The 57,671-nt window shown below is 37.8% G+C and carries 53 protein-coding genes and 1 pseudogene (1 of these 54 running past the window's edge); 36 read left to right on the top strand and 18 right to left on the bottom strand.

The genetic code is table 11. The features are described from left to right. A protein-coding gene (locus tag FD20_RS12965; protein WP_201782785.1) for a CDP-alcohol phosphatidyltransferase family protein crosses the window boundary here: on the bottom strand, positions 1–334 show its 5' portion. 206 nt of this gene lie to the left of the window's left edge; the window shows 334 of its 540 coding nt (coding positions 1–334); it begins with the start codon at positions 332–334; the stop codon falls past the left edge of the window. Positions 335–634: 300 nt separating this feature from the next. On the opposite strand from FD20_RS12965, the gene gdhA reads away from it, so the two are divergent. The 6 genes from gdhA (at position 635) to FD20_RS12960 (ending at position 6,559) form a co-directional block, all read left to right on the top strand. Continuing rightward, complete coding sequence (gdhA, locus tag FD20_RS06940; protein WP_057737086.1) at positions 635–1,984, top strand: NADP-specific glutamate dehydrogenase; 1,350 nt, start codon at positions 635–637, stop codon at positions 1,982–1,984. Between the two features lie 177 nt (positions 1,985–2,161). Then, complete coding sequence (locus FD20_RS06935; protein WP_057737084.1) at positions 2,162–2,671, top strand: DUF1440 domain-containing protein; 510 nt, start codon at positions 2,162–2,164, stop codon at positions 2,669–2,671. Between the two features lie 13 nt (positions 2,672–2,684). After that, positions 2,685–4,016 (top strand): MFS transporter, encoded by a 1,332-nt coding sequence (locus tag FD20_RS06930; protein WP_057737083.1) that lies wholly within the window; start codon positions 2,685–2,687, stop codon positions 4,014–4,016. 522 nt (positions 4,017–4,538) lie between these two features. After that, positions 4,539–5,210, top strand: coding sequence for an aggregation-promoting factor (gene apf, locus FD20_RS06925; protein ID WP_083489070.1), 672 nt, complete (start codon positions 4,539–4,541; stop codon positions 5,208–5,210). A gap of 179 nt (positions 5,211–5,389) precedes the next feature. Beyond that, complete coding sequence (locus FD20_RS06920) at positions 5,390–6,247, top strand: SDR family oxidoreductase (protein ID WP_057737081.1); 858 nt, start codon at positions 5,390–5,392, stop codon at positions 6,245–6,247. A gap of 102 nt (positions 6,248–6,349) precedes the next feature. After that, positions 6,350–6,559, top strand: coding sequence for an Rrf2 family transcriptional regulator (locus FD20_RS12960; protein WP_235807732.1), 210 nt, complete (start codon positions 6,350–6,352; stop codon positions 6,557–6,559). Between the two features lie 332 nt (positions 6,560–6,891). On the opposite strand, the gene FD20_RS06915 is transcribed toward FD20_RS12960, so the two are convergent. Beyond that, positions 6,892–8,295, bottom strand: a complete 1,404-nt coding sequence (locus FD20_RS06915) for an NAD-dependent succinate-semialdehyde dehydrogenase (RefSeq protein WP_057737079.1) — start codon at positions 8,293–8,295, stop codon at positions 6,892–6,894. 193 nt (positions 8,296–8,488) lie between these two features. On the opposite strand from FD20_RS06915, the gene FD20_RS06910 reads away from it, so the two are divergent. After that, positions 8,489–9,340: a fructosamine kinase family protein gene (locus FD20_RS06910; RefSeq protein ID WP_057737077.1), complete on the top strand. Its 852-nt coding sequence runs from the start codon at positions 8,489–8,491 to the stop codon at positions 9,338–9,340. 86 nt (positions 9,341–9,426) lie between these two features. On the opposite strand, the gene FD20_RS06905 is transcribed toward FD20_RS06910, so the two are convergent. After that, positions 9,427–10,749: an MFS transporter gene (locus tag FD20_RS06905; protein WP_057737074.1), complete on the bottom strand. Its 1,323-nt coding sequence runs from the start codon at positions 10,747–10,749 to the stop codon at positions 9,427–9,429. 637 nt (positions 10,750–11,386) lie between these two features. On the opposite strand from FD20_RS06905, the gene FD20_RS06900 reads away from it, so the two are divergent. The 10 genes from FD20_RS06900 to FD20_RS06855 all read left to right on the top strand — a co-directional run bounded on the left by FD20_RS06900 (position 11,387) and on the right by FD20_RS06855 (position 21,492). Then, positions 11,387–11,599 carry a hypothetical protein gene (locus FD20_RS06900; RefSeq protein ID WP_057737072.1) on the top strand — a complete coding sequence of 71 codons (213 nt, stop codon included), beginning with the start codon at positions 11,387–11,389 and terminating at the stop codon, positions 11,597–11,599. Positions 11,600–11,959: 360 nt separating this feature from the next. Beyond that, a complete protein-coding gene (gene ilvB / locus FD20_RS06895; RefSeq protein WP_057737070.1) occupies positions 11,960–13,687 on the top strand; it encodes a biosynthetic-type acetolactate synthase large subunit in 1,728 nt (575 codons plus the stop codon). Beyond that, a complete protein-coding gene (locus FD20_RS06890; RefSeq protein WP_057737068.1) occupies positions 13,688–13,963 on the top strand; it encodes an ACT domain-containing protein in 276 nt (91 codons plus the stop codon). It begins immediately after the preceding gene. A 98-nt stretch (positions 13,964–14,061) separates the two neighbouring features. Further along, positions 14,062–15,072 (top strand): ketol-acid reductoisomerase, encoded by a 1,011-nt coding sequence (ilvC, locus tag FD20_RS06885; protein WP_057737065.1) that lies wholly within the window; start codon positions 14,062–14,064, stop codon positions 15,070–15,072. A 122-nt stretch (positions 15,073–15,194) separates the two neighbouring features. Next, on the top strand, positions 15,195–16,469 hold the full coding sequence (gene ilvA, locus FD20_RS06880) for a threonine ammonia-lyase IlvA (RefSeq protein WP_057737063.1): 1,275 nt from the start codon (positions 15,195–15,197) through the stop codon (positions 16,467–16,469). Between the two features lie 56 nt (positions 16,470–16,525). Further along, positions 16,526–17,308 (top strand): ABC transporter ATP-binding protein, encoded by a 783-nt coding sequence (locus FD20_RS06875; RefSeq protein ID WP_057737061.1) that lies wholly within the window; start codon positions 16,526–16,528, stop codon positions 17,306–17,308. A gap of 38 nt (positions 17,309–17,346) precedes the next feature. Then, positions 17,347–17,739 carry a Rid family detoxifying hydrolase gene (locus FD20_RS06870; RefSeq protein WP_338040544.1) on the top strand — a complete coding sequence of 131 codons (393 nt, stop codon included), beginning with the start codon at positions 17,347–17,349 and terminating at the stop codon, positions 17,737–17,739. 54 nt (positions 17,740–17,793) lie between these two features. Beyond that, the gene (gene ilvD, locus FD20_RS06865) at positions 17,794–19,617 is read left to right on the top strand and encodes a dihydroxy-acid dehydratase (RefSeq protein ID WP_057737060.1); all 1,824 of its coding nucleotides are present in this window, start codon (positions 17,794–17,796) and stop codon (positions 19,615–19,617) included. A 56-nt stretch (positions 19,618–19,673) separates the two neighbouring features. Next, on the top strand, positions 19,674–20,651 hold the full coding sequence (locus FD20_RS06860; protein ID WP_057737058.1) for a bile acid:sodium symporter family protein: 978 nt from the start codon (positions 19,674–19,676) through the stop codon (positions 20,649–20,651). Positions 20,652–20,841: 190 nt separating this feature from the next. Then, positions 20,842–21,492, top strand: a complete 651-nt coding sequence (locus tag FD20_RS06855) for an SDR family oxidoreductase (RefSeq protein WP_057737056.1) — start codon at positions 20,842–20,844, stop codon at positions 21,490–21,492. A 222-nt stretch (positions 21,493–21,714) separates the two neighbouring features. On the opposite strand, the gene FD20_RS06850 is transcribed toward FD20_RS06855, so the two are convergent. Together FD20_RS06850 and FD20_RS06845 are read right to left on the bottom strand one after the other, a co-directional pair. Beyond that, entirely contained in the window at positions 21,715–22,194 is a 480-nt protein-coding gene (locus tag FD20_RS06850; RefSeq protein WP_057737054.1) for a Dps family protein, read from the bottom strand. A 148-nt stretch (positions 22,195–22,342) separates the two neighbouring features. Beyond that, a complete protein-coding gene (locus FD20_RS06845) occupies positions 22,343–23,014 on the bottom strand; it encodes a DUF6198 family protein (protein WP_477218314.1) in 672 nt (223 codons plus the stop codon). A 279-nt stretch (positions 23,015–23,293) separates the two neighbouring features. Between FD20_RS06845 and FD20_RS06840 the strand changes: the two genes are divergently transcribed. The 3 genes from FD20_RS06840 (at position 23,294) to FD20_RS06830 (ending at position 25,459) form a co-directional block, all read left to right on the top strand. Continuing rightward, the gene (locus FD20_RS06840; RefSeq protein ID WP_057737121.1) at positions 23,294–23,935 is read left to right on the top strand and encodes a VIT1/CCC1 transporter family protein; all 642 of its coding nucleotides are present in this window, start codon (positions 23,294–23,296) and stop codon (positions 23,933–23,935) included. Between the two features lie 29 nt (positions 23,936–23,964). Next, positions 23,965–24,666 carry a VIT1/CCC1 transporter family protein gene (locus FD20_RS06835; protein WP_057737052.1) on the top strand — a complete coding sequence of 234 codons (702 nt, stop codon included), beginning with the start codon at positions 23,965–23,967 and terminating at the stop codon, positions 24,664–24,666. Positions 24,667–24,853: 187 nt separating this feature from the next. Beyond that, positions 24,854–25,459 carry a nitroreductase family protein gene (locus FD20_RS06830; RefSeq protein WP_057737050.1) on the top strand — a complete coding sequence of 202 codons (606 nt, stop codon included), beginning with the start codon at positions 24,854–24,856 and terminating at the stop codon, positions 25,457–25,459. 296 nt (positions 25,460–25,755) lie between these two features. Here the strand turns inward: FD20_RS06830 and FD20_RS06825 are convergent, their stop codons facing one another. From FD20_RS06825 to FD20_RS06815, 3 genes are all read right to left on the bottom strand, one after another. Continuing rightward, on the bottom strand, positions 25,756–25,986 hold the full coding sequence (locus tag FD20_RS06825; protein WP_057737047.1) for a DUF2922 family protein: 231 nt from the start codon (positions 25,984–25,986) through the stop codon (positions 25,756–25,758). 25 nt (positions 25,987–26,011) lie between these two features. Continuing rightward, complete coding sequence (locus FD20_RS06820; RefSeq protein ID WP_057737046.1) at positions 26,012–26,212, bottom strand: DUF1659 domain-containing protein; 201 nt, start codon at positions 26,210–26,212, stop codon at positions 26,012–26,014. 321 nt (positions 26,213–26,533) lie between these two features. Then, positions 26,534–27,295: a tyrosine-protein phosphatase gene (locus tag FD20_RS06815; RefSeq protein ID WP_057737044.1), complete on the bottom strand. Its 762-nt coding sequence runs from the start codon at positions 27,293–27,295 to the stop codon at positions 26,534–26,536. Between the two features lie 236 nt (positions 27,296–27,531). Here FD20_RS06815 and FD20_RS06810 point away from each other — a divergent pair, with 236 nt between their 5' ends. After that, positions 27,532–28,092: a TetR/AcrR family transcriptional regulator gene (locus FD20_RS06810; protein ID WP_057737042.1), complete on the top strand. Its 561-nt coding sequence runs from the start codon at positions 27,532–27,534 to the stop codon at positions 28,090–28,092. 192 nt (positions 28,093–28,284) lie between these two features. Beyond that, positions 28,285–28,782 (top strand): thiol peroxidase, encoded by a 498-nt coding sequence (locus FD20_RS06805; RefSeq protein ID WP_057737040.1) that lies wholly within the window; start codon positions 28,285–28,287, stop codon positions 28,780–28,782. Positions 28,783–29,288: 506 nt separating this feature from the next. Here the strand turns inward: FD20_RS06805 and FD20_RS06800 are convergent. After that, complete coding sequence (locus FD20_RS06800) at positions 29,289–30,194, bottom strand: cation diffusion facilitator family transporter (protein ID WP_057737038.1); 906 nt, start codon at positions 30,192–30,194, stop codon at positions 29,289–29,291. Between the two features lie 246 nt (positions 30,195–30,440). Between FD20_RS06800 and FD20_RS06795 the strand changes: the two genes are divergently transcribed. The 8 genes and pseudogenes from FD20_RS06795 to FD20_RS14100 all read left to right on the top strand — a co-directional run bounded on the left by FD20_RS06795 (position 30,441) and on the right by FD20_RS14100 (position 39,685). After that, on the top strand, positions 30,441–32,111 hold the full coding sequence (locus tag FD20_RS06795; protein ID WP_057737036.1) for an acetolactate synthase large subunit: 1,671 nt from the start codon (positions 30,441–30,443) through the stop codon (positions 32,109–32,111). 374 nt (positions 32,112–32,485) lie between these two features. After that, the gene (locus FD20_RS06790) at positions 32,486–33,880 is read left to right on the top strand and encodes an amino acid permease (protein WP_057737034.1); all 1,395 of its coding nucleotides are present in this window, start codon (positions 32,486–32,488) and stop codon (positions 33,878–33,880) included. 72 nt (positions 33,881–33,952) lie between these two features. Beyond that, complete coding sequence (mmuM, locus tag FD20_RS06785; RefSeq protein ID WP_057737032.1) at positions 33,953–34,897, top strand: homocysteine S-methyltransferase; 945 nt, start codon at positions 33,953–33,955, stop codon at positions 34,895–34,897. A gap of 314 nt (positions 34,898–35,211) precedes the next feature. Then, positions 35,212–36,591 (top strand): class II fumarate hydratase, encoded by a 1,380-nt coding sequence (locus FD20_RS06780; protein WP_057737030.1) that lies wholly within the window; start codon positions 35,212–35,214, stop codon positions 36,589–36,591. Between the two features lie 43 nt (positions 36,592–36,634). Continuing rightward, a complete protein-coding gene (locus FD20_RS06775; RefSeq protein WP_235807731.1) occupies positions 36,635–37,225 on the top strand; it encodes an NAD(P)H-dependent oxidoreductase in 591 nt (196 codons plus the stop codon). After that, a complete protein-coding gene (locus tag FD20_RS06770; protein ID WP_057737028.1) occupies positions 37,226–38,629 on the top strand; it encodes a flavocytochrome c in 1,404 nt (467 codons plus the stop codon). A 62-nt stretch (positions 38,630–38,691) separates the two neighbouring features. Continuing rightward, positions 38,692–39,458 (top strand): annotated as a pseudogene (locus FD20_RS12955) (anion permease). A gap of 50 nt (positions 39,459–39,508) precedes the next feature. Continuing rightward, the gene (locus FD20_RS14100; RefSeq protein WP_420864738.1) at positions 39,509–39,685 is read left to right on the top strand and encodes an anion permease; all 177 of its coding nucleotides are present in this window, start codon (positions 39,509–39,511) and stop codon (positions 39,683–39,685) included. 254 nt (positions 39,686–39,939) lie between these two features. On the opposite strand, the gene FD20_RS06755 is transcribed toward FD20_RS14100, so the two are convergent. Next, positions 39,940–40,890, bottom strand: coding sequence for a ketopantoate reductase family protein (locus FD20_RS06755; RefSeq protein WP_057737022.1), 951 nt, complete (start codon positions 40,888–40,890; stop codon positions 39,940–39,942). Between the two features lie 205 nt (positions 40,891–41,095). Beyond that, positions 41,096–41,227 carry a hypothetical protein gene (locus tag FD20_RS14010; RefSeq protein WP_268871943.1) on the bottom strand — a complete coding sequence of 44 codons (132 nt, stop codon included), beginning with the start codon at positions 41,225–41,227 and terminating at the stop codon, positions 41,096–41,098. A 498-nt stretch (positions 41,228–41,725) separates the two neighbouring features. On the opposite strand from FD20_RS14010, the gene FD20_RS06750 reads away from it, so the two are divergent. Then, positions 41,726–42,688 carry a ketopantoate reductase family protein gene (locus FD20_RS06750; RefSeq protein ID WP_057737020.1) on the top strand — a complete coding sequence of 321 codons (963 nt, stop codon included), beginning with the start codon at positions 41,726–41,728 and terminating at the stop codon, positions 42,686–42,688. Between the two features lie 123 nt (positions 42,689–42,811). Here FD20_RS06750 and FD20_RS06745 read toward each other — a convergent pair whose 3' ends face one another. After that, positions 42,812–43,318: a type 1 glutamine amidotransferase domain-containing protein gene (locus tag FD20_RS06745; protein WP_057737018.1), complete on the bottom strand. Its 507-nt coding sequence runs from the start codon at positions 43,316–43,318 to the stop codon at positions 42,812–42,814. 125 nt (positions 43,319–43,443) lie between these two features. Here FD20_RS06745 and FD20_RS06740 point away from each other — a divergent pair, with 125 nt between their 5' ends. The 3 genes from FD20_RS06740 to FD20_RS06730 all read left to right on the top strand — a co-directional run bounded on the left by FD20_RS06740 (position 43,444) and on the right by FD20_RS06730 (position 46,388). Beyond that, positions 43,444–44,262, top strand: a complete 819-nt coding sequence (locus FD20_RS06740) for a DNA/RNA non-specific endonuclease (RefSeq protein ID WP_083489069.1) — start codon at positions 43,444–43,446, stop codon at positions 44,260–44,262. A 106-nt stretch (positions 44,263–44,368) separates the two neighbouring features. Then, positions 44,369–44,989 carry an NADPH-dependent F420 reductase gene (locus tag FD20_RS06735; RefSeq protein WP_057737013.1) on the top strand — a complete coding sequence of 207 codons (621 nt, stop codon included), beginning with the start codon at positions 44,369–44,371 and terminating at the stop codon, positions 44,987–44,989. A gap of 364 nt (positions 44,990–45,353) precedes the next feature. After that, positions 45,354–46,388, top strand: coding sequence for a polysaccharide pyruvyl transferase family protein (locus tag FD20_RS06730; protein ID WP_057737011.1), 1,035 nt, complete (start codon positions 45,354–45,356; stop codon positions 46,386–46,388). Between the two features lie 231 nt (positions 46,389–46,619). On the opposite strand, the gene FD20_RS06725 is transcribed toward FD20_RS06730, so the two are convergent. From FD20_RS06725 to FD20_RS06710, 4 genes are all read right to left on the bottom strand, one after another. Beyond that, positions 46,620–47,399, bottom strand: coding sequence for an ABC transporter ATP-binding protein (locus FD20_RS06725; RefSeq protein WP_057737009.1), 780 nt, complete (start codon positions 47,397–47,399; stop codon positions 46,620–46,622). Beyond that, entirely contained in the window at positions 47,386–48,291 is a 906-nt protein-coding gene (locus FD20_RS06720; RefSeq protein ID WP_057737007.1) for an ABC transporter permease, read from the bottom strand. The genes FD20_RS06725 and FD20_RS06720 overlap by 14 nt, the downstream gene beginning before the upstream one ends. Continuing rightward, complete coding sequence (trpX, locus tag FD20_RS06715) at positions 48,288–49,292, bottom strand: tryptophan ABC transporter substrate-binding protein (RefSeq protein ID WP_057737005.1); 1,005 nt, start codon at positions 49,290–49,292, stop codon at positions 48,288–48,290. Before trpX ends, FD20_RS06720 begins: the two co-directional genes overlap by 4 nt. A gap of 333 nt (positions 49,293–49,625) precedes the next feature. Further along, positions 49,626–50,078 carry an Rrf2 family transcriptional regulator gene (locus FD20_RS06710; protein WP_057737003.1) on the bottom strand — a complete coding sequence of 151 codons (453 nt, stop codon included), beginning with the start codon at positions 50,076–50,078 and terminating at the stop codon, positions 49,626–49,628. Between the two features lie 145 nt (positions 50,079–50,223). On the opposite strand from FD20_RS06710, the gene FD20_RS06705 reads away from it, so the two are divergent. Further along, positions 50,224–51,975: a thiamine pyrophosphate-dependent enzyme gene (locus tag FD20_RS06705; protein ID WP_057737001.1), complete on the top strand. Its 1,752-nt coding sequence runs from the start codon at positions 50,224–50,226 to the stop codon at positions 51,973–51,975. Positions 51,976–52,141: 166 nt separating this feature from the next. Here the strand turns inward: FD20_RS06705 and FD20_RS06700 are convergent, their stop codons facing one another. Next, the gene (locus FD20_RS06700; protein ID WP_057736999.1) at positions 52,142–52,846 is read right to left on the bottom strand and encodes a glycerophosphodiester phosphodiesterase; all 705 of its coding nucleotides are present in this window, start codon (positions 52,844–52,846) and stop codon (positions 52,142–52,144) included. A gap of 230 nt (positions 52,847–53,076) precedes the next feature. Next, complete coding sequence (locus FD20_RS06695) at positions 53,077–54,516, bottom strand: MFS transporter (protein ID WP_083489068.1); 1,440 nt, start codon at positions 54,514–54,516, stop codon at positions 53,077–53,079. Positions 54,517–54,827: 311 nt separating this feature from the next. On the opposite strand from FD20_RS06695, the gene FD20_RS06690 reads away from it, so the two are divergent. Then, positions 54,828–57,572, top strand: a complete 2,745-nt coding sequence (locus FD20_RS06690; RefSeq protein ID WP_057736995.1) for an HAD-IC family P-type ATPase — start codon at positions 54,828–54,830, stop codon at positions 57,570–57,572. Positions 57,573–57,671 lie beyond the last annotated feature (99 nt).

The following is a 57,671-nucleotide window of genomic DNA, read 5'->3' as shown; positions in this document are numbered from 1 at the left end:
TGAATCTGATATATCCGACAATTAATGATATTAAGCGTATGGCGGCAATAATTGCTATCCAATATATAATTTTGGATGGGATACCTATTATAGGTATAACTTTGAGCAAAAGAATAGTAATAAAAAGCAAGTCAGCAATACTGTCCATTACTTGCCCAGATTTGCTGGAAAGCTTAAATTTTCTTGCGATGTGGCCATCTAAAATATCACTTGCACCACATATTAGATATAAGAAATAAAACAAAGTTGAGAAGGGTTCTACAAGCAATAAACAAATAGACGCAAGTATTCTGCAGCTTGTGATAGCATTAGGAATATTTTTGATATAGCTCACCTTCTAAAAAGTGTAATTTGGTCTGAAATCTGGTGCTGAAGTATATGCTCATTTTAACAATAAAAGTTTCAATACAAAAATTTTACATTCTTAATTATTAAACTATAGTCAAAATCGTAATTTTTATAAGCCAGCTTGAGGTTCTAATTGCACATGGGTTAAGTCATTGTGTATGTATTGTTAAAGCATACTGTCTAAAATGCAGAGTAGCACTCAGAAAATGATATGGCTGAATTATTCGGAAGGTTTTCAATAAGAAAATGAATGCAGTACGTTAATGCTAACAAAGGGGGAAATGGGATGAGTCGTCAAGTAAAAGAATATCTTGAGCATGTTTACCAAGTAGTTCAAAAACGTGATCCGGAGCAGCATGAGTTTATTGAAGCTGTGACAGATCTTCTGCAAACGATCGGTCCAGTTTTGGAGAGGCATCCAGAATATATTAAGACGAATTTGCTAGGACGTTTAGTTGAACCTGAAAGAGTAATTCAGTTTAGGGTACCATGGGTTGATGATGCTGGGCATTATCAAGTTAATCGAGGCTTTCGTGTTCAATTTAACTCCGCGATTGGCCCATATAAGGGGGGACTGAGGTTTCATCCTTCTGTTAATTTAAGCATTGTTAAATTTCTGGGATTTGAACAGATTTTAAAAAACGCGTTGACAGGGTTGCCAATTGGTGGAGGAAAAGGCGGTTCTGATTTTGATTCGAAAGAAAAATCAGATAATGAGGTAATGCACTTTTGCCAAAGCTTTATGACAGAATTAAGCAGGTATATTGGACCGGCTAGTGATGTTCCTGCTGGAGATATTGGAGTTGGTTCCCGTGAGATAGGTTATTTGTATGGTCAATATAAGCGATTGAGGGGAGCCGAGCGCGGCGGATTAACAGGGAAAAGTACAAGTTATGGTGGATCGCTTGTCAGAATAGAGGTGACCGGCTTCGGGCTAGCATATTACACAAATGAGATTTTAAAAACACTTGACACCACTTTTAAAGGAAAAAGAGTTGTACTTTCAGGTGCGGGTAATGTCGCTATCTACACAATGCAGAAGGTAGTAGAATTAGGCGGGAAAGTACTTGCCTGTTCAGATTCTTCTGGTTATATCATAGATCGAAATGGAATTGACTATAAGCTGGTTCAGCAGATCAAAGAGGTTGAACGCGGACGAATAAAAGAATATGCAGCAAGAGTGGCGACTGCAGTATATCACTCGGGATCTGTTTGGAAAGCTGAGCTGGGCTATGATATTGCTTTGCCGTGCGCAACTCAAAATGAAATTGATGGAGAAAAAGCACAGTTACTTGCGGTTAATGGTGTAAAAATTGTTGCAGAAGGAGCAAATATGCCAAGTACGGCGGAAGCCATCTCTGTTTATCGTAAGCAAGGAATTATTTATGGACCAGGGAAGGCCGCCAATGCTGGTGGAGTCGCTGTTTCTGTGCTTGAGATGAGTCAAAATAGTACACAAGCCAGCTGGAGTTTTGAAGAAGTGGATAGACAGTTGCAGAATATAATGCATAATGTTTTTGAAAAAAGTGTTATGACTGCGAAAAAATATGGGCTTGATAACGATTTGTTGGCTGGAACAAATATTGCTGGTTTTATAAGGGTTGCAGATGCAATGATGGCACAGGGGTTGGTTTGAAAATAGCTACCGAGAGTTCATATAAAAAAAGTAGCGCATTTTAATTGTAAGTTGAATTTTAGCGAAGAATTGCTTTTTTAGATTGGAGGATAAAAGTTGAGCCGTTTGCTGGCTAAACCAAAATAATTGGTATAAACTGACTAATTAGCTTAAGGTTTTGTATAGGAGGAATATGCAATGGGTAAAAATAATTTTGATGTCAAAGATGCGCTAATCATTGGCGGAATTGCAGGAATCGTTTCAGGATTCGTTAAATTAGGTTGGGAGAATTTGTTACCACCTCGAACCCCAGAAAGAGAAAAAACAAATCCACCGCAAAGATTTATGCAACAATTAGGAATACCTAAGAAAATAACACATGCAACTTATACTTATTCAGGTCATCAAATGCCATGGGCAAGTTTTATTATTCATTTTGGCTTTTCAGCAACATTTGGAATGATATACAGCGTAACTTCGCATTATGTGCCAATATTGAAGGCCGGGCAAGGGACCTTTTTTGGGATCGGAGTCTGGGGCGCGACCCATCTTGGGATGATGCCGGCTATGAAAACTGTTCCAGAGGTTAAGGATCAGCCTCTGGAAGAACATGTTTCAGAATTATTGGGACATATGGCTTGGATGTGGGTTAATCACATCGTAATATCTGAGCTTTCACATGAATTAAGTGAAAAAAACAAGAAATAAGTGAGGTACGTTTATGGATAAAAGGATGGAAACTAAATGGCCAGAACGTATCAGCTACGGTTTGAGCGATGCAGCCGATAACCTTGTTTTTCAGGTTATGACCACATACCTGCTTTTTTTCTACACTGATGTGTATGGGTTAAAACCAGGGGCAGTGGCTATTTTATTTGTTGTTGCACGAATTGCAGATACTCTTGAGAGTTTGCTAATAGGTTTAATGATCGATCGGACACATTCTCGTTTTGGAAAAAGCCGGCCATTTTTCTTGTGGTATGCACTCCCATATGTTGTTTTTGCAGTTTTAACTTTTATCACACCTGATTTTTCAGAAACAGGTAAGCTTGTGTGGGCTTATGCCACCTATTTAGGATTAGGCTTTTTCTACACTGCGGTTAATGTTCCGATTACTTCAGTTTTACCTACAATGACACAAAATGAACGTGAGTTAACATTGTTGGGTGTTATTCGACAGTTTTGCGGTAGTTCAGTTCAGATCGTAGTTGCGGTTTTTACTTTACCGTTAGTGGCTTTTTTCGGACAGGGTAATCAAAAGATGGGCTTTCTTTTAACGATCATTGCGTTTGGAATAATTTCTTTGATACTGATTTTAAATACTTTTTTTCATATTCGTGAGAGGCATACAATTAAGGAAATAAGCCATCAGCCTTTGAAAAAAGTTATGCAGATGCTGTGGCGCAATAAGCAGTGGCTGATAATTTCAGTCGTTATTTTTCTGTATTGGCTTGTCACATCAATTAAAAATCAAACGACAATTTATTATTTTAAATATGTTTTACACGATGAAGGCCTAGTCCCTTGGGCAAATAGTTTTACTTTAGCAGCCTTGATAGGTGTCTTACTCATCATGCATCTTACTTCTTCAAGGTCAAAGAAAAAAACAATGCAAATCGGAATTATACTTGCTTTTGGTGGTCAATGCATTTTGAGTATTGGAGTGTACAGTGGTTTGCTGCCGGTCTTATTTGGTGGGATACTTTTTAACTCCATTGGTCATGGAATAATCGTTGGGCTAGTTTCGATTATGATTGCTGATACGATTCGGTATGGAATGGCAATGGGGATTCAAGCTGAAGGTGTATTGGCATCAACTGATGATTTTGGGGTCAATTTGGGACTAGGTTTTGGCGGCCTTGTAACAGCAGGTTTGTTTCATGTTGCAGGATATCTGCCGAACCATGCACAGAATACGGCAACATTGCACATGATAAATATCAATTATGTTTGGCTGCCACTGATTATATATATCATGATGATGGCAGTATTGCATTTTTATGATGAAGAAAAGATGCAGCATGCTATAAAAAATAAACATGTAGCAAATTAAATATTAATTTAAACGATATATTAATATTACTAAAGGGCTTGTTAAAAATTTCGACAAAACATGAATTACAGTCGTTTCAAGCTAAATTTTTAATTAAAGCTAGGATATTAATTGGTATTTATTTTAAGAGCAGCTATCTGTTTTAGACCTGTTAATTCAAAGATGGCTACTAAATCATAAAATCTTCGAGATCTATAGAGCAAGTTACGAGTTCGTAATATTAGTAGCTGCCCTCTTGGCTAGATTGACCGTTGTGCACAAATAGAGCGAGGATCATTTTAACACAATCGAGCTGTGTTTGAGTGGGAAAATCTGAGTATCCCAACATGTTAATTCGAATAATGTTAGTTTAAAATAAGGGATTGGGGCAAAAAATAATTTTTGACTCAGTCCCATTCGTTTATTTGGAATTTGTATTTTTTGCCCAACCTTGCTTTTTGAGGAATTTTTAACTATCATAGGAGTGCTAGTATTTTATATACGGAATATAATGAAAATATCAGGGATAGGTGAGGGAAAGCGATGACTATCGATGTGAGTCAATCTGTTAGCAGTACAGCGAAAGTACAAGCCGTGGGTAATAAGACGACAAGTGCCAGTCAAACAGATGGACAGGCTTTTAGGCAACTTTTAGCAAGTCAAAATAGTAAAAATTCAACAACCAGCAGTACGAGTCAGTTGAGTAAACAAGAAAATATCATGATAAGATGGGGCGATACTGTTTCGGAACTGGCTGAAAAATATAAGACGAGTGTTGCAGGGATAGTTAATGCTAATCAGTTGCAAGATCCAAACTTTATTTTAGCCGGACATAATTTATTGATCCCAGGAAGTTCGGGACAGGCAACTACGGCCACTGCTAAAGCAACAACTGCCAGTATGTCTTCTGCTTCTAGTGCTTCTGCTGTAAGTGTCAAGTATACGAATAATGAAACTTCGACTAATAAAACTGCGACGGATAATGAAAGTAGTGATGAAGCGCAGGCCCGTGCCTATATTGTCTCACGTGAATCTGGCGGTAACTACAATGCTCGTAATGGAAAGTATATTGGAAAATATCAGTTGGATTCAAGCTATTTAAATGGTGACTATTCTCCGGCTAATCAAGAGCTGGTGGCAAATAAGTATGTTGCAAAACGATATGGATCTTGGGTTAATGCAATGCAGCATTGGAAGTCCAATAACTGGTATTGAAATGTTTTTTCACTGCAATCTCTTAAAACTAACTGTAGTAATGGTTAGTTAGTCAATTTCATAGGGGAAAAATGTCTGAATGGTGTTTAATGCGCATATTTTGACTTTTTTTAAACAACATGTTACTTTATTAATAACATGTTTATCCATATAATGAATTATAAATGGGGGTATTGAATATGAAATATGCAGTTACAGGTGCTACTGGTAAATTTGGACGTAATGTCATTTCACATTTGATAAATTGGCTTAAGCAAGATGACATTATCGCGCTTGCACGTGATACTAAAAAAGCGGCAAATGTTTTACCGCAGGGAATCGAGATCAGAAAAGCCGATTATACGGATGAGAAAAGTCTTGAGAAGGCCTTTAAAGGGATAGATCGGCTCCTTTTCATTTCTTCCGTACCTAATGATAATTATGCACGTGCTAAACAGCATTTGAATGTTGTTGATGCTGCAAAAAAAACAGGAATAAAATTTATTGCATATACAAGTTTCCCGCACGCTGATCAGGCAAAAAGTCTGCTCTCGGCAGATCATAGAGCAACAGAACAGGCAATTGATGAAAGTGGAATCAAGCATTCGTTTTTACGTAATAATTGGTATCTTGAAAACGAGCTGAATTTAATAAATGCTTCTTTAGCGGGCAATCCTTTTGTCTATTCGGCACAGACTGGTCATGTTGGTTGGGCATTAGAGCGTGAGTATGCAGAAGCCGCGGCTCGAGTTTTGATAAACAAGAATCCACAAAAAGTATATGAATTTGCAGGGAAATCATTAACCTTCGCTGATCTTGCGGAAGCACTAACTGAAATCAGCTCTAAAAAATTCAAAGTTGATTCAATTACAGATGAAGAATACGAAAAGTTTTTGGCGAAACAAGGCATCCCTCTAAATGTTGCTGATATGATTGTTATGATCCAGACTTTAATTAGGAACAATGAATTAGCCGAAGAAACGAACGATTTGGAAGAAGTGTTGGGTCATAACCTAGTTCCTTTAAAAGATGCCATTCAGGAATTAATCCGAGAATAAATTTTAAATGGTGTTATAGGTTTCTAAATAAAATATTGCTTATAAAAGGTTGAAGACATATTATTAAATATTTATTTTTTGAATTTTCAAGGTAGGGCTTTAATGAAACATTCGCATAAATTAAGTGATGCAATTCATATTTTAGCGTATCTGGAGATTTGTAAGGAAAGTAATCTCTCAAGTTCTACAATAGCGACCAGTATTGAGTCTAATCCAAGCTTAGTTCGGCGGTTAATGGTGAGTCTTGGGAGAGCAAGGCTGATTAAAACTAAAAAAGGGTCCGCGTCGCCAAGATTGGGTCCGTTCAGCTGAACAAATATCTTTGTTTGATATCTATGTGGCTATCACAGATGAGTGGGATCTACTGCATATTGATGCAGTATCCAATGATTAAAACAATTGAAATAGAGAGAAAAAGGGACCCAGATCAAAATTTGATTTTTGATCTGGGCCCTTTTTTAATCTTGTATTATGCGAATTAACATTTTTTGATAGACAATTTTTTAATTAATTATTTGTAGACCAAATTAACCACAAATAATTCACGGTTAATGTCCAAAACCTATTGTTTATTTAGACTGAGCCGCTGTGTGTCTTTAATTTATGTGCCAAGCCTTGCTAAGTTGAATGGAATGTTAATGTCTTTAAAATAAAGCACCAGCACGGTTGTCAAAGTCAGGCTTGTCAACGGCGACAATCAGTTTTTCATTTACGAAAGCATTAAGACCGATAGTGCTCATTTCACGGCCATAGCCAGAATTTTTAACACCTCCGAAAGGCAACTCAGGAAGGGTGTACAAGAAGGTGTTAACAAAGACCATCCCTGTTTCAATTTGGCTGGCAACTTTTTTGCCACGTTCTTTATCCTTAGAAAAAACAATGCCGCCCAAACCATAATGAGAATTGTTTGCAAGATCGATTGCTTCTTGTTCAGAATGTACACGGTAAACCTGAGCAACTGAGCCAAACATCTCTTCATAGTAAGCAGGATTATCCTGTGTTATATCTGTTAAGATCGTTGGTTCAAAAAACTGCCCTGGAAGATTAATCTGGTTGTTTCCTTGATACAGCGTTGCCCCATGAGCAATTGCTTCGTTGACTTGTTCCTCAAGCTTACTCTTGGCTTTTGCAGACGACATTGGTGCTAAAGTTGTGTTTTCGTCAAGCGGGTCACCGGGTTTGAAGTTTTTGTAAGATTGACCTAGACGTTCCAAAAATTCATCATACAAGTTATCAGCGACAATGAAACGTTTGGAAGAAGTACATACCTGACCAGCATTATAGGTACGTGCTCGAGCGGCAACCTTAATCACTTGATCTAAGTCAGCATCATCTAAAACAATAAATGCATCGTTTCCTCCGAGCTCCATAGATGATTTTTTTAAATATTTACCAGCAGCTTGAGCAACTGAACTCCCACCACGTTCTGAACCGGTTAAAGCAACACCTTGAATACGAGGATCGGCAATTACTTGGTCAACCTGATTGTGAGTTAAAAAGAGATTGGTTAGGCTTCCTTCAGGAGCACCGGCTTCATTAACGATTTTTTCGAAGGCTTCCGCGGAACTTGGAGTGTTAGAAGAATGTTTCAGAATCATTGGATTTCCGACCATGTAGTTTGGAGCAAAGACCCTCATTATTTGATAATAAGGAAAGTTCCATGGCTCAACCATTAGCAGGACACCAACGGAATGCTTTTCAACACGGGCTTCGCCAGCTTTTGTATTAATAGAAGCGGGTTGTAAAAGTTCAGCTGAATGGTCAGCAAAGTAATCAGCAATCAGCGCACACAGTTCAACTTCACCGCGTGCTTCCCCAATTAACTTGCCCATTTCGATAACGAGAACTTTAGCAAGTTTCTCTTTGTTTTTCAATAGTAGATCGGCAATCTCATGAAGCTTTTCAGCACGAGCTGAAAAAGGCTCTTTTTGCCATTGATGATATAAATCATTTCCCACGGTTAAAGCGTGTTCGATTTGTTTTTCAGTTGGGTTGGAAAAAGTTTTTATAACCTCATTTGTGAAAGGATTGATTGTTTTATAAGCCATCTGATGTTCCTCCTTAGTATTTCGTACATCTATAAGTATATGTCTACTTCTTTTTTGAAAGCAAATGTTTGGCTTTATCCTGAATACGATTGCATAGTTAACTGAAAGGCAGTTGGATCTGTGTTTTAAAATGAACATTTTTGAATAAAAAAACTATAATGTAATTGTAGCAAACAAGAAGGAGTGTAAATTTATGCAGAAGGAATGGTTAGCTCAATTGCCCCTCAACGGTCTTACACAGGTACTTCCAGTTAGTGGTGGAGATGTCAATAAAGCTTTCAGGCTTGATACAAACGATAAGCGGTATTTTTTATTAGTTCAACCGCAGCACAATCAAGAATTTTATGCCGGAGAAATTGCGGGACTGCATGCTTTTGAAGAAGCCGGGATTTTGGCTCCACGTGTACTTGCAAACGGTCAAATAGACGGTGACGCTTATCTATTACTAAACTTCTTACAATCAGGTTTTGGTGATCAAAGTGATCTTGGAAAATTAGTTGCACGCCTACATCAGCACCAAAGCCCAACTGGCAGATTTGGCTTTGATTTTCCGTACACTGGGACCAGTGTTTCTTTTAAAAATGATTGGACAGATTCATGGAGCACATTATTTATAAAACAACGTCTGGATATATTATCTTCGGCCTTGCAGCAGCAAGGGTTATGGAAATCTAGAGAACTAAAACTCTACCAAGAAGTCCGTAAAATAATTGTCAAAGAGCTAACATTGCATGAGAGCATACCGGTCCTACTTCATGGAGATCTATGGGGTGGAAATTATATGTTTTTGTCAGACGGACGCCCTGCATTAATAGATCCAGCTGCTTTTTATGGTGATCGTGAATTTGACATCGCTATTACCACTGTTTTTGGTGGTTTCAATGAAGCCTTTTACCGTGCTTACCAAATGGCTACACCTTTAGCAGAAGGGTACGAAAAGCGATTTAATTTTTATCGTTTGTATTATTTAATGGTTCATCTGAATAAATTCGGACGTAGTTACACACAAAGTGTTACGCGTACAATGAAACAAATAATTATTTAAAAAGACATTATAAAACCCGTAAACGTTTTTGATACAACTGGACAAAGTACAATAAACGTTTATGGGTTATTTTATGTTAATTAGTTTTATTTAGAAAAATCAACGGTTTTTGTTTCTTTAATTGTTATCAGGGATAACAAACAAGCGATAGCCATGATGCCTAAGTATATTCCAACTGAACGAATACCCCAGTTATCAGCCAACCAAGTTGCAATTGTAGGTGTGAATGCGGCTCCAACGATTGCGGCTAGATTATAGGCGATTCCTGAACCTGAGTAGCGAACTTTCGTTGAAAATAATTCTGGTAAAAGAGCACCAACAGGTCCAAATGCGATTCCCATCAGAACAAAGCCAATGACAAGAAATAAAGCTACGTTAACAAAATTGCGCTGACCTTGCAGTAAATAAGGGAAAAGAAATGCGAAAACGATCAAGGCAGTTGATGAAGTCATTAATGTGCGTCTGCGTCCCCACTTATCGGCAAGTGATGAGGACAAAACAATTAAAACAGCAAAAACAATGATCGAGCCCATCAACATGAACAGATATTCTTGGTTTGTAAATCCAAGTTTGGTGGTAGCATATGTCAAAGACCATGTTGCTAAGGTGTAAAAGAGTGTGTAAGTGACAGAGACAATGAAAGTTCCTTGAATTATTTGACGCCAACTAGTTTTGAAAACAACTTTCAAAGGAGACTTAGTAACCTCTTTTTTTTCTTGAGCTAAGCGGAAGAGAGGGGTTTCTTGCATACGTTCACGTACCCAAAAACCAACAAAAACTAAAATTGAGGATGCAAGGAAAGGAACGCGCCAACCAAAGCTAAGCATTTGCGCTGGAGTTAAAAACGATTCAAGCAGAAAGAACAGACCATTGCTTAAGAAGAAACCTAATGGTGCTCCAAGTTCGGGGAAAGAACCATATAAAGCCCTTTTGTTGGCAGGTGCATTTTCGGTAGCAACTAAAGCTGCTCCAGACCATTCACCTCCGAGACCAATTCCTTGAACAAAGCGGCAGGCGCACAAAAGAATAACAGATGTTAAGCCTAAAGTTGCATAACTAGGCAATACACCGATCAGAACTGTAGAGATCCCCATTAGTAAAAGAGAAAAGACCAACGTTCTTTTACGACCGATCTTGTCACCGAAGTGACCGAAGACAAAAGAACCTAAAGGGCGAGCAATAAATGCGACTCCAAAGGTTAGCAAGCTTAAGATTGTTGCGATTGCAGGAGTAACTTCGGGAAAGAAAACTTTAGGGAAGTATGCAGCCGCTGCAGTCCCGTAAGCATAAAAATCAAAAAACTCAATTGCGGTTCCAATCATTGAGGCGAACATAACTGTTCTTACTGAATCACGTTTGAACCCTTCGGAGCCTTCAAAATGATTTTCTAAACTATTTGTATTATCCATAAAAACCCTCCTAAAAAGTTAAATTATGTTTCTGAAACAATTTATATTTGTAACACCTCCAAAGCAAGGACAAATAAAAAAGCCAGAAGCTGTTTGACAGCTTCTGGCTTAACCAACGCTGTCCGCAATTCGCGGACATTCCAAAATACAGCCCGCATCAATTAATAATCGCGCTGATAATAATAATAATTAGAATGTTAGTGTTGGTTGTCATCATTCAGTTCTCCTCTTAGTGTTCTTTAATATGTTTGTAACTATACAGCTGAAAAAACTCATTTGTCAACATAAAATTAAAAAAATAATACATAAAATATAGAGATGGATAAGTTAATTCTTTGTTTCTTCCTTATATGCCTTTAAATTGAGCTATAAAAAAAGATATTTAGAAAAAATACAAAAGAATAAAAAGTGTAAAAATGTTGTGTCCAACCTAAAAATAAAAGGATTTTATTAAAAAAAGATGTTGACACTATTAAAATCTAAGTGTAGTATGACACACATGAAAGATATTCATGCTTTGGTGAAACAAATCTGACGACTGCTTTTTTGCTTATTAAAAAGCAGATCAGCAATTGTCATAGCATTCTATAACATGTCGTTGTTATCTGTAATCAGATAATTGTTCGGAGGGATGTTTATGAAGTTAGCGTATGATATGGTTACTTGTCGGAATTGCGGAAATAAAGTTGCTACTGGTAAGTATTGTTCTAATTGTGGCGCAAGATTTATGTCCAGTTCCGAGAAGGAAGACGTAGAGGTTAACATTTGTGTTAACTGCGGGGCGCTTACTCCCAATGAAGAGTATTGTTCAGTTTGTGGATTCCACAATGAACGGGAAATTTTTTTCTAAAATAAAAATATGATTGTAAAAACAAAGAAAGGGGTTAGATCACATGAGTTCATATGATAATCGATTAGATGTGAAAGTATTGCAAAATGTTATCGTACTAATTGTCCTAGTCATTATTATCATGCGCGAGTGTGATTTAATGCCTGGGTTAATTTGAGTTAGCAACCTAAGGAATAAATCACACCGCGCTAAGAAATTAGAGCGGTGGATTTTTTTAGCATCCATCGTGAAGATGGATGCTTTTTATTTTGGAAAAAGGGTAAGTGTTCTTGAAAAATGCAATTAAGGGAGGTGATGCGAAGAACAGAAAACGAAGTGTTTTTGTTTTTTAGGCTGATGATTCAAGAGGAGGTGAATTTCATGTTGGCAAGACGAGAAGTTAAAGAACAGGACGGAGTTCATACGGTTTCAACTGGTTCGGACGTTTTGCTTGGGATACTGAAACAACAAGGCGTAGAACTTATTTTCGGATATCCTGGTGGGGCAGTATTACCGTTGTATGATGCAGTTTATCGACAAGCATTTAACAATATACTTGTTCGACACGAGCAAGGAGCAGTTCATGCTGCTGAAGGGTATGCTAAAGCAACGGGGAAAACAGGAGTTGTGTTTGTAACATCTGGTCCTGGTGCTACAAATGCAGTGACAGGAATTGCAGATGCAATGTTGGATTCGATTCCACTAATTGTTTTTACAGGCCAAGTTGGATGTGATTCTATTGGAAAAGATGCTTTTCAAGAAGTAGATATTCTAAGTATGACGGCTCCTATAACGAAACAGAATTATCAGATACATGAGCTTGATAATTTTCCCAAAATTATAGAAGAGGCATTCAAAATTGCTGCCAGTGGAAGACCAGGACCGGTTGTTATTGATCTTCCCAAAGATATAGCTTCAAGTTTGCCAGATGATTTTGGAGACGAGAAGTTAGTTATTTCAGAAGAACACAGCGTTCAGCGCACAAGAAATGTTGATGAAAGTATGATGCTGAAGATTAGTGAAGCTCTATTAAAGGCAAAGAAACCATTGATTCTTGCTGGCGGAGGAGTACTTGCAGCAAATGCAGTTTCTGAACTCAGAAAATTTGTTCATCGCTTTGATCTCCCTGTAATTTCAACGCTGGTCAGTTTAGGTGTAATGCCAGACAAAGATTTTCTTTTTCTAGGAATGGGAGGAATGCATGGAAGTTACCAAGCTAACATGGCATTCTATGAATGCGATTTTCTCTTGAATATCGGTTCGCGCTTTGATGATCGTCTAGCAACTAACGCTGCAAAATTTGCTCCGCATGCTCATGTAGCTCATATTGATATAGATGCTTCTGAATTGGGAAAAGTAATTAGCACAGATTTTCCAGTTGTAGCAGATGCTAAAGACGCTCTAAGTTGGTTTTTAAGTAATACAGAGCAAATGCCAAAAGGTGAGCATGTTCAATGGCTGCAGCAATTGAACGATTGGAGAAAAAAGCATCCTAAGCATTATGAAGAACAAGAGGGGAAAATTAAACCTCAAGCAGTAATTGAAGAAGTCGGGAAACTGACTAACGGTGATGCGACTATTGTCACAGATGTCGGGCAGCATCAAATGTGGGTCGCACAGTATTATCCTTTCAAAAGGTCGCATCAGATTATTACCAGCGGTGGGCTAGGAACGATGGGCTTTGGCCTGCCGGCAGCGATTGGAGCTAAGTTGGCGGCGCCTGAAAAGGAAGTTGTTCTATTTGTTGGTGATGGTGGGATTCAAATGACAGTTGAAGAACTTGATGTTATTAGGGAATATAAATTGAATATCAAGATAATCATTCTTAACAATAAGACTCTCGGGATGGTGCGCCAATGGCAGGATTTATTCTACGAAAAAAGACGCTCTCAAACTGTATTTAACGGACAACCGGATTTCATCAAACTAGCTCAAGCATACAGTATCAAAGGTTTAAAGCTTTCCCCGCAACACTGGCGCGAAACATTGGCGGATGTTTTCGCAGAAAAAGAAAGTGTCTTGGTGGAAGCAGAGATCCCTGCTTTGGAACAGGTTTACCCAATGATTGCTCCAGGTCAACCCAATCAAGCTATGATGGGGGTTGATTAAATGCATGAAATAATTATCTGTAAGATGAAAAATAGGGTGGGCGTTTTGAATCGCTTCACCGGATTGTTGACACGAAGAAATATCAATATCGAGAGTGCCTCAATTAATTCAACACCAGACAACAAAGCAGTTGTTGCAAAATTCAAAATTCAAGTAGCAAAGGCCCATGAACGTGAACATCTAAAGCGAGTAATTGCCAAGCAAATAGATGTATTAAGCGTACAGTGGGACGATTGCAAAAATGATTTGGAATTTGAACACGCTATTGTTAAATGATATAAAAAATATCATTTAAACACATTGTACACATTTTTAAAACGTTATTAAAGTGTTTTGACTACTAATACTAAGAAGAAAAAATGGAGGCTATTATTATGGCAGTAGAAATGTTATATGAAAAGGATGTTACAACAAATTATTTGAAGAACAAGAAAGTTGCATTTATTGGATATGGTGCACAAGGGCACGCACAAGCTAACAACTTACGTGATTCTGGAGTAGATGTCATCATCGGAATCCGTCCAGGTAAGTCATTTGACAAGGCTAAAAAGGATGGTTTTAAAGTTTATCCAGTTGCAGAAGCGGCCAAAAAGGCTGATTGGGTGCAAATGTTAACTCCAGATGAAGTGATGTCTGATGTCTACAAAAAAGAAGTTGCTGATAATTTGGAACCTGGAAATGTGCTGGGCTTCTCTCATGGTTTCAATGTTTATTACAAAGAAATTGTGGCACCTGAAAATGTTGATGTTGTAATGATGGCACCTAAAGGTCCCGGTAACTTATGCCGACGTACTTATATGGAAGGTTCTGGTGTTCCAGCGCTTTATGCTACATATCAAGATGCATCAGGCCATGCGGAAGATCTTGCCAAGGAATTTGCTAAAGCAAATGGTGCTGCGCGAGTTGGACTCTTAAAAACAACTTTCAAAGAAGAAACCGATGAAGATTTGTTTGGTGAACAAAACGTTTTAATGGGTGGGGTAACAGCCTTGATCGAAACAGGATTCGAAGTATTGACAGAAGCTGGTTATTCACCAGAATTAGCTTTCTTTGAAGTTGATCATGAAATGAAACTGATCTGTGATTTAATCTATGAGGGCGGTTTTGCAAAAATGTACAATGATTGCTCGAATACATCTGAATATGGTTCATACACAAGAGGCCCTCGTGTAATTAATGCTGAATCAAAAGAAGCAATGAAGCGTAATCTTAAAGAAATTCAAGATGGAACATTTGCCAAAGAATTTATGGATGAATACCGTGGTGGATTCAAGAAGTTATACAAATATCGTAAAGAAATGGAAAATTCGAAATTGCAAAAAGTTGGTGATGAATTGCGTACAAAAATGCCATTTGTTGCTAAAGCTGACAAATACAGCGATTAATTTGGATTTTAAATGCAATATAGTAGGAAAGCGAAATAAACTTCAGTCAATATATGGCCATGAAGAGCGTATTTCGCTTTTCCACATACATAATAAATTATTTTGAAGGGGTGGTGGCGTTAATGGACGTGATGACAAAAAAAGATTTGCTAAAAAAGAAAGATATTGATGAAGCATATGAGGTGTTGCGTCCGATTATTAAGCGCACCCCCCTGCAGTACGATGCATATTTATCTCAAAAATATCAATGTCATTTATATTTAAAAAGAGAGGACCTTCAAGTAGTACGATCTTTTAAGATACGCGGTGCATATTATGCAATTTCTAAAACACCACAAACAGTTCGTCAAAGGGGAATAGTTTGTGCAAGTGCAGGCAATCATGCGCAAGGGGTTGCATGGACCTGTCATAAGATGAAAATTCCAGCTGTAATTTTCATGCCCACGACCACTCCGCAACAAAAAGTAGAGCAAGTGAAGTTTTTTGGTGGAAGTGAGGCAACGATTAAATTAACTGGTGATACGTTTGATGCATCTGCACACGCTGCAACTGATTATTGCCAGCAAAATAAGATGACCTTTATTGCACCATTTGATGATAAAAACACAATTGCCGGGCAAGGAACGATTGCATGCGAGATTTTCGATGAGGTCTTTGCACAGCATACAGCAGTTGATTACTTATTTGCTGCAGTTGGTGGGGGTGGCCTGATTAGTGGGCTAGCTGCGTACACCAAGAGTGTCAGCTCTGAGACACAAGTCGTTGGTGTTGAACCTACAGGTGCTGCATCAATGGCGGCGGCCTTCAAATGTGGGCATCCTGTTACTCTTGAAAGAGTTGATAAATTTGTTGATGGGGCAGCGGTTAAAACTGTTGGTGGATTGACTTACACCAATGCTAAAGAATATGTGGATGGAATGATTAATGTTGCTGAGGGACGCGTATGTACTACATTGCTAGAATTGTATAGCAAAGAAGCGATTGTTGCTGAACCGGCTGGAGCCTTAAGTGTTGCTGCATTAGAAGATCATCGAGACGAAATTGCTGGAAAAACAGTAGTTTGTGTAATTAGCGGCGGCAACAACGACATTGACAGAATGCAGGAGATCAAAGAACGATCGTTGGTATATGAAGGTTTTCAACATTATTTCATTGTGAATTTCCCGCAAAGGCCCGGTGCACTGCGAGAAGTAGTCAATGATATTTTAAATGAAGATGACGACATAACGAAATTTGAGTATACAAAAAAAGTAAACCGTGGAAAGGGGCCGGTTTTGATCGGTATCAGGTTGGGGAATAGAAATCATATTGAGCAGCTGCGAACAAGGTTGAGACAGTTTGATCCTTATTATATTGATCTAAAAGAAAACCAAATGTTATATGAAATGATGGTTTAAGGTAAACTGTGCTAGTTGAAAGTATATTAAATTTTTTAATAAAAGGAGTTAATTGAATGAACAAGATTTTATCTTTCCAAAATGTTTCTTTGATAAAAGGTGATAGACGAATTTTAAAAAACATCAGTTGGACGATTAAGGAAAAAGAAAACTGGGCAATTTTAGGCTTGAATGGCGCCGGAAAAACAACAATGTTGAAAATGATCCATGGCGATGTTTGGCCTTCACAGGGAAGCCTAGAGGTGTTAGGAGGTGTATTCGGGCATACTAATATTCCAGATTTAAAGAAGAGAATTGGCTGGGTAAGTACGGCACTTCAAGATTGGCTGCATCCGGGAGATCTAGTTGAAGAAATTGTTCTATCCGGTAAGTTTGCCAGTATTGGATTATATGAGCATTATTCGGAACAAGAAATGCAAGAGGCTAAGGAAAGAATAACCAAGCTGGGTGGTGCTGAATTGATTGGTAAGCCATATCGAATATTATCTCAAGGTGAACGTCAGCTCGTTCTGATAGCGCGGGCATTGATGGCTAACCCAGAGTTGATGATTTTAGATGAACCTTGTAATGGTTTGGACCTTTTTGCACGCGAACGATTGCTCGGGAAAATCAAAGAAATTGCTGAGGAACCTAACAGCCCATCGCTACTGATGGTCTCTCATTATACAGAGGAATTGTTGCCATGTTTTGACAATATAATGTTTTTGAAAGATGGAAGTATTTATAAAAAAGGAAAGAGAGAGGAACTGCTGAATAAGGAGACACTGACAAAGTTTTATGAGACACCGATTGAAATAATCAAAGATGATAAAAAACGAATTCTTGTCTACCCGCGATAAGAGGGAATGTTAAAACACTAAAAAGGAGGCTGCATTGAATGATGAAAAAGACGATTACGACTGATAGGGCACCGAAAGCACTGGGACCATACTCGCAAGGTATAGAGGTTGGCAGATTTCTTTATTGTTCGGGACAGATAGGAATTGACCCCTCAAAAGGAACATTTGCAGGACCAGAAGTAGAGGAACAGGCAAAGCAGGCACTACAGAACGTAAAGGCAATTATTGCAGCTGATAGTTTAGATGTTGACGACATCATCAAAGTTACAATTTTTATGACAAATATTGCCGATTTTAATAAAGTTAACAAAATATACGCAGCTTTTTTTGAAAATACTCCGTTGCTGCCGGCGCGTTCGGCTGTTGGTGTACAGGCATTGCCGGCTGGTGCCAAAATAGAAATTGAAGCAATAGCAGTCAAAAATTGTTGATAAGGAATTTTAAGTAGGTTGAGAAAACATAAAAGAAATGGGGAGCTGTAAAAAATGAGTAATACGTTAAATTTTTCAATCAGTGGGGACGAACTAAAAAAAAGAAGCGATACAATCACTGAGGGTACGGACCGTGCACCCGGCAGAAGTTTATTATATGCGACGGGTCAAGTCAAAAATCCGGAAGATATGAAAAAGCCTTTTATTGCAATTGCAAATTCGTACATTGAAATTGTTCCTGGACATGTTCATCTGCGTGAATTGGCAGAAGTTGCAAAAGATGAAATTCGTAAAGCAGGAGGTGTTCCTTTCGAATTCAATACTATTGGGGTCGATGATGGGATCGCGATGGGACACATTGGAATGCGCTATTCGCTGCCAAGTCGTGAAATTATTGCTGATTCGGCAGAAACGGTAATTAACGCACATTGGTTTGATGGTGTTTTATTCATGCCTAACTGTGACAAGATTACACCTGGAATGTTGATGGCTGCAGCACGCACAAATGTTCCAGCGGCCTTTGTTTCCGGTGGCCCAATGAAAGCCGGACTTGATCCTAATGGCAAAGCAGCAACTTTGTCAACTGTTTTTGAAGCTGTCGGAGCTTTTAAAGATGGAAAAATGAGTAAAGAAGATTTTATGGAATTGGAGAGAAATGCTTGCCCAGGTTGCGGATCTTGTGCGGGAATGTATACTGCAAACTCAATGAATTCACTTATGGAAGCCATGGGAATGGCACTTCCATATAATGGAACAACATTAGCCGTTTCAAAAGAAAGGCGTGAATTGGTTCGGCAGGCAGCACGTCAAGTAATGTATAACGTTAAGCATAATGTTAAACCGCGAGATATCATGACCAAGGAAGCTTTCGACGACAGTTTTGCTCTTGATATGGCAATGGGCGGATCAACTAATACTGTTTTACATGGATTGGCGATTGCCCATGAAGCTGGTATTGATTATAGTGAGCGGGAAATCAATGAAATAGCTAAAAAAACGCCGCATTTGGCTAAAATTGTGCCTTCATCATCATGGACAATGGAAGATGTACACAATGCGGGCGGAATTCCAGCAATTATGAACGAATTGATTGAAAAGGGCGGAATTCTTCATCCAGATCGTCCAACAATCACAGGAAAAACAATTCGTGAAAATGTTGCAGGCGCACACACATTAAATCCTGAAGTTATCAGAACACTTGACAATCCTTATTCTGAACAGGGTGGTTTATCGATCCTTTATGGAAACATTGCCAAAGACGGATCAGTTATAAAGGTTGCTGGAGTCGATCCAGACATTAAAAAATTCGTTGGGAAAGCAATCTGTTTTGATTCACATGATGATGCAGTAGAAGGTATTGATAATGGGACTGTTAAGGCCGGCGATGTTGTTGTTATTCGGTATGAAGGGCCTAAGGGTGGACCTGGAATGCCTGAAATGCTGAATCCAACATCTGATATTATTGGCCGTGGTTTGGGAAGAACAGTTGCACTGATAACTGATGGACGTTTCTCAGGCGCAACACATGGAATATGTGTGGGACATGTATCGCCTGAAGCCGCTGCTGGTGGAGAGATTGCTCTGATCAAGGATGGTGATCAAATTACAATCGATCTTGAAAAAAGGACCTTGGACGTTGCAGTCAGCGAGCAAGAACTTAAAAATAGGAAAAAAGATCTTAAACCTTTTCAGCCAAAAGTGCGAATGGGATACCTTGCACGTTACCAATATTTGGTAACTTCTGCCAATACAGGTGGAATTATGCGCGGTGCAGATGAACTTTTTGGTGCAGTTGAAGCAAGTGAAGAAGAAAAGAATGAAAATAAAAACGAATCCAGTTGCGGTAAGAACTGCCGGTGCCATAAAGAAACCAATTAATTGGCTGTAACAGATATTTATGTGTTGAGATGTATGTGAGAGAAAGGAAAGAAAAAATGACCAAAGTAGAAAAGTTAGGTAAAATGATTGGACGTTGGTTCACGCTTCTAGTGGTGCTATGGGCTGCTTTCAATTATGTTCTGCCAAAGACAAGTTTATGGCTTGTTCCAAATATTTCATATTTATTGGGAATTATTTTATTTGGTATGGGGTTGACATTGAGGATTGAAGATTTTGAAAGAATTGCTAAACGACCATTGCCAGTAATTGCGGGTACAGTCGCACATTATGTAATAATGCCAACACTTGCTTGGTTGTTATGCCTTATTTTTCAGTTGAAAGGTGCAACTGCGGCCGGTGTAATTCTAGTTGGCTCGTGTCCAAGTGGCACATCTTCCAGCGTGATGGCATACTTGGCTGGTGGGGATGTGGCGCTTGATGTTTCAATTGAAACATTATCCACACTGCTAGCACCAATCGCGTTGCCTGGCCTTTTATTGACCTTTGCGGGCAAGTATATTGATATACCAACTGCTTCTTTATTTTTAAGTACAGTAAAAATAGTTTTATTTCCAATTATTTTGGGTGTGGTTCTACATTCAATTTTTGGGAAAAAAATCGAGAAAATTACACATGTTTTACCTCTAATTTCTCAAGTGGCTATTTTACTGATTATTGGAGCAGTAATTGCAGCTAATCATGCTAATCTATTTACAGCGGCAACAGCTCTTGTTATTCCAGTAGTAATCTTACACAACCTTTCAGGATATGGTTTAGGTTATCTTTTCTCGAGATTGATTCGATTGCGTGATCCGCAGAGAAAGGCAATAACATTCGAAGTTGGAATGCAAGATTCAAGTTTGGGTGCAGCGTTGGCAATCAAGTATTTTGTTCCAGCAGCAGCGATTCCATCAACAGTTTTCAGTATTTGGCATAATATTTCCGGTTCGGTGTTGGCTTCATATTGGCGCACTAAAAGCACTAATGACCAAAGTACACTGAAAACTAAGCTAAATGATGTAAAAGAAGTTTGAGTACCAAGTTAAAAGAGAATGTTGTTCTTTAAGGCATGTTTCAAAGAATTTCCGTTTAAAGGAATTCTGCGAAACATGTTTTTTTATTACTAAATGATACAGTACGCCGTGTAAAGATTATTGCGCTTCATTGTTATTGGTTATACTGTAAAGGTAGTGATTACTTAGTAATTCAAAGGGAGGTTTTTTTATGAGTTCTGTTTTTATTATCGGATCACATGGACAGATCGGACAAAAATTGGTTAGTAAGCTGATAGCTAGAAAATTCGTAGTATACGCGGGTATTAGAAATGATGGGCAGGCAAAAGTTTTTCCAACTGACAAGCTTGTACATCCAGTTCATTTTGATTTGAATGATTCGGCAGAAAAAATGGCGAAATGTTTTAAACAAACAGGAGCAAATGCAATTATTTTTTCAGCTGGCTCTGGTGGAAAAACAGGTGATGACCAGACGTTGATAATTGATTTAGATGGAGCTGTTAAATCGATGGAAGCAGCCCAAATAGCAGGAATCAAACGTTATGTGATGGTGAGTTCAGTTGGAAGTAACAAGCGGGATCTTTGGGATAAAAGTGGTATCAAGCCATATCTGATTGCAAAACATTATGCAGACAAGGAATTGCAAAGGACGGCACTTGATTACACTATTTTACGTCCGGGGATGTTAAAAAATATTTCAGGTACTGGTACTATCACTGTCAACTCTGAAAGTGAAGAGCGATTAAGCATTCCACGTGAAGATGTTGCGGAAGTGATCGCGGCGATCCTGGATAATCATGCGACATTTAGAAAGAGTTATACGATTGGTAGCGGGGAAACACAAATCGCTGCGGCATTTTAATAAAAATAGCTTTGGTTTTGATAAGCAGTTTGGGTATTGAAGATTAATAATAACCTAAAGGGGTTTATGACAATGAACTGCCATAGACCCCTTTAGGTTATATTTTCATGTTAAAGTATTTCAAAAAACAAGCTTTATCAGACAGTCCCCACTGGTTGCTTCCAAAGATCCTTATTTTTCTTTGCGGTGACTTATGTTTTTCATGAGTACAATAGTAAAAAACTACTTGTTTAAAGGTCCCTTATCAAGAAAAGCACTAATCATCCAAATATTTTTATCGGCTTCGGCTTTATAGCCATTTAAGATATCCTGTGTAGGAAAGTCCTTCTCATCATCTGTAATTTCAATCCCCTTTTGATATTGATCACGGAGATACTTAAATTGTTTCAGTAGACGCTGCATCAGTTCAGGTAAATCAAATTGTCCAAAACTGATTTCATCGTCTGGAAGGCCTGTATTATCCATAAATTCATGAGTTGTTGCAATCGGTGAACCGCCCAAAGCAATCAGACGTTCAGCCAACTCATCCAACTGTTCAGCTAACTGATCCTTGTATTCATCCATTAATGGATGAAGGCGAAAGAATTCCGGACCGCGCATATACCAATGAGTCTGTTGGATGTTGGTTTGAAGCTGTGTTAAATCAGCCAAAAGTTGATTAAGCTGTTTTATTGTTTTTGGATATGGATGGGTTTCTAACATAAAAAAATCACCTTTCCTTTCAATTCAATAACCATTACACTTACATTTTAATTATAGATGGTCTTCTTTAGACATACAAACAATACGCGTTTCCGGGTATGTAGGAGCTATCGAAAGATATTCAAAAAGAAAGGCGAAGTTAGTATACTCAATGCTGCTCATTTTTTTTGAAATTATGTTTTAATTGCGGAAAAATTAAACGATCGGCTTCTGCAATAATTAAGCCATTAAATAGGAAAGAAAATAAAGTTGCAATGTTAACGGCAAATAACTTATGCGAGAAAATGGCACAAAAAATGATTATGACTATCGGAACAATGAAGTCAAGCAGTTGTGCGGCAGTTGAATTTCCTTTCAGATATAAAAAACGCAGCAGATTAGTTGTGTCGTCATTAGGATGCATAATGATGTTGGCACGTTGATAAAGAGAGATTGCGGTGCAAAAGAAAACAACACCTAAACAAGAGATGAGGCCGCGTATAAGGAAGGGGAGAGTTGGTATACCAAGATAATTGAAAAATTGAGCAAAGGTATTTACAAAATAACTGAAGAAGAAAATGAAGCAAAATTCACCTATGAAACGCCGAATATCCCAATGATGTATCAAAATTTGGTTAGTTAAAATATTTATCATTCCAAGTGCAAAAAGAATCACACCGACACTTGTGTTTGTTAATTTGCTCAAGTTAACGGCAGAGGCCGTCCAAAGGCCGCTTCCTGCGTTTCCTGAAATACATAAACCATTGCCGAAAGCATTTAAAAGTAAGCCTCCGATAAGACCGAGTAAACGAATTTGAATAGAGTTCTTGATGATATTCACCTCTTGAAAATTTAAAAGGATAATAGATACGTACAAAATAACACATGCTAAGTTATATAACCTAGTAAGCAATGTGTCAAGATTTTTCTGTAGGGTGCTTGAAACTATAATTTAATCTATTTAAAACTTATAGTTGATTAAATTATAGTAAGTATTAGTTTACTTTTTACATATAACAGAATATAATGATTACTATATTATAAAAATTCTAAATTAAAAAGAGGAATTAGGGAGAGACTGACTTTGGAAGAGAAGAGTTTAGCACAACGCGTTAACGTGATGCGCGCTGCTGTAATGGGGGCAAATGACGGAATTCTTTCGGTTGCTGGTATTGTAATCGGGGTTGCCGGAGCAACGACTAACAGTTATGCCATTTTCATTTCAGGTATTGCTGGAATGTTGGCCGGAACGGTTTCAATGGCAATGGGAGAGTATGTTTCCGTCAACACTCAAAAGGATGCTCAGAAAAGGGCGGTTATGCATCAAGAACAGGCACTGAAAGACAATTATGAAAAAGAATTTGAATTTGTGAAACACAACTATCTGGAACAAGGTATTAGTGAGCGGCTTGCTAAAAAAGCAACTGAAGAAATGATGCAAAAGGATGCTTTAGTAACAACGGTTCGTGAACGCTATGGTTTTGAAGTTAATGAGTTTACCAGTCCTTATGCGGCTGCAATGGCCTCAATGATAGCTTTTCCTCTGGGATCAATTCTTCCTTTACTGGCAATATCATTGTTCCCAAATGGAATTCGCATTGCAGCAACATTTGCAGCTGTAATTATAGCGCTCTCATTTACTGGATATAGTGCGGCAGTATTGGGTAATGCTAATAGGGGCCAAGGTGTTTTGCGCAATGTTACTTCAGGAATTCTGACAATGGTTGTTACATACGTAATTGGGAGTTTAATTGGAAGTTAATGGAGTTGAAAGGTGAGTAATATCAAACGATGGATATTCTAGTGAAGAAAAAAGAAACTAATGAAAGTGAAACAATGGATGAAAAGCTAAATACTTTGCGCGCAGGTGTGCTAGGTTCAAATGACGGAATTTTGACAGTTGTTGGAGTATTGTTTAGTGTTGCAGTAGCAACTCCAAATCAATTTACAATTTTTATTGCCGGAATAGCTGATTTAATGGCCTGTGCTTTTTCGATGGCATCTGGAGAGTATGCCTCTGTAAGTGCACAAAAGGAAACTGAACGAGCTGCGGTTGGAGAAGAACGGGGCTTGTTGAAGCACAATTATGCTGCAGAGGTTAAAAGCGTACAGAAGTATTATATGGCTAGGGGTGTTACGGATGTAACGGCGAAACAAATTGCAGAGGATTTAATGGCTAAAAAACCATTACAGACTATAATTGATGTTAAGCATGGACTTAAACTTGGACATTATATGAATCCATGGAAAGCAGCGATTTCTTCACTCTTTTCAGCAGCAGCTGGTGGAGTTTTTCCCTTAGCAGCAATGACACTTAGCCCAACTGCATACCAGTGGCCAGCAACAATTTTGGCAGTATGCCTGTCTGTATCACTAACTGGGTTTTTAAGTGCGAAACTTGGTAATGGCTTAGTTAAAGTTGCAATTATTCGCAATCTTCTGGTGGGTATTTTGACAATGATTATTCATTATAGTGTCGGAATTATACTATAGTTCAACAAATCGAATAAATTGGATAGACTTTTTATCAAACTATTGAGAGCTTGTTTCGATAGTCTGGTAAAGAGTTTTTTTATTAAAATTTATTTTGTAGTTGACAAGAAGCAAATAATTAAATATAATAAAACATGTTAACAAAAAAGTAACATTAAAAATGAAATTTACTGAGGGAGAACTTATTATGAATGATAAATATATAGAATTTTTAAAAAATCGCCGTTCTATTTACGCTTTGGGTCGAAATGTCAAACAACCCAAAGAAGAAATCGCAGAGTTGATCAAAAAAGCTGTGAGAGAATCTCCAACAGCTTTCAATAATCAGACTATCAAAGCTGGTATTTTATTTGGTTCAGCATCAGAAAAAGTTTGGGATATTGTTGCTAAAAGACTGAAGTCAGAGGTCCCTACAGAGGAAGCCTATGCTAAGACAAAAGAAAAGGTTGATAGTTTTAAGGCTGGTTTTGGAACAGTTCTTCTTTTCACTGATCAGTCAATTGTTGATCAAAATAAAAAACAATTTAGTTTATATGCTAATAATTTCCAAGATTGGTCAGAGCAGGGATTAGGTGGGGCACAACTGAGCATATGGACAGCCTTGGCAGAAAACAAAATTGGAGCGAGTTTACAGCATTATAATCCCTTAATTGATGATCAGATTAAAGAAGCTTTTGATGTGCCTGAAAGCTGGGTTTTGCGTGCAGAAATGCCATTTGGGTCAATCGAAGCTTTGCCGGGAGAAAAACAATACGCGGTTGATGATCAACGCTTCAAGGTTATCGGTGATTAGCTTTGTATTTAAATAATGCAAAAACGAGGTTAGAAGGATATAAGTTTTAAAGAATTGCAAAAAACATGGCAGAGGCCTATGACACAAGTCGGTAAGGTTTAAGTATTGATGTGAAATTACAAACATAGCTTGTTTTTTGCCACGGGCAGTTCAAAGTTAGATGGAGAACTTTGAATTACGGGACACACTTGTACAGAATGAATAAGGGAACTAGATCAAAATTTAACTTTTGACCCAGTCCCCTTATTTTAGTTTTACATTATATGAATTAATGTGGTTTAATATGCGTTAAAAATTTATTTTGTTTCTGTGATAATTGGCGTTTCTTGCTTGTCGACATATTGTGCGGAAAGTGGATGAGCATAGAGCTTTTCACCTTTTTTATCGATGAATATGCCCAACTCAGCGATATCTTGCATTGCTTTTTCAACGGTTTCTTTGTTCAGATTATTGTTCAGATAGTTTAAACGGAAATGATGTTTTATCTGACCGGTTTGACCAGCAAATACCAAATCTAGTTGTTTCATATAAAAGCCTCCTTAATTGCACCGGTTAGGCACTAATGTCGTTAACAGTTGTTAATTTAAGTTCATCTGTCGAGGTTCCAGTCAATAAGGACAATATTTTACCAAATTCAACAATTTCCTGATCAGTAGCAGCAGCTTTAATATTGTTGAAACTACGTTTGCGTTTTTCGCCGTCACTCGAAACTGATACAGTGTTTAAACTTGTTTTAATCCACGTTGTACTCATATGAATGACTCCTTTCAATTTTTATAAGCTTTTTTGTAAGTGTCGCGACATCTTACAAGTTTAATAACGGCAGAAAAAATAAAAGTGTAAAGGAAATGGTTCATTAGGATTAAGTATAAAAAATCGGGGATCTTTTGCGTAAGGACAATATTTTCTGATTTTGATTAAAAATAATAATGCGAGGTATAAAAATTGGAATATGTTAATTGCAGGAGAATTAGATTAAGACTGCAGTCTGAAATTTGTGACCAGACTGCAAAAAAACACATCCAATTTGCTGATTAAGGGCTCTGGATGTGCTTCGTAGACTAAAAAAATTTTTTATTTAATATACATCTCACGAAAGTTAGAAATATAGTTGGCCGGGAGCTGGAGCCCTTTTTCTAAATAGGTGTTAAATGCACCATAACGCTGTTTGACCAAATCAAATGCATGTGCTAGGTAAGCAGCCTTCACGTTGAGTGAAACATTTAATGCAGAGAGTTTCTCTGGGGATAACGTTTTTTGGAAACGAGTTAGAATTTGTGCATTTTCTTTTTTACGAGCTTTATTTGTTAAAAGATAGTCTTCGAAGATATCAGCTTCAGAAACACCCGCGATCTTTAAAAGAAGAGCGGCAGCAAAACCAGTCCGATCTTTCCCAGCAAAGCAGTGAAAGATTATGGGTTCAGTACTGTTTAAAAGTTCAACCAAAAATTGATGATAGCCTCTCTGAGAAGAAGGGCTGAGCACAAGTTCAGAATATACTGAAAGCATATGTTCTTCAATATTGGACGCAATAACCATATTTTTCAGGCTAGGATTAGCTTGACCAGGTGAAGACATCAAGTTAATATTTTCATACAAAATATTCTCAATATTCGTATCAGGACGATTATTGATTTCTTCTGGCCTCCGAAAATCATAGATTTTTTTTAAATGAATAGTGTTGCTGAGAAAATCGATATTTTGGGGTTTTAAGTTGTATAGTTCACCACTGCGGAAAAAAATGCCTGCTTTCAGATGTCCATCACTTGTTTGATAGCCGCCAATATCTCTAAAGTTTGTGATATCGGTGTGAATAAACTTTTTGTCATGTACCACGTATTTCAGCCCCTATTTAAGTAGTATTTTAGATTAATTGTACTTGCTTTCAGAAAAGATTATACAGCATCACAGCTTTATTTCCCAAAAATTTCCTTATAAAAACTAATAATTCAAAAGTTTTTCTGTCGAAAATAATGAAGATAGATATTTTAATCTCGGTTCTTTCTAGTAGAAAACGCATGAAATATGGTATTCTTTGAAATAAGCTAATTAGCACATGAAAGGGGGATAAAATGGGTATTAGTGATGAAATATATTTAGCCGTTCTTCATCTTATCGAAGAAAAAGGACCGTCTTTTACAACTGCAGAACTTGCCTCGAAACTAAAAGTGAGCAAGAGGACAATTTATAAGATGTTTGAGAGCAAAGAGATGATTATTGATAAAGCAATTGATTTTATTTTTAAAGACATCTATCTTGGTGCCAGTGGAGTACCTAAAGGAGCAAGGCTTTCACCGGATGAAATGCTGCAGAGATATCTTATTGAATTCCCTGGCGCTCAACATGTGGACAAAATAATCAAACATGCGAAAACCTTGGAAAAAAGATACCCACAACAGTGGGCAAAATTAAATAATCATCTTGATGAATTTGGGAAAAAACTATACGATCTTTTTATAGGTGATCCGCATGTACGCATATTGACGGGGACAGAAAAAGATGTCTTGCTGCTGATGATACAACAAACAACACGTAAATTTCTACAAAATAATTACCTTGTATCAAAGGGACTCAGTTTTAAAGCAGCAATCAGGACACTATATAAAATGATTCTTAGTGGTATATATTGTTAAAAGGTTCTTCGCAAATTTGACAGGTTTTAATTATTTAAGTACAAACAAAATTTTGTCAAAGGTTGAAATTTGCACGAATAAAGTGGCAATATTGAAGCATATTTTTGGCTTTATTTGTGATTTATTGTATAATTTTCGTGTTTTTAATTGTCAAAATATGGGAATCTTTACTTGTTGAGAGGGATGATTAGGATGGAAATTACGCGGCATGGAGAATTAGGGAGAACTAATGGGAATCCTTATGGAATAGGAGAAGTATTCCCTAGTGTTTCTTTAGACTCTGGGAATTTTGAACGTGTAGATGCTTCGGACCTAAAGGGAAAGTATGTGTTGATTAGCATTGTGCCTGATATTGATACACGTGTGTGCAGTTTATCAACAAAAAAGTTTAATCAAGAAGCAGATAAATTTGAAAATATTGGTTTTTATACTATATCCACCAATTCTGTTGCAAAACAGCAACAATGGTGTGCAGCTGAAGGCGTAGAAAGAATGAAGTTGTTATCTGATCTTAACGGTCAACTGGGAAAAAAATTAGGAATTTATGTTGAAAAAACTGGAAATGATGCACGCAGTATTTGGATCTTGGATAAAAAAGGCAGAGTTGCTTACCGTGAGTTGATAACCGAACAGTCCAATGAACCTGACTATCAGAAAGCACTAGCTTTTTTAAGAGAACATACAGATTAGTAGCTGCTTTTTGGCAGATTAAGATTAGATTTGGTGAGAAGAACTGATTAATTTCAGCTTTTCGAACTGAATCTTTTTGTTTGGGCTGGTGAAAATGCTTCGTGTCTTCGCGAGGGTAACACGGTTTTAGTTTTGGGAGGTGTTGCTCAAGTAAACTAAAAAAAGCAGGGTAGAAAAGAGATCTGATTTGAATAGCCATACCTTTTTATCCCAAAAAGACAGCCATCTAACTACTAAAATTACAAAAGCAGTGCCGATTTTACAATGTAAGGCAACTAAATAGTGTACCTCGATATAAGGAGCTGATGATTCTAAGCAAATATGTCTTTGCAGAAAGATAATGGGTTTGGAACAATAATGTTTCATGCAGCAGCGCAGCAAACGACCATCAAGTGTTTTTATGAATAGCGATAGAATGGTAAAATTTACACAAAAAAATATCTTGAGAATTTTATTCAAGATATTAAATACTAGATTATTTAAAGGATGTGCCTAATGCTGATATTTTAATTGCTGTGAAAACTTTTTTCTTCATCCAAAAGAAGCCCAGTATTGCGTCCTCGATTACATTCTGCTTGAATCGTTACATGTGACACATTGTAGTTTTGTTTTAAAATATTTTCAATTTTAAGATAAACACATTCAGTTTGACTTAGAGGAAGATCTGGCATATTGACGTGAACAGATAAAATGATTTCATTTTCATCAATCAACCAAGCGTGCAGGTGATGAACGCCAGTTATCTCCGGAATAGTCAACAAATCTTTTTTTATATCTTCAAAATTTAGTTTGGGAGATGCTTCCATTAAAATGGTGAAAGTTTTGTGAACAATTGGCAATGATTCATAGATAATATAAAAAGAAACCAGAAGAGTCATTAATGGGTCAATCCACTTTATATTGAAGAGAATAATAAGTGCAGCACTAATTATAACCCCGATTGAAGCGAGGGCATCGCTCAGCAGGTGGAGATAGGTGGCTCTGATATTTAAGTTGTGTTTGGAATCATGATTCATTAAAATAGTTGATAAAAGGTTAGCTGCAAAGCTAATAACAGCAACGATAAACATAACACCGCCTTGGACTTCTTCAGGATGAGTGAAGCGCTTGATTGCCTCAATCAGCAAAAAGGCAGATATGACGATCAGTAAAATTGAGTTTAGGAGAGCTGTTAGAATCTCAGCACGGCGGAAACCATAAGTGTTTTTAACGGTAGGTGATCTTTTCCCTATACGGTTAGCAATATAACTTAGAATAATTGAAAATGCATCACTGAAATTATGAAAGGCATCTGAAAGTAAGGACAGACTGCCGGATAAAAGTCCGCCTACTAATTCAAATAAAGTAATTATGATATTTAATAGTGTGACTAGCAAAAAACGTTTGCCAGTATGAATTTTGTGCTCTTCCATGGAGAAGCCTCCTAAAAGTTCCATTTTTATATATGAACATATGCTCATATCACGATTAAACTATAGCATTGAACTGGAGAAAACGCAATAGGTCATCCTAGGCGTTCCGAAATAGATATTTGATATGAAAAAAATATTAAAAGAGTATAAAAAGAAGAAAGATGGTTTTAATCATGGTAATATAATAATTATCATTGAAAATTAATTTTGAAATAATGCTGGTTAAACGATTCAGGAGGAAGAGAAATGGCTGAGAGAGAAAAAGTCAATGCGGCACATTTGATCGTACAATGTCTTGAAAACGAGGGAATTAAATATGTTTTTGGAATTCCCGGAGAAGAAAACATACATTTAATTGATGCTTTAGATGAATCCAATAAAATAAAATTTATCTTAACGCGTCATGAACAAGGAGCCTCCTTCATGGCTAGCACTTACGGTAGATTGACCGGCATTCCAGGTGTATGCTTAGCAACCTTGGGACCAGGTGCTATCAATTTAATGTTAGGGGTAGCTGATGCAGAAACAAATTCGACACCGCTTGTTGCTATCAGTGCGCAAGGTGGTTTGGCTCGGTTGCATAAGGAATCGCATCAAGTAATAGACCTTGTTGCAATGTTTAAACCAATCACACAATATGCTGATATGATATTAACTCCGCAGGCGGTGCCCGAAATGGTGCGCAAGGCTTTTTCAACAGCTAAGCGTGACCGTCCAGGTGCTTCATATCTTGCAATTCCACAAGATATTGAAGAAACACCGATTCAGGGACAGCTTCAACCACTGGAGATTGATCCTGTTTCTGTCACTCAGCCAACCGCATCAGATATTGATAAGGCAATTAAGCTGATTGCGGCAGCTAAAAAACCAGTGATTTTAGCTGGAGATGGTGTGTTATGGAAACATGCAGAACAAGAGGTCAGGGAATTAAGTGAGGAGTTGCAAATACCTGTAGCTACAACCTTTATGAGTAAAGGCATAATTTCTGATCGACACAAGAATTCACTGGGGGTAGTTGGATTTATGCGTCGTGATTATGAAAATTTTGCAATTGATGAAGCTGATTTAATAATTTCAATTGGTTTTTCCATCCAACAATTTGATCCTCAAAAGATAAATCCTGAAAAAAATAAAAAGATTATTCATATTAATATGTTCCGACAGGATGTTGACAGCCACTATAATGTAACCTTAAATATTATTGCGAACATTCGTGCCAGCTTGCAGGCTCTTTTACAGGCATTAAAATCACAAGAAATGCATTTCAGTCATCGTACAGCTGAAATCAGAGAGCTGATTCATGCGGAACTTGCGAGTGGCAAGGAAAGCAATACATTTCCTTTAAAGCCGCAAACAGTTGTCTATGCTACGCGTAAGATTTTACCTGACGATGCAGTAGTCTTAGTTGATACAGGCGCTGTTAAGATGTGGATGGCACGTCTGTATCAAACGTATTTATCAAATACTTGTTTGATAGATAATGGGTTGTCTACGATGGCATGGACGCTACCGGGGGCAATTGGAGCAAAATTAGCACGCCCTGACAAAGTTGTTGTTGCGGTAATGGGAGATGGTAGCTTTTTAATGAACTCGCAAGAAATAGAAACGGCAGTTCGGGAAAACTTACATCTTGTAATTGTGATTTGGGAAGATGCTTCATATGGTCTAATTAAGTGGAAGATGGATATGGAGATCGATCATCATAATGGAGTTGATTTCGACAATCCTGATTTTGTTAAATATGCAGAAAGCTTTGGCGCAACTGGGATGCAAGTTAAAAAACCTGGCGAATATCTTGAATTTTTGGAAAAAGCTGTTACGGCAAAAGAAGGCGTCTTTATTATTGCAGTCCCTGTTGATTATCGCGAAAATATGAAATTAATCAATAAGTTGGGGAACACAACTGTGCGCATTTAATGCCAAAGCGGTTTGACAAGGATACAGGGACAGCATACTATGTAAGATATGTTTTAGGTGTGTTAATTTTTAATATTTGAGCATTGATGAGAAGAGTAAATGCAAAAACAGTATTTAGCGACTGCCGATGGTGAGAGGACAGATTGGAAATGCATTGAAGATGAACTCGGAGCTAGGTGGTTAGTGCAAGCTGATTGCCCGTGAGAATACGATATATTCTTAGATATAAGATGATGATATGTCTAACTGAGGTTAAAGATATTTTAACAAATCTGGGTGGTACCGCGAAGAAAACTCGTCCCTATGTATTTTTATAGGGGCGGTTTTTTTATTGATTAGTTGTTGGGAATAAGGTAATTTTTGGAGGACTTGAGATGCAGGAAAAAAGTAAAAATAATTTGAAGCGTAAGATGGAAGCAAGACATTTGCTGATGATCTCGTTAGGCGGCGTGATCGGAACAGGATTGTTCTTAAGTTCAGGGTACACAATTCATGAGGCGGGCCCAGTAGGAGCTATCTTAGCATATGCTATCGGAGCAATTGTTGTTTATCTGGTGATGCTATGTCTTGGAGAATTGGCAGTTGCAATGCCGCAAACTGGATCTTTTCACGTCTATGCAGATAAGTTTATTGGGCCAGGAACGGGATTTACAGTAGCAATTTTGTATTGGTTGACTTGGACTGTTGCGCTAGGTTCTGAATTTACGGCCGCGGGGTTGATAATGCGTACTTGGTTTCCGCACTCACCGACATGGATTTGGAGTCTGCTTTTTATGATTGTAATTTTTACATCAAATGCATTATCAGTGCGTTTCTTTGCAGAAACTGAATTTTGGTTCTCGAGTATTAAAGTTATCGCTATTATTGCTTTTATTATTATTGGAGGACTTGCAATTTTTGGAATCATTCCGATAAAGGGTTATTCGCATGCACCCCTTTTTAAGAATCTTTATGCGAATGGGCTATTTCCAAATGGATTCAAGGGTGTTTTTACTACAATGTTGACGGTTAATTTTGCTTTTTCAGGGACAGAGTTAATTGGAGTAACCGCGGGGGAAACTAAAGATCCAGAAAAAAACATTCCTAAAGCGATCAAGACAACGTTGTTACGACTTGTAATTTTTTTCATTGGCAGCATTATCGTTATGGCTGCTTTGATTCCTTGGCAAAAAGCTGGTGTTAATCAAAGTCCATTCGTTTTGGTTTTTAAAAGTATTGGGTTGCCATTTGCAGGTGATTTGATGAACTTTGTCGTTTTAACAGCTATTTTATCAGCGGCTAATTCAGGACTGTATGCTTCAACCAGAATGTTGTGGTCGCTAGCACATGAGAAGATGATACCTGCATATTACGCGAAAACGAATAATCGAGGAGTCCCTATAATCGCGTTGCTTGTTAGTATGGTAGGAGGTGTTTTAGCGTTGATATCCAGTGTGGTAGCAGCCTCAACAGTTTATCTCGTGCTCGTTTCAATTTCAGGGTTGGCAGTTGTTATCGTGTGGATGGCAATTGCACTCTCGGAAATTAATTTTAGGAAGCACTGGTTAAAGAGCGGACATACGGTTGCAGAATTAAAGTTCAAAACTCCGTGGTATCCGCTTATCCCTTGGACAGCATTTATTATGAGCCTGCTTTCATGTGTACTAATTGTATTTGATCCGACTCAGCGGTCAGCGCTGTTTTACATGATTCCTTTCTTAGCAGTTTGTTATGCTATCTATTATGGAAAAAAATTTTTGAAGACTAGAAAAAAAGATGCTGATTCTTAACAAAAAAGAATGTATTAAGGTTGAATTTTGTGATGAAAAATATTGCATAAAGTTTATCGGAGGTATAACACAATGAATCCTATTGCAGAAAGTTTAAAAAACAAAAAAATTTTGGTTGTTGACGGAGCTATGGCAACAGAACTGGAGAAAAAAGGCATTGACACTAGTAATGATCTTTGGTCCGCCAATGCTTTGATAAATGCTCCTCAGAAGATAACTGAGGTACATCGCAGTTATTTTGAGGCTGGTGCTGATATTGCAATTACTAACACTTATCAAGCTAATGTTGCAGCTTTTGAGAAAAATGGTTTGAGTCATATACAGAGTGAAGAATTAGTTGTTCAGGCTGTTCGTTGTGCACAGAAAGCACGTGCAGCATTCTATTCGTCTTTAACAACACAAAAGAAAGCTGAGCGGGTATATCCCTTAATAGCGGGAAGTGTTGGCCCTTATGGTGCTTATTTGGCAGATGGAAGCGAGTATACAGGAAATTACTCACTAACTGAAGATGAATATCAGTCTTTTCATTATTCACGCTTGGTTTTGCTAGCTAAAGCTGGTGTTGATTTTTTTGCGATTGAAACTCAGCCGAATTTTGCTGAAACCAAAGCACTTGTTAATCTTTTGGTTGAAAAATTTCCCAAGCAGTCTGCTTGGATATCTTTCAGTATTAAAGACAGTGGACACTTATGTGACGGGACTTCTGTGGATGAGGCGATAAAATATTTCGAAAAATATGAGCAGATAGCTGCTATCGGAATAAATTGTATCGCGCTAGAGAAAGTTGAGGCAGCGGTCAAGAATATAAAAAAAGAGACTAATAAGCCAATTGTTGTCTACCCCAATAATGGTGACCGGTATGATCCACAAACAAAAACATGGAAAGCCAATCCAAACTCTGCAACATTCAGTGAAATGGTACCATTATGGCGGGCAGCTGGCGCAAGGTTGATCGGCGGATGCTGTCGCTCAACTCCATATGACATCAAAGAGATTTCAACAACAGTGAAAGTTTAAGTTGATGATCGAAGATGAAGCATTAGTAAATAAGAGCACAAATTATGAGTGCCTTGGTTACATTGTGAATTTTAAAATAAATTGAATAGATATTAGAAATTTTTTTAAAGCTTTAAAAAACCAAATGTTTTATTCTTAAGATCTTTTTTGATGGATATAGAAAAGCTTAATAGCTACCGAGGTGTTTGACTATAGGCTTTTTAAAACACTATTATATAGTTGTTAAATATTCAACAAAGTTGATGACGATTTTTAAATAGATGATTTTTTTATCACATTATGTAGTTTTTTTCACAATAAAAGGAGGAAGCAAAATGCCAGAATATCGTGTAGAAGAAGATACGTTAGGACCAGTCAAAATTCCAGCTAAGGCTCTTTGGGGTCCACAGACAGAACGAAGCCGCAATAACTTTTCAACTGGTCAATTTATGCCTTTGGTGGTTATCCGAGCTTTATTACAAATAAAAAAAGCTGCAGCTCAGGCGAATAAAGAACTCGGGCAGCTTTCATCGGAAAAAGCAGATTTGATAACCAAAGCAATCGATAAGTTGCTGGTTTTAGATGATGAAGAACTGCGCAAGGATTTTCCCTTAAGAGTCTATCAAACTGGTTCTGGAACACAAACTAATATGAATACGAATGAGGTTATTGCAAACAAAGCTGCTGAACTTGATTCAAGTATTGAAGTCTTGCCCAATGATGACGTTAACCATGGGCAGAGTTCGAATGATATTTTCCCAACGGCAATGAATATTACGGCCAGTGTGGCAGTTGCTGAACTTGAGAAAGCCGCACAGCATTTGATTGATGAATTGAAAGAAAAGCAAAAAAAATACTGGCATACGGTAAAAATTGGACGTACTCATCTTCAAGATGCGACTCCATTGACCTTTGGGCAGGAAGTCAGCGGTTGGGTAAGTACGCTAGAACATGATTTGGATTATTTAAAGAATTTAGATCATACATTGCTTGAATTAGCAATGGGCGGTACTGCTGTTGGAACTGGTTTGAATGCAGCGCCTGGTTTTGCAGATGACATTGCAGCACGTGTTAGTGATGTCTATGGGCAAAAATTTACCGCTGAAGTTAATAAGTTTTACGGTCTTGCAGCACATTCCGGTTTGAATGTCGTTCATGGTGCAATCAAGACTTTGGCAAGCGATCTAATGAAAATTGCAAACGATATACGTTTTCTTGCTAGCGGTCCGCGTGCGGCTTATGATGAATTAAACATTCCTGCTAATGAACCTGGTTCATCTATTATGCCTGGTAAGGTAAATCCGACACAAGCTGAGGCGATTACAATGGCAGCTGTAAGGGTTATGGGAAATGATGTTGTCGTTACAATGGCATCTTCACAAGGAAACTTTGAGATGAATGTTTATAAACCGGTCTTGATAGATGCATTTCTCGAATCGGCAGAACTATTGCGCGGGACAATGGAGAGCTTTGCAGATAAATTGATTCATGGATTAACAGTCAATAAAAAGAGAATGCAGGAGTTAGTGGACAATTCATTAATGACTGTGACGGCGCTTTCCCCGCATATTGGATATCACGATAGTGCTAAAATTGCGCAAGCTGCTGATAAAGCGGGAAGTACTTTAAGAGAAGCTGCACTTAAATCAGGTAGAGTGACACCAGAACAATTTGATGAGTGGGTCAATCCTTTAAAAATGACCAAGGTCGATTAGCAAGAAAAGAAGAACTTCTTTCGATTGAAAGGAAGGGGTTTGAATGATTAAAATGTTGAAATTTATTGCGACAGTTGGAACCAATGCAAGTTTTTCATTTAATCGTTTTTTATTAAACTACATGCGAGGAAGGTACAGCAAACAGACTGAGATAGAAATTCAAGAAATTAAAAATATACCGTCGTTTAACGAGGATATGGTGCGACTTCCGCCGCAATGTGTTCTTGAATTAATTGATAAGATCGAAGCTGCCGATGGCGTCATTTTTGCCACGCTGGAATATGATCATGTCATTCTGGCTGTTCTAAAAAGTGTACTTGAATGGCCATTATCAGTGGCGCATCTGTTACTGCGTAAGTCTGTTATGATTGTTGGAGGATCGGACGGAGTTCAAGGAACAGTTTGCGAACAGATTGATCTGTTCCAGATTTTAAATGCTCCTGGAGTGATGACTAATACTCTTCCGATAAATGAATTTATGTTAGGAAAAGTAAAAAATAAGCTCAATCAAAATGAAGGACTAATACATGAACAGACAATTGAATTTTTGGACCAATGTTTCGCTAATTATGTCAATGTTGTTAATAAGCGTAAGCTTTGCTTCAAAAAGTTAATGACTAAGGAGGAAGTATAGATGAGAGACAAATTTATATTTGAACCGACATCAATCGAGAAACTTCAGAGTAAATACGATGTAATTGTGATTGGTTCAGGAAGTACAGGACTGGTCAGTGCAATCCAAGCCCATGAATTAGGGTTAAAACCGGTTATTCTGGAGAAGATGGATAAAATCGGAGGAAATACCAATCGAGCTTCTTCTGGAATGAATGCTGCTGAAACTAATGTTCAGTTTCAACATGGAGTTATTGATAATTTTGAGGATTTTTACTGTGAAACATATCGCGGAGGCGGTAAAATGAATGATCAAGATTTATTGTCTTACTTTGCATCTCATGCTGCATTAGCGATAGACTGGCTGGCTGAGCATGATATTAGATTGGATGATTTAACTATTACAGGTGGAATGAGCAAGATGCGCACCCATCGTCCAGCAAGTATGGCACCTATCGGAGCGTTCTTGATCAAAAAACTTTTGAAAGTTATTCAGCAGCAGAATATTCCGTTGTTTACAAAAGTTAAGGTTACGTCTCTAAAGAAAAATGATGAGAATAAAATTGTTGGAGCTACTCTTCAATTGCCTGATGGAAGCAAGCGTAATTTAGACAGCCAAGTGGTGATTTTAGCAACAGGGGGATTCGGTGCATCTAAAGATATTATTAAAAAGTATCGACCTGATCTGTCAGAATATAAAACCACCAATCAGCCTGGGGCAACAGGAGATGGATTGGATTTGGCGGAAAAAGCTGGTGCAGAATTAGTTCAAATGAATCTAATTCAGGTTCATCCTACTGTTCAGCAAGATAATCCACACACGTATTTGATAGGCGAGGCAGTTCGTGGCGAAGGTGCGATCTTGGTAGATGCCCGAGGAAAACGTTTTGTGAATGAATTGGGAACACGGAAGATTGTTTCTAACTCGATTGTTAACTTACCTGAAAAGAGTGCTTACTTGATTTTTGATCAAAGTGTGAGAAATCGCGTTAAGGCAATTGAATTCTATGATCATATTGGTTTGGTTGTAACAGGAGAAAATGTTCGTGAATTAGCAGAAAAAATTGATTTAGATCAAAAATCTTTAACCCAGACAGTAAATGATTGGAACAATGCAGTAGTAAGTAAGCAAGACAACCAATTTGATCGAACGACAGGAATGGAGCGCCAGCTAATTGAAAAACCATTTTTTGCAATTCATATTGCACCTGCTGTTCATTATACGATGGGTGGAATCCATATTGATAAAAAAACACATGTTTTAGATGGTAACGGGAATATTATTCAAGGACTTTTTGCTGCTGGTGAAGTAGCAGGTGGGTTACATGGAAATAACCGAGTAGGAGGCAATTCCATAGCAGAAACAGTTGTTTTTGGACGGCAAGCAGGACAGCAATCAGCAGAGCACCTCCTAGAAAAAAATTGATATTTTTTCAGTGTGTGAACTAGTTTTTGAATTTACTGCATCATATTGAGGACGGTATAATTATGCAGTCTTTAGAGAAGATTCAGTATAAAAAATTTATTTTCCCTGTTTTGACAGGTTTAGTGTTATGGTTTGCAACCCCATTACGACCGGAATTATTGTCGATTGCTACTTGGTATATGTTTGCATTGTTTGCCGCAACGATTCTTGGATGTATTACGCAGCCGCTTCTTATTGGAGCAGTTTCAATTGTAGCATTTACTATAACAACGCTAACTAAAACAGTTTCAATTGATAAAGCGATTACTGGTTTTGGGAATGGAAGCATCTGGTTGATAGCGATGGCATTTTTTATTTCACGCGATTTTATAAAAACTGGTCTTGGACGCAGAATTGCTTTTGTTTTTGTACGCACTTTCGGTAAAAAGGCTTTAATTTAGCTTATTCGCTGATTGGAATTGACTTGATCTTGGCTCCAGCTACATCAAGTAATACGGCACGTGCTGGAGGATTTATGTATCCGATTATTAAATCTTTGGCACAGACATTTGGTTCGGATCCTAAAAATAAGACTGAACGTAAAGTGGGATCTTTTTTGATTTTTTCAGAGTTTCATAGGAACATTATTACTTCGGCAATGTTTTTGACGGTGATGGCTGGAAATTTCTCGGCACAATTATTGGCTAAAAGTAACCATGTTGATTTAGAGTGAATGAACTGGTTTCTTGCAGAGTTTGTTCCAGGATTGATTTCATTGATCTTGGGACCGCTTATTATTTATAAAATGTACCCACCGCAAATCAAAGCAACATCGAATGCACATGAATAGGCGGATAAGCAGCTTAAAAAAATGGGAACGATCACACTTCCCGAAAAATAATGACAGTTATTTTCATTGCTGCTTTGATTCTTTGGATTATGGTGAGTTTCATTCATGTTGACGCGACTTTGACTAGCACTATTACAGGTATTTTGTTGTGGCAGAATGTTCTACGCGAAAGTAGGGCGTGGAACACGCTGACTTGGTTCTCAGTTCTGATAATGATGGGCCACTGAACTAAATAATTTCGGCTTTATCCCTTGGTTAAGCAAAACGATTGCTAATTCACTCAGTGCTTTATATTGGTTTGTTGTTTTGGTAATTTTAGTTATAGCTTTCTTTTTTATAGCCATTATCCATTTGTGAGTGCAACAGCGTACATTAGTGCAATTATAGTGTTCTATTAGCAATTGAGATTGATGTGTATCATTAACTAAAAAAGGATTCAATCCATTCGAAGCTTGAATAGATTAAATCCTTCTTTAGTTTTTTAGTTGTTTTGCTGGCGTGTATGTTCAGCTAAATGAACAAGATGTGTCAAGAATGCATGCGTTGCCGCTTCATAATGATACTTGCGCCCCAATTTTACTAAATAGCCATTTATGTAATCAACTTCAGTAGGTCGGTTGTGCGACATATCTTGGTACATAGATGGGTAGTGCAGGGGGTTAGCAACAGTCGAAACGTAGTTAACACTTTCTAATTCTTCTTGGCGGGTATTGAGCATTTGAATACCAGCGCGTTCACAAACATCATATGCTTCATTGATTAACTGCTTGCTCAATTCGTCTGCACCAGGGTAGCTTGCAAATTCTCCCATCGTAATTTCAAACAGTGTACACAGTGTGTTAACGACAGAGTTAAAGACAACCTTGGCTAACAATGTGCCCATGAAATTAGTTGTTAAATTGGGATTGAATTGAGCCTTTTCAAGTTCACTGACGATTTTGTGGGTCGTTTCGTCTGGTTTTTCCGTATAGTTTGCAAGATTCATCGTACCTGCACCGCGAGCTCCGATGAAATCAACATCTCCAGGTCCATTTAGAACTGTTGCAACAAGTGCGGTTCCAGCGATAACTTTCTCTGGTTTGAAATATTGAAGTAATTTTTCAACATGACCCATCCCATTCATGCAAGTTAAGACGTATTGTTTATCATTGAAAGAATGCTCCATGCGTTTCAGAAAATCTGCGAGATGCATTTGCTTATCAAAGACAACCCAAACATCAGGATCGCCACTATAATCTTCGGGATAGAACATTTTTACAGGTACGAGGTGCCGATCTTTGTGATCACGTGAGACAAAAACACCTCCCTGTTCCTTAACCTTTTCAACATTTGGTTTCCATGTATCTACAAATTCAACCTCATTACCTGCTTCTTGCAACAAAACTCCGTAACGATAGCCCATGGCACCTGAACCTACAACTGTGAATTTCATGTATATTACCCCTTTCAGGAACGTTTTAGTTAATGTCGATAAATAAAAAATAATGACAGTAAACAAAAAAGCGACCTCAGATAAAAAATATCTAAGGACGCTTTTGCGTGGTACCACCTTTGTTCGCTCATCTACGATAAGCCTCTTATCCGAACTAAAAATCAATTCGTCAGCACAATAATGGGTGCTCTCCACTGCAATTTACTTAATCACCGATCTTTGATTGCAGCGCTCCAAGATGATCGATAATACATTCAAAGATACCTGCTCTCACCAAACCAGGTTCGCTTAATCCGGGAAATGAATTATCACTTCTTATCAACACGTTTAATCTCATTACTTTTTAATATAGTCGTAGTTTAACGCAACCATGTAAAAGAGTCAATTTTTTTTAAAAAATAAATTTTTATCATTGCTGATAGTAGCTGGATTAGGAGAGATTTTAAATAATTAATTGAAATTGCAACTGATAAATTGATTAAAATTAAATTAATTAAAAACTTGACACAAGCATGATGCATAGGTTAAACTGACATCAATCTTTGATAGTGTTCGTTCAGAGTTGAGGGATTAGAGGAGCAGTTTTGTCTAGAGAGTACCGTTCAGTGAAAAGGTATCAGGACTGTTGTTTAAAAGCTCAATTCTGTGAGTTCGTTTTTCGAGACGAATTGGGTAGCATCCATTAGCATGCGAATGTGTCATTTATTTTGATACATACTAAGGAATTGTTTGTGAGAATGATTCGAAAAAGGTGGTACCACGCGGAAGCGCCCTTTGGTTGATGAGACCAGGGGTGCTTTTTATTTTGTCAAAAATAGTATAGGGAGTGATGTTCATGAAGTATGGAATTATTGGTGCAGGAGCAATGGGGTATCGTTATGGGGTTATGCTTCAAGAAAACGCAAAGGTAGAGGTCGATTTTATTGACACATGGGAACCAAATGTTGAAAAAGTACGGGAGCAAGGTGGCGTTTCTGTAGCTCGCGATCATAAAAACCGACGAGTTGTGCCGATTAACATTTTTTACCCCGAAGAATACCAGGGTCATCCGGATGTTTGGATTATTTTCAAAAAACAGATGCAACTTGATGAAGAGCTGAAACGTGATGCAGCTGCAGGCATTTTTCACGAAGATCAATATGTTTTTTCTGCAATGAATGGGATGGGACATTTTGAAAAAATTGCAAAATACTTCCCAGCTGAACATATTATTTGTGGAACAGCAATGATTGCAACGCGCCTTGACGGTCCAGCAGATGTTGATTTCATGGGTGCTGAAGGTGCGGAAGAAATGCATGTGGCACAGTATGTTGGAACTAAACCCGCTGAAGTTACACAAAAAATGATGGATGAATTTAAAAAGGCCATGCTCAATCCGATCTTTGCCGAAGATTATCTGGGAATGTGTATGTCGAAGGTTGTTTTTAACGCGGTCGTTAATACTTTATGTACAATGTTTGAAGTTCAAATGGGACAATTCATCGAATATGAAGGTGTTCCTGAGATGGCACGCCAATTATTCAATGAAGCATATGATGCGTGTGAACGTGCAGGTATTCATTTAATCGAAACACGTCAACAGGAGATCGATTCAGTAACGACGATCAGTCATGCATACAAGTATCATTATCCGTCAATGTACCAAGACTTTTCTAAAGGAAGACCGACGGAAGTTGACTATATAAATGGCTATATTGCAAAGATAGGCCGTGAGAATGATTATGTTTGCCGGACACATGAATTTGCAACTCATCAGGTTCATTTAGCGGAATTAATGCGCAAATATCACCAGAAATAGCAATACTTATCACTAAAGAGCATCAAGAAACTTTTAGACATTTTAAGAAAACAGCTGGGCTAGGAGCAAAAGGTCAATTTGTTCCTAGTCCAGTTGTAGTTAGAACCAGTGGCGCTGTCGAAATTATTTAAGTGCTGCAGTAATTGCTTTATTAAAAGCTGGTAGATCGTCAGGCGTGCGGCTAGTAATTAGATTATGATCAATTACAACTGGAGCATCTTTGACTAGCGCACCAGCATAGTAAAGGTCTGGCTGAACAGTTAGATATGATGTCATTGTACGTCCTTTAACTAAGCCCGTCTGTATAAAGAGCTGTGGTCCATGACAAATCGCAAAAACATTTTTATCTGCAAGTAAAAATTTTCTAGTAAAATCAACAAAATTTGGATCTGAACGCAATTGATCTGGAGAAAAGCCGCCAGGAATCAGCAAAGCGTCAAAATCTGCTGGATCTACCTCTTCGATTGATTTATCGATAGGAATTTCAGCACCGTGTTTACCAGTTACTGCTTTCTTTCCTGAAAAACCAATGGTAACAACAGTATGTCCGTCTTTTTTTAAAGCATTGGCAGGGGATGTATACTCAATATCCTCGACTAAGTCTGTAACGACAACTGCAATTTTACTCATAAAACATCCTCCTATAAAATTTTTTTTGAAGTTTAACCTTCTGTTACAATATAACAAGAATCATTTTTACGTACAATTTATCGGCTTAAAAAATGATTCATTTAAGAAGAAGGTTGGGAAGGAAAATGAGTAGAAGAAAAAAGAGAAAGCCTGTGTTGTCAAGTGTAGTTGTAATCATTTTATTTCTGGTTTATGTTATCACACAGCCAGACCAGTTTCTAAAAAATAATGTGAATAACACAACTACCACAACTACTGGACAAAAGAGCAATCTCAAGGATGTGACTGCTGAAAAACTAATGAATTTGAATTTTCACTCCGGTGACACACCGGTAGTAATGGTTAATGGAAATAAAAGTACACTTCAGATGAAAGATTGGAGAAAAAACACAGTAATCTACAGCACGTTAGATAATTTAAACCGCACCTCAAGTCCTAACACTGCTTATCTAGAACAAAGGAATGTTGTAGATGATGGGCAAAGAGTGCGGCAATATGTTCAACCAACGGCGTGGCATCAGAAAATGGAGAACGGGGAAGCTATTTTGAATCGCGGCCATTTGATCGCATATTCGATTTCAGGGGGAATTGATCAGAATGGAGATTATGATCAATCACAGCAAAGTGGTGATCAAAATAATCCTAAAAACCTCTTTACTCAAACAGCTTTCTCGAATCAAAGATTGCAGACTATTTATGAGGAAAAAGTACGAGATGCTTTAAAGCGTGGGCATAAAGTTATTTATCAGGTTCAACCACTTTTCAGAAACCAGGAATTGATGGCACGTGGTGTTCATATGCAGGCACTATCAGATGATGGATCATTGAATTTTAATGTTTACCTGTTTAATGTTCAACCTAAGTACGTTTTTAATTATCAAACTGGACGTTCAACAAGAAATGCGGCTTTTCAGGTTACATTGCCGGCAAATTTTTCTTCATAAGAATTGAAAATGTGCAAACAATTAATTTGTAACTTAGGCTTAAATGACTTAAAATGACGGCGATAGCGTAGTTTATATAGGTAGAAAGTGTTTGGAGGTGCAGTAAATGAAAATAGGTTTTATTGGTGGTGGACATGTTGCCCAAGTACTAGCTAAACTTTTTATTAAGGAAGGGCATACCGTAGTTTTAACGAATAAACATGGGTTGGAGAAACTAAAACCTGTGCTCGAGCGTTTAGGTCCGCAAGCTCAGGCAGGCAATTTGGCAGAAGTGGCTAGGCAAGATCTAATTATTCTTGCAGTACCTTATAAGGCTGTTTTTGAAATAGACAATCAGTTGTTAAAGGGGAAAGATGTTGTTGATGCTACCAATTATTTTCCACATCGTGATGGTGATATCGAGAAGTTGCGTGAGCACCAAAATGCAACGAGCGAATTGGTAGCAGAACATTTCGAGGGTGCTTTTATTGTTAAAGCGTTTAATTCGATTCCAGTTGCTGATCTAGCAGGGCTGGCAGCTCCTGAAGAGAATGTTCAAAAAATCGCACTGCCATTAGCGGGTAATGACTCAAGGCTGAAAGAAAAAATTGCAGACTTGATCGATCAGATTGGTTTTGTTCCCTATGATGTTGGTAACCTTGCAGACAGTCGTAAAATGCAGTCGGATACACCGGTCTTTTTATTTATTGGTAATGAAAAAGCACTAGGCAAAAAAATTAACGGGTGATTTTACTTTCAAAGCTGTTTTTTTGAAAAATTTTGAGGTAAAAAATAATATAAAAGTATAAAGTAAAAAGCTAGATCAAAAGTTAACTTTTGATCTAGCTTTTTACTTTAATTCTGTATTATATGAACTAACATTGTTCAATAGTCAGACTTTAAGTGAATCGGTATTACCTGTTGCTATTTTTTTAGGTATGTTGTTTAACGGGTATTTTTAAATAAAAAACGAAAATGCTCATTTCTTGCATAATCTAGAAATAGAGACCATGATAATCGGTATAGACAATGTTAAACAAAAACTTGATAATTAGTAAACATAGTTTTGGGAGATAGAACAATAATTTAGGATCAGCAAAGGGATGATAAGAATGGCAGATTTCTTTATTGAGACAAAAAATGCAAGTCCAGAGCTTCCTCAGAGTGATAGGCCTAAAATGTTTATGTTTGGTGTTCCAAGTTATACAAATATGGGAGATCAGGCTGTTTCTTTGGCTTCACGCATCTTTTTTAAAAAAGAGTTTCCAGAATATCAATACATTGAAATTATGGATTATGATAATGAGGCAGGTATTAGTGCGGTAAAAGAAATTATTTCCAAACAAGATATTGTTGGGTATGTTGGTGGTGGAAATATGGGAAGTCTTTATACTGACATTGAAAAAGATCGACGAGATGTTTTCAGCACATTCACAGATAATTTAACAATTTCTTTTCCACAGTCGATACATTTTGAGAAGACAGCTTATGGTGAAGATGAGAAGAAATTAAGCCAAGAGGCTTATAACAAAAATCGCAACTTGATTTTGTTGGCTCGAGATGCGCAAAGTTATCGTCGGATGCAGAAGACTTTTAAAAATAAGATTGCATTTACTCCAGATATGGTTCTGTATCTGACACCCAGAACTTTTAATGTTAAAAGGTCTGGAGCATTATTTATCTTGCGCCATGATGGAGAGAAAATATTGGATGAATCGTTTATTGAATCTCTGAAGTTGATTTTAAAGAAGCACTACTCGTTAGAGCGAACGGATACAGTTTTGGAAACACCAACAAAAATTACACCGAAAACACGTGAAAAACTTTTTGAAGAGCAGCTACAAAAAATTGCAAATCAGGAATTGATTATCTCTGATCGCTTTCATGCAATGGTTTTTTCAGTTCTCACCCAGACTCCGTGTCTGTTATTCGGAAACAGTTATGGCAAGGGCAAGCATGCGTATTTTGATTGGCTGGAAAATATCAGCTGGATTAAGTATAGTGACGAGCGTGATGTTACGAGGATAAAAATGGAGCTTGAAACGATCACGAGCGCCCAGGTTCATAGTTATGATCTTCGTCCCAATTTCCGTCCTTTGAAACGTATTATTAAAAAGTACATTGCAGAACGGGCGGTAGTGAGGTAATAGTTTTTCAAAACAAAAACAGACTAGCAAAGATTATTTTTGCTAGTCTATTTTTGTTGTAAAACAATGAAATCTGGTAGTTTGGACCGCTAACTTCCAGATATTTAAAATTACTTTTTTGCTTTTGAAATTTTTTTGCCAGAAGGCAAGACATTATTTGTAATTGGTTCAGATTACACCAACTGCGATTTAGTTTTTTAAACTTTCGATCAGCAGTTTAAACATGATTAATTAAGCAATATTCCCGAAGAAACTAAGCAGTTTCTCCTTAGTAAGTTCATCTTTTTCTTTTCCGCGGGCGTCAAATTTGACTTGACCGTCATCCAGAACGATCAAACGATTTCCGTACTTCAAAGCGTCATCCAAATGATGGGTAATCATCAAGCATGTTAGTTTTTGATCTAGAACTTTTTCATTAGTCTGGTCCATTAATTGAGCGCTGGTGTTGGGATCTAAGGCAGCAGTGTGTTCATCAAGCAATAGGACATCTGGACGCCTGATCGTGGCCATAAGGAAGCTCAACGCTTGGCGCTGCCCCCCTGAAAGGTTTTCAGTAGCTGTATTAATTCGTTCAGACAAGCCGTTATTCATTGAGGCAGTAGCTTGTCTAAATGCAGGCAGGTTTTGCTTTAATTGGCGCAGAGCTAAAGTACGGTGTTGACCTCGTTTGGTGGCTAGAAGCAGATTTTCGGCTACTGTCATTCTGGGAGCTGTTCCTAATTTGGGATCTTGAAAAACTCGTCCTAGAAAACGCGATCTTTTTTCGACAGAATCGCCTGTAATGTCGGTGCCAGCATGCAGTATTTGGCCACTGTTTGGAGGTAAGGTACCTGCAATTGTATTGAAGAGGGTTGATTTTCCTGCACCATTAGAGCCAAGAACTGTGATGAAATCACCATCGAAAACATCAAGATTTAAATGCTTCAGAATCATTGTTTCGGAAGGAGTCCGTCGATTGACAAAAGTGACAATGTTTTTCAAGGAAAGAATAGGTATTTTATTTTGTTCCATTATTTTCAACTCCCTTCATGATTACATGGTCAAGTTTTAGTGACTTGCTGAGGTTGGGAAGCATTAAGCAAATCGCAAGAATAATAGCAGATAATAGGTTTAAGTCGTTGGTACTGAAACCCAACTGTAAAACAATCAACAGAACAAAGCGATAGAGAATACTTCCAAGGGTGACGGCAACTAAACGTTGGTTTAGGGTCAATTCTCCAAAGACGACTTCACCGATAATAATAGATGCGAGTGCAATAACGATGATTCCTATTCCCATATTTATATCAGCATATCCATTATTTTGGGAAATCAAGGCACCGCCAAGTCCAATCAGGCCATTAGACAGCATAAGTCCCATGATCGTCATATTATCAGTGTTAATACCGAAGGAACGTGCCATAACAGGGTTATCACCCGTTACTATAAAGGCTTGCCCTAGATTTGTTTGCAGAAATAGGATAAGGAGGATTGTCACGATTATGATCATTAAAAGTCCGACATAAACACTATCAAAATACTTTGGTAATGACTGCAAGAAATGGCTGCTGAAAACCGTTTTTTTACCCAAGAGGGAAACATTGGCACCACCCATGATACGCAGATTAACAGATAGACAGGCTGTCATGACTAAAATACCTGCTAATAAGATGGGAATTTTCCCCTTGGTATAGAGCAATCCGGTGATTAACCCAGCCAATGCTCCCGTTACAAAGGCCAGAGCGGTTGCCATTAAAGGCGACATACCATGGCTAATAGCGGTAACTGCGGTTGCGGCACCTAATGGAAAAGTTCCCTCAACCGTCATATCAGGAAAATTAAGAATCCTGAAAGTTAAGAAAAGCGCAACACCTAAAATGGCCCATAACAGGCCCTGACCAATACTGGATACGAGCATACTCATTTAAAAACTTCCCCCTCTTTTTCGGCTTGTTCAACGATACTTTGCGGTAGTTGGATACCTAATATTTTGGCTTCTTTTTGATTAATAACATATTTGCCCTTAGTAATGTATGCTACAGGGAAGTTGGCTGTTTTACGTCCACGCAGAACCTGACCAGCCATTTCACCAGCAACTTTACCTAAGTCATACTGGCTTATAGCATATGATGCCAAGCCGCCGTCCTTAACCATTGTATCGGCAGAAGGAATTACGGGAATTTTTGCTTGATTAGCAACATTTACCAGTGTTTTCATTGCTGAGGCGATACCATTATCTTGCGGTGCATAGATAGCATCAACTTGAGAAACAGCTTGTTCGGCAACTTGCTGCATATCATTTGTGCTGGAAATCGTATAAAGCTTGTAATTGATGCCCTGTTGTTTACAAATTTTGGCGAATTTTTTTGCATTGTACTGTCCACCATGATCTGAAGAAGTATAAATGATTCCAACTGTTTTAGCATTAGGAAGTATTTTTCTGAGGAGATCTAATTGCTCTTTTAGAGGTGATTCACCTGAAGTACCGGTGATATTGCCACCGGGATGTTTATCAGAATCAACTAAACCTCCACCGACTGGATCAGTAATACCGGCTAAGATGACAGGAGTTTTTTTGTTTGCGGCGTTAGCTAGAGCCTGAGCCGCAGGAGTCGCAATTCCAGCCATCAAATCAACGTTTTCGTTGGCAAACTTAGTGCTCATGGTTTTTAGATTGCTTTGATCTCCTTGAGCGTTTTGAAAATCAATTTTGATATTTTTGCCTGGTGTATAACCATATTCTTTGAGCCCTGCTACAAAACCGCGATGAATTTGATCAAGCGCTGGGTGAGTTACCAATTGCAAAATTCCAACTGTGGGGATTTTGTTTTTCGATGAACTAGCATTGTCATTTTTGCTAGTTGCAAAAAAAGCAAAGATTAGAAATGCCGCAAGTGCTGCAATTAATGTGTACATTCTTTTCATTTTGATTCCTCCAGATAGTATTAATATAAAGTAGGGCAAAAGAAAAAGGGCAAACCAGCAGCTTTGGTTTGCCCTTAGAAACCGAAGCCTGCTGTATTAGACCCATGCAGACTTCGTACAATACGAAAGTTAGTCGGCACAGATACAAACTGTTTGCCAGATTGCATCCGTAACAACGAATTACAACCAGCAGTGCCGGCTTTGCCAAGAACTATTTAAATTGACAGATTCAAACTTTCGCATTTTACTCGTCCTTCCTAAAACTTATTAGTGCAAGTATAGAAAAATGGTTAGTAATTGTCAATGGTTTTATTAAAAAAATTGTCTTGAATATTAAGAGTTTAACATTGTAGTTTCTTTTTCATGGTGTTCAATGTCCATTTTTACGTCGTTAATGACGTCTTGAATGGTAATTTTGCGCATTTTTGCTTCCGCTGTACTCTGGATATCGAGGTAGTACTTGTTAAGAACTTTTGGCAATGCATGTCCAACAGCACAATCTTTTGAAGTATTTTTATCTACTTTTAGCAAAGGCGCTTCAGGCAATGTAGCCATATAAACATCAAAAATAGTAATTTTCACAGGTGAACGACTTAATTTGGGTGAAGCCGTTCCCTGAGTAGTTTCTAATAACGAGGCTTTTTTCAACTGACTCATCATTCTGCGTGCCAAGCTCGGATTGGTGTTCAAACTACTAGCAATTAAATCACTGGTTAATTTATTGTGTGAATGCATTTGAACATATACGAGAATATGGACCAGATCACTTAAACGATTGTTAGCCATTTTATTGCTCCTCTCTTAAGATGTGACATTTAATGTAATAATAGCATAAAATTTGAGAAAAATGAATTTTAATGTTGTAGTTAATACTTTAAAGTGCTATATTGTTGTTGTGATAAAAAAAGTAACATTAAAGGAGCGGGTTAATATGACAAAAATGATTGCGGGACAAGCACTTGCTAAAGTTCTTCTTGATTGGAAGGTTGACCATATTTATGGAATTACAGCAGATTCGATCAATAATACGGTTGATGGTTTCTATAAAGAAAAAGAAAAATTAAAGTATATTCAGGTAAGGCATGAGGAAATCGGAGCTTTGGCAGCGGCAGCAGATGCTAAATTAACAGGAAAAATTGGTGTAAGTTTTGGTTCGGCTGGTCCAGGAGCAGTTCATTTATTGAATGGCCTCTATGATGCAAAAATGGATCATATACCCGTGTTGGCATTAGTTGGTCAATCCTCAACTGGTGTAATGAACACAAACTTCTTTCAGGAAATGAATCAAGATCCTATTTTTGCAGATGTTGCAGATTTTCACAAACAGGTTGTGAGTGCCGAACAAATACCTTACGTTGTTGATGAGGCTATTCGCTCAGCATATGCTAACCATTCAGTTTCAGTAGTTATTGTTCCTGATGATTTATCTGGACAGAAAATTGATTTTAAAGGTTTTAAAACCAAACCTATTCGAGCTATTAGTACACAAGTAGTACCGCAGCAACGCGATATTGATGAAGTTGTCAAAGCACTGAAAGAGGCTGAACATCCGATTCTTTGGGTTGGAAGAGGAGCAATGAATGCAAGAGATGAAATTATTAAGGTTTCTGAAAAATTCAGTCTTCCAGTTCTTACAACAGTACCGGCTACAGGGGCCATTCCAACTGATCACCCTAACTTTATGGGTTCGCGCGGTCGTCTAGGAACAAAACCGGGTTTTGAAGTTTCGCAAGCCGCAGATTTGGTTTTATTTGTCGGAACTAATTATCCTTTTGCAAGGTTTTTACCACAAAACATCAAGTTTATTCAGGTAAATAATAATTTAGCAGATCTGGGTAAACAACGTGATGCGGATCTGACGGTTTTGTCTGATGCAAAATTATTCTTTGTAGAATTGTTAAAGTCCGACTATAGTGTTGAATCTAATAAATTCTTGAAAGCAGCCCAGATTAATAAGAAAAATTGGGATAAGTGGTTGGAAAGCTTGGCAGCGGATGATAGTGAAGGCTTGGCTGCTGAAGGAGTGATTAAAGCTATTCGGGAAAATGCAGCTGACGATGCGATTTTTGGATTGGATGTGGGAAATAATACAGAATGGTCTATTCGTCAGTTGCCATTGAACAAGCAGCAAAGAATGACGATGTCTCCATGGTATGGGACGATGGGATTCGGGTTACCAGCTGGACTTGCGGGTAAGTTAAGTTTTCCTAAGCGGCAAACATGGACGATTTCTGGTGACGGGGGTTACGCGATGGTAATGCCAGATTTATTGACGGAAGTTAAATATCATTTACCAATAGTTAATGTTGTTCTGGAAAACAATTCTTTTGGATTCATTCAACATGAGAAACTAATGAGTGGTCAAGCTTTGTATGGTATTGATCTGCTAGGTGCTGACTGGGCACGTATGGCTGAAGATATGGGAGCGATCGGTTTCAAAGTTACTAATCTTCAAGAATTGAATGACGCGATGAAAAAAATTGATGAGCTTCAGAAAAAAGGAAATAATTTGCCGATTGTGCTTGATGCAAAGATAAAAAATGTAGATCCTATCGATACAAGTTTTGTGCAAGTTGATCCAGATGTTTTTGATACACAAACCATAGATGACTACCGCAAACGTTATAATGTTGATGAAAAAACTCAGCCAGCATTCAGTCAAATTCTGAAAGAGCAGGGTTAATGGCAATGAGACTGTATGTACACAACTGAGAATTTTGACTTTCAAACTTATGAAATAGATGTATATTCAAAGAGGGACCTAGATCAAGTTTAACTTTTGATACAGGTCCCTCTTTATTTTTTAATTTAGTTTTAGATTGTGTTCAAAAAAGATGTTTAAAGGTAAGTTAAATAGCTTTCTGTGAGGAGAAAAGTTGCTTCTGAAGCAATTTCATTTGCTCAAAATTATCAGTAATCAGACCGTCGACACCGGCTTCAAATAAGCTGCGCGCGGAGTTTTCGTCATCTATAGTCCATAAACGCTGTGGAACATTTACTTGCTGATAATGTTGTAAATGTAATCCTGCTAAACCTGTTTCTTTAACAAATTTTTCAGCATCAGGTACCTGTCTTTCCGTCAGCCAGCAGTACTGTTGGCTAGGGTCCAGCTGATGACAGATTTTCAAGGTTTCAAGATTGAATGAGGAGAAGATGACAGGAAACTTAAGATCACTCTCTCTAATCATTTTTAAAACTATCTTTTCAATATGAGCATAGTGTTTTTTATCAGTTTTGAATTCTAGGTTGAGGTGCACCGCTTGATAGGCAGCAAGGTTTAAAATTTCAGCCAAACTTGGAATTGGCTCAGCATTTCTTAGCTTGAATTGACGCAACTCAGCAAAGGTATAGGAATTTACCTCTCCACTACCGTCAGTTGTGCGGTCAATCGTTTCATCATGAATAATTACCGGGACACTATCTTTAGTTAAATGGACGTCAAATTCAAGACCATCGATCTGATGCTGAATACTATATCTGAAACCGGCGAGTGAATTTTCAGGAAATTTTTGCGGATAACCACGATGACCAAAAATTAAAGTATGTTTTAACATAACTAACTCCTTAAATGTGAGCCTTTTTCGACTTGAATATTTTTAGCAAACTGACATTATAATACAATACAGAGAGTGATATGTTAAATGGAAATTAAAATTCCTGCATTATGCTGTCCCACATGTTAAGTATAGTATGCAAATGTAATAATGTTATGTTTTGCATGTAACGAGTTGGTAAAGATTATTAGGAATTGCTGTTTGCAAGTATAAAGGCGCAGATGTGCGGTCTAGCGAATAATTTTTTTGTTAGGGTCTAGTATGTTTACCAATAAAATAATGATGAACAACAGGTTAACAACCCCAAAGACAGCATGCAATGAATTAAGAATGATTGGGGTAAATATTTTTTGGGAATAGGCATCGATCTTATTGGTTGAACTGATGAATTTATTGATTGCTGAAAATTTTATACCATGTAGTTGCAGCCTGATAAATAGATTCAAGATGGCACCGTAAATGCCAATCATCAGGGTCTGACCAAGGGTTCGGCCTAAAGTGATGATGGCAGTTGCAGATCCTAACAATTTTTTACTAACAAGATGCTGGCTAAGCATGATATTTACACTAATTACGATTCCCATACCGAATCCACTGATTGCAGCAATGATGTAAAATCCCCAATATGGGAATGAAGAGTTAATAAAAAGCAATGTAAAGTATGAAAGAAATTGAACTGAAACAACAGTCAAAATAATGTTTTTAGGCGAGAATTTTTTCAGCAGCCTACCGACAAGAAACGAAGCGAATAGCCACATAACAGAACTAGAAGTAACGACAAGACCAGATACTGTGGCCGGAACGCGGTAAAGGGACTGCAGCCAAATAGGAAAATATATTTGATAGCCGATAAGAATTCCACTTAAAAGCGTAGAAGTGATAACTTGAATTGAAAAAGTGGGATTCGTAAATATTTTAAATGGGATCAGCGGATCAGAAACTCTTTTTTCCTGCTTAAAAAGGAGAAAAAAGCTTAGTAACGAAGTAATAAATAAAATGGCCGCAAGCCATATGTTATCATCAATTTTTTGAATACCTATCAGTAGAGAAAACAATGAAATAGCAAGCCAGCATATACCATACCAATCAATGTGCAAATCAGTTTTAACTGCTAGGGTTTCTGTATATTTAAAAGTAATAACTAAAAAGACAAGGACACCAAGTGGGACATTGACAAAAAAGACCCAATGCCAGCTAAGTGTATCAACTAGAAAACCTCCAAGTAGAGGACCAAGCAGGGCGGAAAGCCCCCATGCAGTATTATTGAAAGCCATAATTTTAGCGCGTTCTTGGAAAGAGTACATGTCAGCGATAATAGTGAAGGTTAAAGAAATAATCGAACCTGCGCCTAACCCTTGCAAGGCACGTGCTAAAATCAAGAAAAAGATCGAGGGAGATAGGCCGCTTAAAAATGAGCCTAAAGTGAAAAAGATTACTCCAATTTGAAAGACCTTTTTTCGTCCCCAACTGTCTGCTAGTTTGCCATAGATTGGAGTTGTGATGGCAGTCGTTAGCAAATAAGTGCTCATGATCCAACTTTGATAAGCAAGTCCATGTAGTTCACTTATGATTGAAGGAAGTGCAGTGGTAACGATGGTTATCTCCACAGAGGTCATAAAAGTTGCAATAAAAATTGCAACCATAATCCAAATTCGTGCCTTGTTTTTCATAAAATAAGTGACCATCCTTTATTTATTTAGTGGTTCTGGAAAGAGCCACTAGATTATTATTTAACAAAAATGTATTAGATTCAACTAAACTAAGCTGATGTCAGCTGATGTTCAATTTTTGTAAGCCAAAAAAATTCTCATTCCATAGCGTGTTAAGTTATAATATAGTTACATATTTCACTTTTTTTTAAATACGCAGGTTTTAGCAAAAGAAAGGATTTGGCAGAGATGCGAAACGATAAGTGTAAAAGAATAGCGTATCATATACCTGATCGATAAAAACACTATAAGGATAAAAAGGATGGTTTTTTATGCAAGAAGAAAAGCAAACAAATTTAATGGGTACAAGCGAAGACAGCGATGATTCTGGACCTAGACAGCAGCTTTGGAAAAATAAATCCGAAGAACTTGAGAAAAAGTTCAAGACAGATTTAAGCCAAGGGTTGACCAATGAAGAAGCTGAACGCAGGCTTAAGGAAAACGGTAAAAATGAATTGGTTTCTAAAAAGACTTCGAATTGGATGCTCTTTTTTAGACAATTCAATAATAGCATCACGTATATTTTAGCTGCAACGGCTGCTGTTACCCTTTTCCTGCAACATTATCCAGATTCGATTGTTATCGGTGCTGTAATTATTGCAAACGCGTTGGTTGGCTTTTTTCAAGAAGTTTCAGCAGATAATGCGCTCAATAAAATTAAGGAGCTTCTGGTTTCTGAATGTTATGTCATTCGAGATGGACATAAGCTTGAACTACCTTCAAAGCAGGTTGTGATTGGTGATGTCATACATCTTGAAGCTGGAGATGCAGTTCCTGCTGATTTGCGCTTGATTTCAGCAGACAATATGAAAATTCAGGAATCGAATTTAACTGGTGAGACAGATTCGGTTACCAAAACTGAAGATGCAATTAATGTGGATGGACTGCCATTGGCTGAACGAACTAATATGGCTTTTGCCTCGACTTCGGTTACCAACGGTTCAGGCGTAGGAATCGTTGTAGCCACAGGTACAGAAACAGAAATTGGACACATTCAGCAGGATGTAGTTGAAGTAAAAAGCAAAGCAACGCCCCTGATGCAAAATTTAAACAAATTGGGGTGGGCACTTTCCATAGCTATCATTGCTGTTGCCGTTATATTGTTCATTTTGGGAGCTTTTCTGCAAGTTTATAGTTTGCCTACACTTTTGATAGCCGTAATTACAATGATCGTAGGCTCAATGCCAGAAGGCATGCCTGCAAGTGTGTCAGTTGTGCTGGCAATGGGAACACGTAAACTGACCCGAAAAAAAGCCATTGTCAAAACCTTACCAGCAGTTGAGACATTAGGCGCTGTTAATATTGTGAATACAGATAAGACTGGAACGTTGACTAAAAACGAAATGACTGTCACTGATATCATCACGGCTAATGGACGATATACTGTTTCGGGTGTAGGGTACGATGCAACTGGCCAGATTCAAAAAGAAGATGGAGAGAAAGTTGAATGGAGAAATAGCGATGAATTGAAGTGGATAATTCAAATTGCTGGTCAGACAACTGATGCTTCTTTTCATCAAGAAGAGGGGCAGTGGGTGCTGACAGGGGAACCAACTGATGGGGCATTGACAGGACTGTTCCATAAATTCACAGGAGAGGCTCCAGTTGTTGAAGAAATTGATTCGCTGCCCTTTGATTCGGCATTTCGTTATTCTGCGCGATTAGCACTTCTCAACAATAAAAAGGTGCTGATGGTCAAGGGAGCACCGCAAACTCTTTTTGAAAAAATGCAAGAACATGGAAGTCAAGTTGATAAACAGAATTGGCTGAAAAAAATGGAGCAATTAACCAAGCAAGGAAAACGTGTGGTAGCATTGGGATACCAATTTGCGTCTGACGAAACAGACGAGATTATCTCGGCAGACATAGGGGACAATTTCCATTTAGTTGGTATGGTAGGCATCATTGACCCGCCACGCCAGGAAGTAGCAACTTCTATTCGTAAACTAAGATATGCAGGCATTAAGGTCAAGATGATCACTGGGGATGATCCCAATACAGCGATGGCGATTGCTAGGCAGTTAAAGCTAGCTGATAATGTTAACGCCATTACGGGCCCTGAGTTAGATAAAATGTCTGAGGAACAGTTGGCAAATGAAATTGATAAATATACCGTTTTTGCGCGAACTACTCCCAGTGATAAGTTGAAAATTGTCAAGGCACAACAGCAAAGAGGTAATGTTGTTTCGATGACGGGGGATGGTGTCAATGATGCACCAGCATTAAAACAAGCAGATATTGGTGTTGCAATGGGAATCAAAGGGACTGATGTTGCCAAGAGTTCAGCTGATATGGTTTTAACGGATGATAATTTTACGACGTTGTTAACGGCTGTAAAAGAAGGGCGCCATATTTTTGATAACATTCGTAAGACGATCCGTTTTCTGTTGCCGACAAGTTTTGCAGAAGGGTTAATCGTTGTCATGAGTATTTTATTAGATCAGACAATGCCGCTCTATCCGACCCAGTTGTTGTGGATAAATATGGTTTCGGCTTTAACGATTCAATTTGCGTTTATTTTTGAACCGGCCGAAAAGGGGATAATGACACGTGGACCGCGTAAGGTTAATCAAGGAATCTTGAATAAAACAGATGTGATTGAAATTGCCTATGTTTCACTGCTTATTTCGAGTTTGGGCATGATTGCCTACAACATAATGACTAAGCAGGGGATGTCAGAAGTTGTCGGCAGTACAATGACATTAAATGTGATTGTTTTTGGAAAGATTTTTTATCTTTTTAATATGCGCAACAATCATCCTGTTTTTTCACGTTATTTTTTCCAAAATAAAATGGCATTTTACATTATAGCTATTTTGCTTGTTTTACAAGCTGGAATAATATATCTGCCGTTTATGCAGAAGATTTTTCATACGACAGCACCAGGTTGGTTAGCCGGTTGGGGTGTACCGATATTAGCTGGGGCAATTGTTCTGATTGTTACAGAGGCTGTTAAATATATTCACATGTATATCTATCGTCTTTCATTAAAAAAAGAGCAAAGAAGTTCTAGATAATTGAAATGTTTTGTTGGTAAAAGTACCAGTGGTGACAGAAAGGAGGCTGTGACATAACTAGCCTCTGTATAAGCAAATAGGACGAGAAACCGAATTTTG

This window comes from Liquorilactobacillus uvarum DSM 19971 (genome assembly GCF_001434935.1).
Taxonomy (GTDB): domain Bacteria; phylum Bacillota; class Bacilli; order Lactobacillales; family Lactobacillaceae; genus Liquorilactobacillus; species Liquorilactobacillus uvarum.
The sequence above is the reverse complement of the archived record's forward strand: the minus strand, read 5'-3'. Positions and strand labels throughout refer to the sequence as shown.

Excerpts from the sequence above, each read along its gene's own strand:
- FD20_RS06730 (WP_057737011.1), top strand. The coding sequence starts at position 45,354 with ATGGCAGATTTCTTTATTGAGACAAAAAATGCAAGTCCAGAGCTTCCT.
- FD20_RS06920 (WP_057737081.1), top strand. The coding sequence starts at position 5,390 with ATGAAATATGCAGTTACAGGTGCTACTGGTAAATTTGGACGTAATGTC.
- FD20_RS06790 (WP_057737034.1), top strand. The coding sequence starts at position 32,486 with ATGCAGGAAAAAAGTAAAAATAATTTGAAGCGTAAGATGGAAGCAAGA.
- gdhA (WP_057737086.1), top strand. The coding sequence starts at position 635 with ATGAGTCGTCAAGTAAAAGAATATCTTGAGCATGTTTACCAAGTAGTT.
- FD20_RS06915 (WP_057737079.1), bottom strand. The coding sequence starts at position 8,295 with ATGGCTTATAAAACAATCAATCCTTTCACAAATGAGGTTATAAAAACT.
- FD20_RS12960 (WP_235807732.1), top strand. The coding sequence starts at position 6,350 with ATGAAACATTCGCATAAATTAAGTGATGCAATTCATATTTTAGCGTAT.
- FD20_RS06840 (WP_057737121.1), top strand. The coding sequence starts at position 23,294 with ATGCGCGCTGCTGTAATGGGGGCAAATGACGGAATTCTTTCGGTTGCT.
- FD20_RS06835 (WP_057737052.1), top strand. The coding sequence starts at position 23,965 with ATGGATATTCTAGTGAAGAAAAAAGAAACTAATGAAAGTGAAACAATG.
- FD20_RS06910 (WP_057737077.1), top strand. The coding sequence starts at position 8,489 with ATGCAGAAGGAATGGTTAGCTCAATTGCCCCTCAACGGTCTTACACAG.
- FD20_RS06795 (WP_057737036.1), top strand. The coding sequence starts at position 30,441 with ATGGCTGAGAGAGAAAAAGTCAATGCGGCACATTTGATCGTACAATGT.
- apf (WP_083489070.1), top strand. The coding sequence starts at position 4,539 with ATGACTATCGATGTGAGTCAATCTGTTAGCAGTACAGCGAAAGTACAA.
- FD20_RS14010 (WP_268871943.1), bottom strand. The coding sequence starts at position 41,227 with ATGAGATTAAACGTGTTGATAAGAAGTGATAATTCATTTCCCGGATTA.
- FD20_RS14100 (WP_420864738.1), top strand. The coding sequence starts at position 39,509 with ATGACAGTTATTTTCATTGCTGCTTTGATTCTTTGGATTATGGTGAGT.
- FD20_RS06700 (WP_057736999.1), bottom strand. The coding sequence starts at position 52,846 with ATGTTAAAACATACTTTAATTTTTGGTCATCGTGGTTATCCGCAAAAA.
- FD20_RS06780 (WP_057737030.1), top strand. The coding sequence starts at position 35,212 with ATGCCAGAATATCGTGTAGAAGAAGATACGTTAGGACCAGTCAAAATT.
- FD20_RS06900 (WP_057737072.1), top strand. The coding sequence starts at position 11,387 with ATGAAGTTAGCGTATGATATGGTTACTTGTCGGAATTGCGGAAATAAA.
- FD20_RS06905 (WP_057737074.1), bottom strand. The coding sequence starts at position 10,749 with ATGGATAATACAAATAGTTTAGAAAATCATTTTGAAGGCTCCGAAGGG.
- ilvD (WP_057737060.1), top strand. The coding sequence starts at position 17,794 with ATGAGTAATACGTTAAATTTTTCAATCAGTGGGGACGAACTAAAAAAA.
- FD20_RS06770 (WP_057737028.1), top strand. The coding sequence starts at position 37,226 with ATGAGAGACAAATTTATATTTGAACCGACATCAATCGAGAAACTTCAG.
- FD20_RS06735 (WP_057737013.1), top strand. The coding sequence starts at position 44,369 with ATGAAAATAGGTTTTATTGGTGGTGGACATGTTGCCCAAGTACTAGCT.
- FD20_RS06775 (WP_235807731.1), top strand. The coding sequence starts at position 36,635 with ATGATTAAAATGTTGAAATTTATTGCGACAGTTGGAACCAATGCAAGT.
- FD20_RS06800 (WP_057737038.1), bottom strand. The coding sequence starts at position 30,194 with ATGGAAGAGCACAAAATTCATACTGGCAAACGTTTTTTGCTAGTCACA.
- FD20_RS06695 (WP_083489068.1), bottom strand. The coding sequence starts at position 54,516 with ATGAAAAACAAGGCACGAATTTGGATTATGGTTGCAATTTTTATTGCA.
- FD20_RS06750 (WP_057737020.1), top strand. The coding sequence starts at position 41,726 with ATGAAGTATGGAATTATTGGTGCAGGAGCAATGGGGTATCGTTATGGG.
- ilvB (WP_057737070.1), top strand. The coding sequence starts at position 11,960 with ATGTTGGCAAGACGAGAAGTTAAAGAACAGGACGGAGTTCATACGGTT.
- FD20_RS06820 (WP_057737046.1), bottom strand. The coding sequence starts at position 26,212 with ATGAGTACAACGTGGATTAAAACAAGTTTAAACACTGTATCAGTTTCG.
- FD20_RS06830 (WP_057737050.1), top strand. The coding sequence starts at position 24,854 with ATGAATGATAAATATATAGAATTTTTAAAAAATCGCCGTTCTATTTAC.
- ilvA (WP_057737063.1), top strand. The coding sequence starts at position 15,195 with ATGGACGTGATGACAAAAAAAGATTTGCTAAAAAAGAAAGATATTGAT.
- mmuM (WP_057737032.1), top strand. The coding sequence starts at position 33,953 with ATGAATCCTATTGCAGAAAGTTTAAAAAACAAAAAAATTTTGGTTGTT.
- FD20_RS06850 (WP_057737054.1), bottom strand. The coding sequence starts at position 22,194 with ATGTTAGAAACCCATCCATATCCAAAAACAATAAAACAGCTTAATCAA.
- FD20_RS06825 (WP_057737047.1), bottom strand. The coding sequence starts at position 25,986 with ATGAAACAACTAGATTTGGTATTTGCTGGTCAAACCGGTCAGATAAAA.
- FD20_RS06805 (WP_057737040.1), top strand. The coding sequence starts at position 28,285 with ATGGAAATTACGCGGCATGGAGAATTAGGGAGAACTAATGGGAATCCT.
- FD20_RS06890 (WP_057737068.1), top strand. The coding sequence starts at position 13,688 with ATGCATGAAATAATTATCTGTAAGATGAAAAATAGGGTGGGCGTTTTG.
- FD20_RS06725 (WP_057737009.1), bottom strand. The coding sequence starts at position 47,399 with ATGGAACAAAATAAAATACCTATTCTTTCCTTGAAAAACATTGTCACT.
- trpX (WP_057737005.1), bottom strand. The coding sequence starts at position 49,292 with ATGAAAAGAATGTACACATTAATTGCAGCACTTGCGGCATTTCTAATC.
- FD20_RS06710 (WP_057737003.1), bottom strand. The coding sequence starts at position 50,078 with ATGGCTAACAATCGTTTAAGTGATCTGGTCCATATTCTCGTATATGTT.
- FD20_RS06875 (WP_057737061.1), top strand. The coding sequence starts at position 16,526 with ATGAACAAGATTTTATCTTTCCAAAATGTTTCTTTGATAAAAGGTGAT.
- FD20_RS06690 (WP_057736995.1), top strand. The coding sequence starts at position 54,828 with ATGCAAGAAGAAAAGCAAACAAATTTAATGGGTACAAGCGAAGACAGC.
- FD20_RS06935 (WP_057737084.1), top strand. The coding sequence starts at position 2,162 with ATGGGTAAAAATAATTTTGATGTCAAAGATGCGCTAATCATTGGCGGA.
- FD20_RS06720 (WP_057737007.1), bottom strand. The coding sequence starts at position 48,291 with ATGAGTATGCTCGTATCCAGTATTGGTCAGGGCCTGTTATGGGCCATT.
- FD20_RS06870 (WP_338040544.1), top strand. The coding sequence starts at position 17,347 with ATGATGAAAAAGACGATTACGACTGATAGGGCACCGAAAGCACTGGGA.
- FD20_RS06810 (WP_057737042.1), top strand. The coding sequence starts at position 27,532 with ATGGGTATTAGTGATGAAATATATTTAGCCGTTCTTCATCTTATCGAA.
- FD20_RS06755 (WP_057737022.1), bottom strand. The coding sequence starts at position 40,890 with ATGAAATTCACAGTTGTAGGTTCAGGTGCCATGGGCTATCGTTACGGA.
- FD20_RS06740 (WP_083489069.1), top strand. The coding sequence starts at position 43,444 with ATGAGTAGAAGAAAAAAGAGAAAGCCTGTGTTGTCAAGTGTAGTTGTA.
- FD20_RS06860 (WP_057737058.1), top strand. The coding sequence starts at position 19,674 with ATGACCAAAGTAGAAAAGTTAGGTAAAATGATTGGACGTTGGTTCACG.
- FD20_RS06705 (WP_057737001.1), top strand. The coding sequence starts at position 50,224 with ATGACAAAAATGATTGCGGGACAAGCACTTGCTAAAGTTCTTCTTGAT.
- FD20_RS06745 (WP_057737018.1), bottom strand. The coding sequence starts at position 43,318 with ATGAGTAAAATTGCAGTTGTCGTTACAGACTTAGTCGAGGATATTGAG.
- FD20_RS06930 (WP_057737083.1), top strand. The coding sequence starts at position 2,685 with ATGGATAAAAGGATGGAAACTAAATGGCCAGAACGTATCAGCTACGGT.
- FD20_RS06855 (WP_057737056.1), top strand. The coding sequence starts at position 20,842 with ATGAGTTCTGTTTTTATTATCGGATCACATGGACAGATCGGACAAAAA.
- ilvC (WP_057737065.1), top strand. The coding sequence starts at position 14,062 with ATGGCAGTAGAAATGTTATATGAAAAGGATGTTACAACAAATTATTTG.